This window comes from Shinella sp. (assembly GCF_052438155.1).
Lineage (GTDB): Bacteria > Pseudomonadota > Alphaproteobacteria > Rhizobiales > Rhizobiaceae > Shinella.
Map to the genome: position 1 here is coordinate 1 of NZ_JBQVPI010000015.1, position 55201 is coordinate 55201.

The following is a 55201-nucleotide window of genomic DNA, read 5'->3' on the forward strand; positions in this document are numbered from 1 at the left end:
CCGCCAGCCAAGGCCGCTCCCCCGGATGCAGCGGCGCCGACGGCGCCAGCACCGAGGGCCACCATGCCGCCTGCGGCCAAGCCGGTGCCGACCGCAGCGCCGGCGCTGAGCTGCGGGCCACCGGAAACGATGCCGCTGGCGATACCGGGACCGAAGATGCCGAGGCCGAGCAGCGACAGCGCGGCGAGCACGATCGCCATGGCTTCATCGATCGAGGGATTCTGGCCACCGAAGCCGGACGTAAACTCGGAGAAGAGCGTCGAGCCGATGCCGATGATGACGGCCAGCACCAGCACCTTGATGCCGGAGGAGATGACGTTGCCGAGCACGCGTTCGGCCATGAAGGCCGACTTGCCGAACAGGCCGAACGGGATCAGCACGAAGCCGGCGAGCGTCGTCAGCTTGAACTCGATGAGCGTGACGAAGAGCTGGATGGCGAGGATGAAAAAAGCGAGCAGCACCAGCGCCCAGGCCAGGAACATGCAGGCGATCTGGATGAAGTTCTCGAAGAACGACCAGTAGCCCATGAGGCTGGAGATGGAATCGAGCAGCGGCCGTCCGGCGTCGAGCCCGGTCTGAGCGACCTTGCCAGGGCGCAAGAGGTCGGCCGTGGTGAACCCGGTGCCGCTAGCCTTCAGGCCGAGGCCGGCGAAGCTCTCGAAAATGATCCGGGCGAGGTTGTTCCAATTACCGATGATGTAGGCGAACACGCCGACGAACAGCGTCTTCTTCACCAGGCGGGCCATGATGTCGTCGTCGGCGCCCCAGCTCCAGAACAGCGCCGCCAGCGTCACGTCGATGACGATCAGGGTGGTGGCGATGAAGGCGACTTCGCCGCTGAGTAGCCCGAATCCGCTGTCGATGTAGCGGGTGAAGACCTCAAGAAAATGGTCAATGACGCCGGTGCCGCCCATGATCTTATCTCGCCTCGTCGAACTGCGGCGGCGCGATCGGTGCGGCGGGCTCGAAGGCCGGCTGATCGGTGCGGTCCGATTGGGGTATGAGAGTGTTTCGCGGCGCTGGCGGGATGTCCGGCAAGCGCTCGGTAGGTCGCGCGCCGGGCGCGAGGAAGCGGTTGCGGTTTTCGGCCCAGGCCCGCAGGCACGCCGGATCGCGCGGCCCCGCTTCGCCGAGCACCTGGCAGCGGATCAGTTCGTCGCGCAACGGATCGCCCTGCGCTTGGGTGGTCCGGCCGGACGGCCACGCCTCCCGCACTTCCTCTTTCCGGTTCATCTCGATCGCGGTCGCAGTGATCGCGACGGCCACGAACACCACAGCGCCGAGCCGTGCGAGCATCTTGCCGTCCATGGCCGCGCCCTCAGTTGCCGTTCGGGAACATGCGGGCGTTGCCGGGCTGGTAGCCGCTGCCCGGCGTCAGGAATCGGCGGCGCTGCTCGCGACCCTGTTCGGCCGCGGCGGCGCGCTCGGCCTCGGACAGGCTCTGTGCGCGACCATTGGCGGCGACAACCGCGGTAAGGTCGGCGAGCTGCTGGGTTTGAAGCGCCAGGAGCTGATTGCCCGCTTGCGTTGCCTGCAAAGCGCCGGTTGCGCCCTGACTCTGGCCGACCAGTGACGACATCTCGGCACGGTTGGTATCGATGTTGCCGACGACGCCAGCCTGAACGCGCATCGCATCCTGCAGGCCGCCAACCGTGTTCTGCCAGCGCTCCCGCGCCTGCGCCACGAGCGCTTGGTCGGAGGCCGACATCGAGGCGTTGCCGTAGGTCGATGTGAAGGCCTGGTCGATGCGTTGGACGTCATAGGCGATGCCCTGCGCCTGTTGCAGGAGCTGTTGGGTGCGCTGTACCGACTGCTGAAGCTGCTGGAGCGATGAATATGGCAGGCTCGCCAGATTGCGGGCCTGGTTGATCAGCATGGTGGCTTCATTCTGAAGCTGGGTGATCTGCTGATTGACCTGCTGGAGCGTGCGCGCCGCCGTCAGGACGTTCTGCGCATAGTTTGTTGGATCGTAGACGATCCACTGCGCGGCCGCGGGCGGCGCGAAGACTGGCGACAGCGCGATCGGCGCGGCAAGCATTGCGGCCGTCATGCGCAGCGCGCGCGAGCGGGAGCGAACGGAACGGGTCATGGGCGTGCCTCCGGATCAATTTGGGGGGTGACGTTGGTAAGGTCTGCGATGAGGTCTGCGGCCCAACCGAGCCGGTTCTCGCCGAGCCAGTCGGCGAGGAAGCCGTCTGTGCCACTGCGGGCGTGAACCTCGGCGATGAGCGCCTGGTGCTGCTTCGACGACGCGGCGCAAAGCGCCAGCGCGACGTCCGACAGGCCCAGTTCGAACAGCCGGTTGCCGCGCCGCGACTGGCAGTAGTAATCGCGTTTGGGCATTGCCCGCGCGAGGATCTCGATCTGGCGATCGTTCAGCCCGAAGCGGCGATAGATCGCGGTGATCTGCGGCTCGATCGCGCGTTCGTTGGGGAGCAGGATGCGCGTCTGGCAGCTCTCGATGATGGCCGGCGCGATCGCTGAGGCGTCGATATCGGAGAGCGATTGGGTGGCGAAGATGACGCTGGCGTTCTTCTTGCGCAGTGTCTTCAGCCATTCGCGGAGCTGACCGGCGAAGCCCTCATCGTCGAGGGCGAGCCATCCTTCGTCGACGATGAGGAGCGTCGGCCGACCGTCGAGGCGGTCCTCGATGCGATGGAAGAGATAGGCAAGCACAGCGGCAGCCGCGCCGGTGCCGATCAGGCCTTCGGTCTCGAAGGCCTGGACGTTGGCTTCGCCGAGATGTTCGGCCTCGGCGTCGAGCAGTCGACCATAGGGACCGCCCACGCAGTATGGCCGCAACGCCTGCTTCAGGTCGTTCGACTGGAGGAGGACCGAGAGGCCTGTCAGTGTGCGCTCGGTGATCGGCGCTGAGGCCAAGGACGTCAGCGATGACCAGAGATGCTCCTTGACCTCGGGCGTAACGGGCACGCTCTCACGCCCAAGGATCGCGAGCAGCCAGTCCGCGGCCCAGGCGCGCTCGGCGACGTCGTCGATGCGGGCGAGCGGCTGAAGGGACACGCTGTCGTCGGCGCCTTCGGTCAGGCCGCCGCCGAGATCATGCCAGTCGCCGCGCATGGCGAGCGCGGCGGCGCGGATCGATCCGCCGAAGTCGAAGGCGAAAACCTGAGACTGCGGATAGCGCCGGAACTGCAGCGCCATGAGCGCTAGGAGAACTGACTTGCCAGCGCCGGTCGGGCCGACGATCAGCGTATGGCCGACATCGCCGACATGGATGGAAAGCCGGAACGGGGTCGAGCCCTCGGTTCTGCCGTAGAGCAGTGGGGGTGCATCGAAGTGCTCGTCCCGTTCCGGTCCCGCCCACACCGCCGACAGCGGGATCATGTGAGCGAGATTCAATGTGCTGATGGGAGGTTGGCGGACATTGGCGTAGACATGGCCGGGCAGTGAGCCGAACCACGCATCAACCGCGTTGATCGTCTCCGGCATGGCGGTGAAGTCACGGCCCTGGATGACCTTCTCGACCAACCGAAGCTTCTCTGCGGCGATGCGGGGGTCATTGTCCCAGACGGTGATAGTCGCCGTCACATAGGCCTGGCCCGCATAGTCAGCGCCCAGCTCCTGCAACGCCATGTCGGCGTCGGCGGCCTTGTTGGCCGCATCGGTATCGACCAGCGCAGAGGCCTCGTTGGTCATCACCTCCTTGAGGATGGCGGCGATCGACTTGCGCTTGGCGAACCACTGACGCCTGATCTTCGTCAGCAGCTTGGTGGCGTCGGTCTTGTCGAGCAGGACGGCGCGTGTTGACCAGCGATAGGGAAAGGCCAGCCGGTTCAGCTCATCGAGGATGCCGGGCGTGGTCGCGGTCGGGAAGCCGACAATGGTGAGGATGCGGACATGTGCGTTGCCGAGCCGGGGTTCGAGCCCGCCGGTCAACGGCTGATCGGCGAGCAGCGCGTCGAGATACATCGGCGTCTCGGGCACGCGGACGCGGTGCCGCTTCGTCGAAACCGTCGAGTGCAGATAGGTCAGGGTCTCGCCGTCATCGAGCCAGGCGCATTCCGGCATGAAGGCGTCGATGAGCTGGAGGATGCGGTCGGTGCGGTCAGCGAAGCCGCGCAGGATCTCGTGGGCGTCGACGCCCGCGTGATCGCGGCCCTCGTAGAGCCAGGTCTCAGCGCGCGCGGCGTCCTCGGCCGGCGGCAGATAGAGGAAGGTGAGGAAGTAGCTGGACTCAAAATGCGCGCCGGCTTCCTCGAAATCGGCTTTGCGTTCGGCGTCGACCAGGGCGGAGGCGCTGTCGGCGAACATGCTTGCCGGATAGGTGGCGGCGCCATGGCGCTGCGCCTCGACGAAGATCGCCCAACCAGAGCCGAGGCGGCGAAACGCGTTGTTGAGCCGGCCGGCGACGGCGACCAGCTCGGCCGGTACGGCGCTGTCGAGGTCCGGGCCGCGGAAGCGTGCCGTGCGCTGCAGGCTCCCGTCCTTGTTCAGCACGATCCCTTCGCCGACCAGCGCGACCCAGGGCAGGAAGTCAGCGAGCCGGGTATTGCGGTTGCGATATTCGGCAAGGTTCATCATCGTCGTTCCTCCTCAAACCGACAGGTGGCCGGGGATGCGCAGATGCTTGCGCACGACATCGACGAACTGCGGATCGCGCTTGGCTGCCCAGACGGCCGCGAAGTGGCCGAGAGCCCAGAGGCCGAGACCGACCAGCCAGAGGCGCAGGCCGAGGCCGAGCGCTGCCGCCAGCGTGCCGTTGAGGATGGCGAGCGAGCGCGGCGCGCCGCCGAGCAGGATGTGCTCGGTCAGCGCCCGATGGACCGGGACTGAGAAGCCTGCCAGCTCGCCATGATGATCCGCGCCGTTGGCCATCAGACGAGCGCCCCGCCGCCGAACGAGAAGAACGACAGGAAGAAGCTGGACGCGGCGAAGGCGATCGACAGGCCGAAGACGATCTGGATCAGCTTGCGGGCACCGCCGGAAGTGTCGCCGAAGGCCAGCGTCAGGCCGGTGATGATGATGATCATCACCGCGATGATCTTGGCGACCGGCCCCTCGATCGACTCGAGGATGGATTGCAGCGGTGCTTCCCAGGGCATGGAGGAACCGGACGCGTGCGCGGCGGGCGCCATCGCCAGCGAGACGAAGGCGACGGACACCGCCGTAGCGATATGCCGGCGGATGCGCCGGGCGTGCTTAATCATGACGGGTCTCCTGTAAGGGGCTGGGTTGCGGGGGTGACGCGGTAGTCGCCGCCGGGGCCGAGCCCCTCGATGCGGGCGAGTTCGGCGAGGTGGCGCGATGCGCCACGGCCGGACAGCACGGCGATGAGATCAATCGTCTCCGCGATCAGCGCGCGCGGGACGGTGACGACTGCTTCCTGGATTAGCTGCTCCATGCGACGAAGCGCGCCGATGGCGGTGCCGGCGTGGATGGTGCCGACTCCACCGGGGTGGCCGGTGCCCCAGGCTTTCAGCAGATCGAGCGCCTCGGCCCCGCGCACCTCGCCGATCGGGATGCGGTCTGGGCGGAGGCGAAGCGAAGAGCGGACGAGATCGGAAAGTGAGGCGATGCCATCCTTCGTCCGCATGGCGACAAGATTGGGCGCGGCGCATTGCAGTTCGCGCGTGTCCTCGATGAGCACGACGCGGTCGGAGGTCTTCGCGACTTCGGCCAGCAGCGCGTTGGTGAGGGTCGTCTTGCCGGTGGATGTGCCGCCGGCAACGAGGATGTTACGGCGGTCGGCGACGGCCTGGCGCAGCGTCTCGGCCTGACCTGCGGCCATGATGCCGGCGGCGACATAATCGTCGAGAGTGAACACGGCGACAGCGGGCTTGCGGATTGCGAAGGCTGGCGCTGACACCACGGGGGGCAGCAGCCCCTCGAATCTTTCCCCCGTCTCGGGAAGCTCGGCCGACACACGCGGGGCTCCGGGATGAACCTCGGCGCCGACATGATGGGCGACGAGACGGATGATCCGCTCGCCGTCTGAAGGCGACAGCAGCTCACCCGTATCGGAAAGCCCTTCGGAAAGCCGGTCGACCCAGAGCCGCCCATCGGGATTGAGCATCACCTCGACGATCGCGGGATCTTCCAGAAAGCGGGCGATCGCCGGCCCGAGGGCCGTGCGCAGCATGCGGGCACCGCGAAGGAGCGCTTCCGATTTCTGTTGAGTTGCCGCCACGTCGTCCCCGTTCTCTTGCGGGACCGCGACATGCGGCCCTGGATCGGGGATGAGTAGAAGAGGCAGAAATTAGGGCCTGACAACAACCGTGCTGTGGTCGTCGTACTGTGGCGTACAAATACAGGGAAACGGCGGAACGCAGGAATACTTGTGGTAGGCGCGGTCGTGATTAGTCCGTGTCGCGCGCGGGCGCGATGTCTTCCGAAATCTCCTGGCGAAGCTTCGGCCCGTGAGCGAGTCGCCGGCCGAGGGCGGTGACGAACGCCTCGTAGCGCTCGCCTGCTTTCGAGCGCGCCGCAGCCTGTGCGGGCTCCGGCAGCGGCGGGTTTGTCGTCAGCCAGAAGCGGATGAACACGGCCAGCGTTTCGACGCTGATTCCGAGATCGCGCTCCATCCGCGCCATTCGCCGGTCGATCTGGTCGAGCCGCTTCGTCGTCGCAGCCTCCTGCCGTTCGGCAGCATCAGGCGACAGGAAGGAGGCGATGCCGGCTTCCGCGATCAGCGAGAGGGATTGATCACGACGGCCCGCGTGCGCGGCGAGCGCCTTCATGACCTCCGGTTCGAGATATACAGACAGGCGCTGCTTTTTGGGGGGCTTCGCCATTGTGCCTCCTAAAGATCGATGCCGTCGCCGGGATCAAGCGACGCCTGCCGCGCCACCTGGCGCATCGTCTGGTTCATGCGCGAGAGACGTGCGGCGTCCTCATCGGCGTCGTCGCGAGGATCGATCTCGAACTCGTTTTCGATGGGTTGCTTAGGCTCAACGGGTTTTGAGCGACTTAGCTCCGGCTGGTGCCGGCGCTCGGAGTCGGTCGTATCCTCGTCCTCCGATCCGTCGCCGCTGGTGGCCATCGCGACCGCAGGCGTCGCGGGAAGTGGCAGCGTGCTCCAGTCGTCCGGCCGAGCCGTTGCCGGTTTCACGAGGTTCGGCGGTGGCAGGATGCGTTCCTGAAACCGGCGATCCTCATAGTATCGCGCCTTCTTCGCGCGGATCGGCGGGGTGCCGGCGACCATGACGATTTCGTCGGACGGCGGGAGCTGCATGATCTCGCCGGGCGTCATCAGTTGCCGGGCTGTCTCCGAGCGCGAGACCATCATGTGACCGAGCCAGGGCGACAGGCGATGACCGGCATAGTTCTTCATCGCGCGCATCTCGGTCGCGGTGCCGAGCGCGTCGGAGACACGCTTGGCGGTCCGCTCGTCATTGGTCGCGAAGCTGACGCGGACATGGCAGTTGTCGAGGATCGAGTTGTTCGGCCCGTAGGCCTTCTCGATCTGGTTCAGCGACTGGGCGATGAGGAAGGCTTTGAGGCCGTAGCCGGCCATGAAGGCAAGCGCGCTCTCAAAGAAGTCGAGGCGGCCGAGGGCCGGGAATTCGTCGAGCATCAGGAGAAGCCGGTGGCGGTTGCCCTTCGCGTTCAGATCCTCCGTGAGCCGCCGGCCGATCTGATTGAGGATCAGACGGATCAGCGGCTTGGTGCGGTTGATGTCCGACGGCGGCACGACGAGATAGAGCGTCGTCGGATGCTTGCCGCCGACTATGTCGGTGATGCGCCAGTCGCAGCGGCGTGTGACTTCGGCGACGACGGGATCGCGATAGAGGCCGAGGAACGACATCGCGGTGGACAGCACGCCCGATCGCTCGTTGTCGGATTTGTTCAGCAACTCGCGGGCCGCGCTAGCGATTACCGGATGCGGGCCAGCCTCGCCGAGATGGGCGGTCCTCATCATGGCGGCGAGCGTCGAGTCGATCGGCCGCTTCGGGTCGGAGAGGAAGGCGGCGACGCCAGCCAGGGTCTTGTCGGCCTCGGCGTAGAGGACGTGCAGGATGGCGCCGACCAGCAGCGCGTGGCTGGTTTTTTCCCAGTGGTTCCTTTTCTCGAGCGAGCCTTCCGGGTCGACCAAAATGTCGGCGATGTTCTGGACGTCTCTAACCTCCCACTCGCCGCGGCGGACTTCGAGCAGAGGATTGTAGGCGGCCGACTTCGCGTTGGTAGGATCGAACAGCAGCACGCGGCCGTGCCGGGATCGAAAGCCTGCCGTCAGCGTCCAGTTCTCCCCCTTGATGTCGTGGACGATGGCGGAACCCGGCCAGGTCAGCAGTGATGGCACGACCAGGCCGACACCCTTGCCGGACCGGGTTGGCGCAAAGCACAGCACATGCTCGGGACCGTCATGGCGGAGATAGTCGCGCTCGAACTTTCCCAGGATGACGCCATCCGCGCCCAGCAGGCCGGCGGCACTCACTTCGCGAGCAGCGGCCCATCGGGCGGAGCCGAAGGTCTCGGCGTTCTTGGCTTCGCGCGCCCGCCAGACGGACATGCCGATCGCGACGGCGATGGAGATGAAGCCGCCGGACGCGGCGATATAGGCGCCCTCGATGAAGATCGGTGGGGCATAGGCATCGTAGAAATACCACCACCAGAAGAAGGCGGGCGGATAGTAGATCGGCCAGCCAGCCAGTTCGAACCACGGAAGTCCGAGCTGTGGCTGGAAGCCGAGCCGATAGGCCGTCCACTGCGTCGCTGCCCAGGTCGTCATGAGCACGATCAGGAAGACGGTGAGGATCTGGCCCCAGAGGATTTTGGTCGCCGACATGGCGGGCACTCCTTTCTTGATTGGGCTACATGCCGAGCCCGCGGTTGCGGCCGAAGCTCCAGTCGACGCCACCCGCGCCGCGCGACACGCCGGAGACGTGCTGGCCGATCTGACGTTCGAGGGACGGCGACCAGGGCACGAGCTGGAAGCCGAGGCCGTCGTCGATCATGGCGAAGCGGCCAGACGCGAGCGCAAAGCGCTGGCGATAGGTCCCCGCCACATACTCGCCCGTTGCGGCCTTCGAGAATTGTCGGCCGGTCTCGGCGGCGAGCTTCTCGCCGAGGGCGTCGACCTCGCGCTGCCGTAGCGTGTCGATCAGCCCGGGCGAGAAGCTGACGCCGCGCGTCTGCCGCTCGGCAAGGCCTTGGCCGACGAGATGGTCGGCCCGCCTGTCCATCGCCTGGCGAACCTCAGCGCCGAAGCCGCCGCCGCCGAGCGGAACGGGATCGCGGGCGATCGCTTGCCGGTCGAGCCAGGTGGCGCCGGTGGCATGGACTTGCCTCTCGATGTCGAGATCGGAGCGGACGGCGAGCGCGACCCGTCTGCGTCCCTGCGCGTCGTCGAATTTGCGCAGCTCGACGATCGAGCCCGGCGCGCTATCGCCGGCCGCGTCGAGGTCGGGCAACTTGATGTGATGGGTTCGTCCGTCCGTGGCATCGACGATGGCATAGGCCGTGCCCTTCAGCTCATCGTCGAGACCACGATCGACCAGCCGGCCGACGACGGGATCGTTGAGGCTCTCGCCGGCCAGCACGTAGCTGGCGGCGCCGCGCTCGATACCGCGTTCCGTCAGGCCGCGATGAATGCGTTTGATGATGTCGCCACGCTCGCCCAGCTCGCGCAGCGTCGCCTCGGCGTTCTCCGATACGACCCATTGGCCGGGACCGACCTGATCGGCGAGGCCAAGCGTTTCCAGCTTCCGCAGCCGGCCGACCTTCATCGCATGGAATTCGTCCGGCTGGCGGTCGGGGTGCGGGGCAAGATCGACGACGCCGGTGCGGTAGCTGTCCCGCGCAAGCTGGCGGTCGAGGTTGGTCCAGCGCTCCGACTCGATCTGGCGTTCGAGATTGCGGCGGATCTCGTGATCGGTGCGCGGCCCCAGCTCTTGGGTGACGAGATCCTGCGCGCGAGCGCGCATGCCTTCCTTGATGTAGTCGCGCGAGATGACGAGGTCCTGGCCGTCATCGGTGCGCCCGCGCAGGATGATGTGGACGTGCGGATTATCCGTGTTCCAGTGATCGACACCGACCCAGTCGAGCTTCGTGCCGAGGTCTTTCTCCATCTGCCCCATCAGGTCGCGGGCATAGGTCTTGAGGTCGGACATCTCCGTCGCGTCCTCGGGCGAGACGATGAACCGGAAATGATGCCGATCATCCTGGGTCCGCTCGGCGAAGGCCTTGGGATCGGCGTCCTCGGTCTCGGGACCGAACAGCCGCGCCTTCTCCCCATCCCGGGTGACACCCTCGCGCCGCAGGTAGCTGAGGTGGGCGGAAAGCGGCGCGGCCCGCGCGCTATGACGGACGACGCGCGTCTTGATGATGGTGTTGCGCGATCGGCTGGTGAGTAGCCGGTTGGCCTGAACGGTCGCGCGCTGCCCGCGCCCGAACCGCGAGCGGTTGCCCGAGCTGATCTTGCCGGAGCGCGAGACGCTGCCGCCGGCCCGCTGGGCGGCGGCGAGCGCCTGGGCGATGAAGGGCCGCGCCTGCTGCGCTCGGGTCGAGCGGATGCGGCCTGGCCGGATGCGGAAATCGTCCTCGCCGCTCATCGCCGAGGCCCCGCACATCGCGCAAACGCGCGAAAATCCTTGGCGAAATGGCAATTGCGCAGGCTGCGCCGATCAGGCGCACCTCGCGCAGATGCGCCATAAGCCCCTGAAAACACACGACCGCACCAAGCCGCACCTCGCGCGCTTTTATCTCGCCATCGTGCGGTTGTGTTGCCTGCTCCTCCTCCTCGGACCGCCATCCTTCCGCCAGAGCACGCTATTCCACGAAATGCTGCGAACACCGTCATCGCGGCCCTCCATCGCCGTTTCTAGCCACGAAGAGGCCTCCGGATTGTGGAGCGATGGCTGTGGCATCGCGCACCGGAGTTGCAGCGGGAGTGTCATTGGAAGTGCGATCGCCGGCCGTCGGAACAGCGGTGGCGGTGCGCTCGGACTGCACGATGAACAGCGGCGAGCGTGTCCAGGCGTTGGGATCGGCCGCCGCGACCGTGACGGGAGCAAGGGCATCTCCGCCGCCGATAATAGGTGCCAGCGCGGCGACATAGGCGCGCGTTTCGGCGGGCAACGGACGGCCGGCGAGATACTCTTCGTAGCGGCCGGGACCAGCATTGTAGGCTGCGAGAAATCCCGGCGAACCATAGCGGTCGTGCATCTCGCGGAGATAAGCCGCGCCCGCCAGAATGTTGTCGCGTGGATCGTAGGGATTCGCGCCGAGCCGGTGACGGGCGCGCAGATCGGTCCATGTGGCGGGCATGATCTGCATCAGTCCCATCGCGCCGGCTGACGAGATCGCTCGCACGTCGCCAGCGCTTTCGACGCGCATGACGGCGCGTATCCAGTGCTCGGGAACGCCGAACCGTTGCGCGGCCTCGGTGATGAATGTGGCGTAGGAATCGGCACGAGAGGGGCGCTCGGCCGACACGGTCTGCGCATTCGCGGTGGCGCAAAGCGGCGCGGAAAGCAGAAGGCCGGAAAGGAGAAGGAGGGCTGTGCGCCGGGCGGTGTTTGACCACCCGGCGACAGCTTTGGGGAGCGGGACCGACATCGTTCAGTCCCGCTCTGCGCGCTTGGGCGGCCGGTTCCAGTGCAAGCCCCAGGCGGACTTGTCGTCGGCGGATTGGAAGAGGTTGGCGCGGATCGGATGACCGAAGGTCGGATCATCGATCTGCAGCGAAACGTAGTCGCCGGCCTTCTCGCCGGTGCGCTTCCACCCTGCACCGATCTCCGCGCCGGTTTCGTTGTTCATGCTGTCGAGAACATGGACACGGAAGTCCGGCGCGTTCTCGGCATCGGACGGTTCAGCCGGAACGATGATGATGTCCTGGTGCAATGACAGCGTCATCAGGTGGCCGATGAAGCCGTCATTTTCGCGCGTGAATTGACCGATAACGGACATGGGGCGTCTCCTTCATATTGCGGTGGCTAAGGTCATGGGCGTGCCGTCACCGCGTCGGCGCGCGCCAGACGAAGCGGTCATCGCCGTCCTCGTCAGTGTAGAGGGGGGTGGCCCGGCCGATGACCGAGCTGGCGGGGAGCGGGCCGAAGTAACGCCCGTCGAGACTGTCGCGGACCTGCCAGTTCATCAGGAACAGTTCGTCGTCGGCGATGACGCGGCATCCCTGCCAGATCGGGAGTTCGCGGCCCCGCCGGTCGCGGTCGAGCGCATCGCCGATGGCCTGGCCATCGACGGTGATCGTGTGGCCGGTTCGGCACACACGTTGACCGGGCAAGCCCGCGACTCGCTTCAGCAGCGGCACGCCGCGCGGCAGATATCCGCCATCGGCAAGGAACGTGGCGATTGGCTCCGGCGCCGCTACGGCGACGAGGTCGGTTGCTTCCAATCCGTCGCTGGCGCTGATCGCATAGAGGCCGATCGGCGTGCTCGCGGAGGCATTCCAGATGAGCTTCGGCGCGAACGACACGATCGACAGGATGCCCATCAGCATCACTGCGAAGTACGTCGTCATGACGTATCCAAAGCGGCTCATGGCATGATCCTCCGGCGCAGGAGGAAGGCGCGATGCTGCTGTGCGTCGTAGGCGCGCGGTGCTTCACCGACCGCCAGACGGTTGTGGACGTGCCGCCAGTGATCGGGCGAAACGTCGATCGCACCGATGCCCCGCGCCTCGATGGCATCAATGAGCTGGAGGACGCGCTCGACCTTCGGCCAGCCATCGGCGCGCAAAAGGATGTCGCCGCCGGGGCGCACGAATGGCAGGGTCTGGCAGCGCTCGCCCGCACCGACGGCGCGCACGATGTCGAGCCGAGAAAGTGCGGTGCCGTAGTCGTTGGAGGTCCAGCGAACGAAGGCGAAAACGCTGTCCGGCGCGAACGACACGACGCGCTGGCGGCGGTCGAGAATCTGTTCGGCGGTCTCGCGACCGAACCTGATCCAGAATTCGATCTTCTTCTCGACCCACGTCAACTCGACATGGGTCAGAGCATCGGCCGCGAGCGCGGGCGGCAAGCCGCTGCGCAGCGACGGATCGGCGACACCGATCATCGTGGCTCTCCTTCGCTGGTCGGGAACTCGCGCTCGAACAGGGCGCGCAGCATGTCGGCGACGGTCTGCCCGCGCTGGAAGGCGGCGATCTTGATCCGGCCGCGCATGTCGGCGGTGACGTCGATCGTCAGCCTGGCGGTGAAATCGGCGGCGGCCTCCGCGCGCGGCGACGGACGGTCCGGCGCCTTGATCCAGCTTTCCGGATCGGCAGGGCGGGACGCGAAGCGGCGTTTCGAGGACTGCTCGCTCATGCCCCGATCCTCGTGACTTCGGCAGCGAGCGCGGCGATCTCGCGCGCGGCGGGCGATGTATCGTCCTGTTCGGCTGCGAGCCGTCCGGTCTGCACGACATCGGCGAAAGCGATGCGCTGACCGATGGTGGTCAGGAGTGGCGGCGGGTCGTGGTCGGCGAGCGTCTCGGCGGTTTCTCTGGCAAGCACCGTGCGGGCTGCGCATCGATTCAGCACGAACCGCGCCTTGAGTTCCGGCCGGTAAATCCGCGCTTCGCCGAGTAGCGTCAGCATCTCGGCCGACGCCCAGCCATCAAGCGGCGAAGGCTGCACCGGGATCAGCACAAGATCGGCGGCGAGCAGCGCCGAACGCATCAGACCGGCGACACGCGGCGGTCCGTCGATGACGACATGATCGACGTCGCGCGCCAGCTCCGGCGCTTCGCGGTGGAGCGTGTCGCGGGCCAGGCCAACAACACCGAACAGCCGCTCCAATCCCTCCCGGCCGCGCTGCTGTGACCAGTCGAGCGCCGATCCCTGTGGGTCGGCGTCGATCAGCGTGACGCGCTGCCCGTGCCGAGCCCATTCACCGGCTAGGTGGAGGGCGAGCGTCGTCTTTCCGACGCCGCCCTTCTGGTTGAGGAACGCGACGATCATGACGGTCTCCCGGCGATCGGGGACTCGTCCACAGCGGTCGAAAAACGCGTTTGCGTTAGAAAGATTCCGTAGGAATCTAGGTTAGATAAGTTACGGTGCTCGCAAGCTGCTGATTCAGCGCGATGAATCGACGATTCCGGTCCCCGATAGCACGAGAGTCCGGTCCCCGATGGCACGATAGCGCCGGTCCCTGATAGCACGAGATGATTCACAGCTTATCCCCAGGTCGAGTTGTCGAGCGGCGACGGCGGCGCGGGATGCCGAGCGCGTCGGGATCGGTGGGTACGAAGGACAGGATTTCGGGGCCGCCGAGGCACTGCTCGATGGTCAGCCGATAGCCCGGCAGCGGCTGGCGGCGGACGATGTCGCGCAGGTCGTAGGCGAAATGCTTGAGCGGCGAGAGACTGCCGGACTTCGCGTGCAGATGCGGAAAGTCGAAGCTCCAGCCGTATTCCTGCTTGCCGCCATGCTTGCGCACGAGGCGGTAGAGCCAGCGCTCCAGGCCGCCGGTCAGCCTGAAATAGTTGCGGTCGATCGTGAGGACGAGCGCATCATCGAGGACAGCCGCGTAGAACCAGTCGGGTACGATCAGTTCGAGCCCGAGCGGGCGGCCGCGGTGATCGGCTCGCTCCTTCCATTCGTTGATCCAGGAGAAGCGGTGCATCCGCCGCTCGGTCGGCTGGCGGATTGAGGTCGCTATGGTGGTGGACTGGAGGCGGTCGAGCGCGGCCTTAAGCCGGTCGTAATCGCGCAGCGAGACACCGCGTCCAATGAAGTTCAGAATCTCGTAAGGCGTGGTCGCCATCAGGCGTGACGGGCGCAGGCCGACGTCACGGGCCTCGACGATTTGCGAGGCCGCCCAGATCAGAACGTCCGCGTCCCAGATCGTCGCCATGCCGTGCTCGGGCACGGCTTCGACACGGATTTTCACCGAACCCGCCTTGAAGTCGATCGGCGTCAGGCGCTTCGACTTGGCAAGCGAGAAGAACGGATAGGCCATGAGGTCCTGCGCGTCGCGCGGCGCGAGATCGCCGGGCAGCGCCCGGAACAGATCGAGCTGCGCACGCTCGTCGTGCTGTGTGTGACGGGACGACATGGCGTGTCGTCTCAGCGCGGCTGGCGGCCGGCGAAGCGGCGATCCGACGGCTCCTGCCGCTTGGCGGGGAGCACCGTGCCGCGCGGATCAGAGGTCGAATTGACGAGGCCGCGATCGGCCCACGTCTGGAGATCCTCTATGGCGTAGACGACTCGGCCGCCGAGCTTCCTGTAAGACGGGCCGGTGCCGTAGGTGCGGTGCTTCTCCAGTGTGCGCTCGGACAGTCCGAGGAAGCGAGCGGCCTCCTGCGTGCGCAGGTAGCGTGGCGGGATGCCGGCGGTCGTATCGGCCATTGTCGAGCCTCCGTGGTCTCATCGGGGGCCGCTGCCGTCAGGCGGCGGTTCGAGAGCACGGTGGCGTGAAGGCGGTGGGTCGGACGATGTCGGAGATAGGAATCTAGTTTCGACACGCCGCAGGCGGTCGATGGCGGGCTATGATCGGCGGGGTCGGCGCAGGAGGGAGCGGTAGCCGCCTTCAACGAGTTTCACGCCGTCGCGCGCCAGCCGGATCGTGATTTCGCGCAGCGCGTCCCCGGCCCAGGAGGCGGCGTCGATTTTATGACCAGGGAACAGAACCTGCCCGATCGATCGATATGTCGCGCCGGCACGACGTCCATCGACCGCACGCAGCATTTGGCGCGCGCGCTCGCGGCGTTGCGGCGTCATTCGAGGGTCGTTCGGGACGCGCTTGCCTTTGATCGCGCTCCAGAACCGGGTCAGCGCGGTCTGTCGATCCGGTGTGAGGTCATCGAACATGACCATCGCCGCGAGCGGGTTCTCGTCCTGCGGGTCTGCGAGCGTGACGTCATACTGCTCGCCGCGGATATCGAGCCTGAGATGAGCAGGGTCGTGCTGGAATATGGTACGGAGGCGTAACTCGTCGGCAGTGATGGAAAACCCTTCAGGGCGCGGACCTGCGGCGAACATTATTGCCGACGGATCGACTTGAGGGGTCCAAAAAATCTGCTGGGCATGAGCCGCGATGAGCGGGTCGGCGCCGAAATCGCAACCCCCATAGGTTCGCAAATTCTTCGGCCGTTTCGAGTGAGAGTCGGCCGCTGGACACAAGCTCCCGATAGGCTTTCCGGTAGTCGGGGTTTCGGCGCAGAAATTCCCAGGCAAGGTCACCCGGAGTTAGATTGTCGATATAGTTGTAGGCGGTCTCAGACCGCCAACTTTCATCTTCGGACATCCTCCACCGCCTCCGCGAAATTATGACGCAACGCGAGTCAAGCAGCGGTTACGATCCCAAGTTGAGCGTGGCGTGGGAAGAACGAAGTCGGATCAACGTGATGCAGGTTCTGCATCACCTCAATGGAGGCGGGGGCCGAGAAGCTCGCAAAAGCCGTTCTCGGTCATCCATTTCGCGCGAGCGAGGTGGGCGGCATGAATTTTCGCTGCACGGTTGGGGTCCGCTGCGGGATCGAGGCCGAAGAGAAGCTCGACGACTTCCTCCCAGGTCGCACCGTCCGCCTCGGCGTCGAGCAGCCTCAGGTACAGCTTCAGATGCGCCTGGTCATAGGCGGTGAGCGCCGCGCCGAGCGGCGGTTCGTCCAGATATTCTGCGTTGGTCACAATGAGCCCCACGAGTCATTCGTATCCAATTTGGAGCAGTTTGTTAACCGTAATGATATCCCGCGCCACACCGCCGCGGTTTGACGCAAAATCAGGATGGTCGGGCGGGTTCGCCCGAAAAAGTCGTCAAGGGTTGTCCTTGTCACCAACCAGCATCACTCCCACGCTTTGGCCGGAGTTGAGCAGGACGATGCCACCGCCTTCAAAGGCTCGACGGACCTGATCGCGTGTTGATTCATACACCTCGAGCCCGCTGTCGGATTCAAGGCGCTTCAACGCGGTCAGTGATACCCGGGCCTTGTCAGCGAGCGTCTCCTGTGTCCAGCCGAGCAACGCGCGTGCGGCCCGTGATTGTCGGGCGGTGATCATGCATGATCACCTCCCACTCGGACCTACGCGTACGCCAGAACTACGGCTATAATAGTCGTTCTTACTGGAAAAGACCAGCGGTTCTGGCTTTAGCGGGCGCGATTCCGGTGTCCAGAACCAGAGGTGATTCGTTCCACCGTCAGGCGTTTGGCCCCGCCCGGATTGTCCGGGCGGGGCGTCGCGCTGGCCTTACTCGCCGTTGCGGCGGCCGCTAGGGCGGGACCAGATGAGGCTGAAGCCTTCGCCTTCCTCGTCGTCGAAGAGGTTGGCGTAGATCGGGGCATTGAAGCTGGGATCGTCGAGCTTCAGGCCCAGATAGGCGCGCCCCTCGTTGGAGGTCTTGGACCAGGCGGCGCCGATCTCGGCGCGGCCGACGAAGACGCGGTGGCTGGGGGCGTTCTCTCCGGTAGCGCGGGCCTCGGAGACGATGCGGACGTTCTTGGTCTGCAGGCTGAGGGTGACGATTTCGCCGGTGTACTCGTTGTTGCCGGTCTTCTTGAAGGTGCCGATGGTCGCCATGGTAGTTCTCCTTGAACTCTGTTCCGAGCCCGCACCATTGCGGCCTCGATGGCGATCGACAGGCCGGAGGCGATTGACGGCGCACCCCGCAGGGGCCTGACAGCAAAGGAGGGGCTTTCTTGGCTCGCGAGGAATGACGGCGCAGCCGGCAGGGGAAGAAAGTTTCGACGCCGCTGTTGCGGCATAGGCGATCGAGGCGCAGCCGACCTTCGGCCAGATCAGCCCATTGAAGAGGCCGTTTTGGAGCGGTCGACCTGACAGAGACGGCATCACAGGAGAACGCGGCGACCGCCCCGGACCGATGGACCGTGACGACGCCTGACACCGCGGTTCAAACCAGCTCCGGCGGACGCTCCGTTCCGCCGGCTCCTGCCCGTCGCCCACGCGATCGCCCCCTCTCAGCACTCGCACCGTCGTTGGGCGCGCCGTCAGGGCATTGCCCCCACCACCGTCACCGAGGGCATGGCGCGTCAGTTGGGTTAGCCGTTGATCCGATCAACGCGATTGCGAACGACCCTGCCGACGAAGAGCGCGACACGTAAGACATCAACCCACCGTCCTGCCGCCGCCGGCAACGATGTCAGGCGCGCGCGACGTTCTGCCCGGTTGGCCCGGGCGCGGCCATTGCTGTCACCCGAATCAGCGCCGTGACACCAACGGCGACTGCGCCGATGACGGAGAAGATGATCTGCCAGGTGTCGGAGGGCATGGTGTGTTTCACGATGCCATGTGTCGCATGGTAGCCGGCGAGCGCCGCAGGCGCGACGAAAGCGAGTGCGATCGCGAGCCGTATCCAGAGCGGACGGATGAAGGCGAGCAGGAACTGCCCGAGGCCGAGCGTCAGTGCGGCGGCGGCGAGGCCGACGAGGATTGCCCCGAGCCAACCGGCGCCGGTCTGGAAGGCCCAAGTCCCGGCACTGACGCCCGCGAAGAACGGAAGCGCGAAGACAGCCAGTGTGAATAGAAGCCAGCACAGGGCGCCGATCGCCACGATGCTGGAGAGGATGCCGATGAAAACCATGGTGGTGTTCTCCGTGAGATAGAGGTCTGACGGTCGCGCCTCCACCACCACCACGGCGCGTTGCCAGTATAGCCGAAGAGAAGGCGGGACGGGAGCGGAAATCCCGTAGGATTCCCGCTTGCAGTCGCGACGCCTTGCCCGCGGTCAGCGGGCGAAGGGATCGATCTCGTGAACGATGGCGGCGAGTTCGCCGTCATATTCGCCGGCCGGCATGACGCCCATGGTGCCGTCGCCGGCCTGGAAGATGACGATGGTGACCATGAGGCTGGTAGCGAGGCTGAAGGCGAAGGCGTGAGCTTGATTGAGGGACATCTGACCGGCTCCTGTCTTGGAGGCGGGAGACCATCTCCCGCGCGACAGGCGCCCGATGTGTCCGGCCGATGGCCGCGATCACCGCGCAGGCGAAGCCGGAGCGGCGGCACGCTTTGCGTAGTCCGACCCTTTACGGGTTGATGGCGTCAGGCCAGCGGCTGGACCAAGGATCAGCGCATTGGAAGCGGGGGATGGTTTTCCGCCATGACCGGGGCCACCATGGAAACGCCCGTTCAATGCTTTCGCGCCAAAGCATCGCCGCCATGCTGCCGGTCGTGATGCTGCCGACATGGCCGGGTATGATCATGCAAAGCGCAGTTGTCGAAGAGAATGCCCATGCCGAAGGTGCCTGAGAAGACCGACTTCCCCGTCAGCCAGGTGCGGCGCTATCTGGAGCCCGGTCCGATCGTGCTGGTGTCATCAAAGTGGCAGGGCGCGACCAACATCATGACGCTCGGTTGGCACACGATCCTGGAATTCTCGCCGTCTCTGGTCGGCCTGATGATCTCCGGCGGCAATCACAGCCACCACATGATCCGCGAAAGCCGGGAATGCGTGGTCAACCTGCCGACGACGGCGCTGACCGATACCGTGGTGGGGATCGGCAACACGTCGGGGGCCGAGATCGACAAGTTCGCCAAGTTCAATCTCACGCAGCAAGAGGCGAGCAAGGTCGAAGCGCCGTTGATCGGCGAATGCCATGCCAGCTTCGAATGCCGCCTTCACGACGACGCGCTGGTCGACAAGTACAATTTCTTCATCTTCGAGGTGGTGAAGGCGCATGTCGCCACGTCGCCAAAGCATCCCGAGACGCTGCATTACACCGGCGATGGCGTGTTTGTGGTGTCCGGCAAGGTCATCAGCCGCAGATCGCTGTTTCGACCCGAGATGCTGTGAGAGGCGGCGCTTACGCGCCACCTCCCTTCGGGCGGAAGTCGAACAGCGGGATGCCGAGCTTCCTCGCCTTGTCGGCGAGATTGTCCTGAATGCCGGTGCCGGGGAAGACGATGACCCCGATCGGCAGGACGTCCAGCATCTGATCGTTGCGCTTGAACGGTGCGGCCTTGGCATGTTTCGTCCAGTCGGGGGCGAAGCCGACCTGCGGCACCTTGCGGGCGTCGGCCCATTTGGCCGCGATCTTCTCGGCGCCCTTCGGCGACTTGCCGTGCAGCAGCACCATGTCGGGGTGCTTGGCGTGGACCTGATCGAGCTTGGCCCAGATCAGGTGGTGATCGTTGAAGTCGAGCCCACCGGTAAAGGCGATCTTTGCACCGGCAGGTAGTAGCACCTGATTGTCGGCGCGCTTCTTGGCGGCGAGGAAGTCGCGGCTGTCGATCATCGCCGAGGTCAGGTTGCGGTGGTTGACCATCGATCCGCTGCGCGGTCGCCAGTTCGATCCGGTGTGGCGCTCGTAGTGCTCGGCGGCCTGGTCGCGCATCAGCTCGAAGGCGTTGCGGCGTTCGATCATGGTCTGGCCCTCGGCCGTCAGGCGTTCCAGCTCGACGGCCTTCACTTCGCTGCCGTCCTGTTCGCGCTGGCCGCGGCGCTGCGCCTGCTCGTTGTCGTCCAGCTCGCGCTCGATCCGGTCGGTGGCTCGGTGGAAGACGTTGACCGTCGACCAGAGGAGATCGTCGAGGTCGGGCTCGAGGCGGGTGTCCTCCAGGGTGACGATCAGGGCGTCGAAGATATCGGCGATGGCGCCGGCGACATGGTCGCCCTCCGGAAGTGGTCGGGGATCGGGTTCATCCGTGAAGGGACGGTAGCCGTAGAGCTGGAGTTCGCTGAGGACATGGTCGGTGGGGGAAGAGGCGTGATGCGGTTCGTAGTCGTCGTGCTCGCTCATCGGGATGCTCCGTCGGTTCGACCGCGACCCTCGCGGCCTTCATGGCGACGAAAGCCGGCGGGCGGGCCGGACCTGCACCCGCAGCGAAGCGGAGGGCCGGAGCATAGCGGAGGATGACGAAGGCGGGCTATTTTGCCTCGCGATGGAAAGCGGCCTCTGGCCGCGCCGGAAAATAGTCCGCCGCAGGCATTGCGGGTCCGGGCCGTTTGCTGGCCGATCGCCCTCTCGAAGGCCGGGGCGCGGTTCTCTCCGATCTGGGGAGCATCCGAGCGATGCCGACGACGGCGCTCCCGCCGTCTGCATTCTCCTTGCGGCTTATGCCGCCAGCGCCATGAAGCGTGCGACGTCCTGGGGCGCGATCTGCACCCGTGCCGCTGCCCGGAGGCTGTCCAGACCAGCGAGACGGAGATCCTCGTTGAAGTCGCCCAGGCTCGGAGACACCACGACCGCCTCGATCCCGGCCGCGTTCGCCCGTTCGATCAACGTCGTCATCGCACTGTCGCCGGCCGGATCATTGTCGCGGGCGATGTAGAGCCGTCGCAGCGCGTCGGGGAACAGGATGGCCGAGAGATGTGCCGCCGAGAGCGCCGCCGCCATCGGCATGGTGGGCAGCGCCATCCTGAGCGACAGCATCGTCTCGATGCCTTCGCCCGCCGCCATCACGTCGCCCGCCACACCGAAGCGAACGGCGTGCCCGATGAGGTCGCCCATCGCCCGTCTCGGCGTGTCGATCGGGGCTTTGCCCGAGCCGTTCGGTGCGAGCCAGGTGCGATGCGCGCCGGTCTGATGCCCGGCGAGATCGGTGACCGATGCGACCATCGCCGGCCAGGTCTCGGTCGGGGAATGCTCGTCAGGCCGGTAGTAGCAGCGAGGATGGAAGCGTAGGCTTCCGGTTCCGTGCAAATCCGTAATGCCGCGTGTGCGGAGATACGTCTTTACGAGCGTGCCTGAGATCGGCTGCGCCATGGCAAAGAGCCGCCGTGCCGCTTCCGGTGATCCGGATGGTGCCGGTGTCTTGCGCTCGCCGTCATGCGGACGATCCGGTTCGGGACATGGCATCGACAGAAAGGCGCGCGCCTCATCGGCGACGTCCTTGAAGTCGACCAGGCCGCAGCTCTCGCGGATGACGTCGAGGAGATCGCCATGCTCGCCGGTGGCGGCGTCGGTCCATTTGCCGGCGGTGCCCTTGCCGGTTTCGCCGCCCTTTAGCCGCACGAACATCGAGCGGCCGGGCGTGTTGCGCACATCGCCGACCAGCCAATAGCGGCCCTCCCGATGACCGGCAGAGAGGTAGTGGCGGCACACCGCCTCGGCCTGCCGGCCGAGACGGATTGCCAGTTCGGAGGCGTCCTGCCGTGCCATCACGCCGCCTCCCGCTCGCCGATACGCTCGACGGGATAGCGCTCCAGCACCTTGGCGAGGATGGTCGCCCCGGTCGTATCGGTCGGCACAAACATTCGCAGCTTCCACGAGATGATTTCGTGGAATAGGCCATATGCCCGCAGGCGATCGCGCATGGCGTCGGTGAAGCCCGACAGTTCGATGCGGTTGGCGCCCATGACCCGGACGCGGCGAAGCTGGAGACCCTCGGTCAGATCGAGGATGGTCTTGCCGTCCATCAGCGCCATGAACGCGTAGTCGGGCGTCAGGGTTGACGTGCCAGCCGCGAGCGCGCCGGCCACCCATGCCGGGGAGACGCGGCGGCCAACGATGCGCTCGCCGTCATCTGTCTGGAGTCGATAGACCCGCGTCGACTCGTTCGGCAGCCGCTTCCAGATCGGCAGCAAGAGCCCGCTGACGACATGGATGGTGCTATCGGCATATTCCGGCACCTCGGCGGCCTCGGCATTCCAGGCCGCTGTGAAGCCAGCCCGATCCGCGTCGACCCAATGGGTCTCGTCCATCATCCTGATGGGGATGTTGTGCGCCTCCATGGGCCGGATCAGCCGCACGCGCCGTTCGATCTCGCCATCGTCCAGCATGATGCTGGTGGTTGGTATCTGCACGGCGGCGCGGCCCGAACGCTCGTTGACCAGCAGCTTCGCGCCTGCGTCATCGAGATGGTCGAGCGCCTCGGCCAGCGTCACGGGACGGTTGCGCTGGCGCTGGTTGATGGTCAGCAGCCGGGCCTCGGCCCCGGTGCCAGGATGAACGTGGATCGTTCGGCGGTCGGTGACGATGAAGCTCTCGGCCTGCAGCGTCTCCAGCCCGACGTCGTAGCTGCCGGAAGCGATAGCGCCTTCGATCTTGGCGTTCAGCAGCCGCTCGAACGCCGTGAACAGGACGCCCTGAAGTTCGATGGTCAGCGCAAGCAGCCGGTTGAGAAAGGTGGTGATCGGCGGCAGTTCGTCCTTGATGCCGGTGGAATCCATCAGCGAGAGGCCGGTGGCATCCTCGAACATCTGGAGCGAGCAGCCGTCGACCTTGCCGCGCACCAGCAGCAGGTAGAGTTGCCGCAGGGCGTCGCGGGCGTAGTGGCTTTCCAGATTGTCTTCGGGCCGGAACAAGCCCTGGCCGCCGGTCTGGCGCTGGCCGCGCGTGATCGCGCCCAGGGTGTCGAGGCGGCGGGCGATGGTCGAGAGGAAGCGCTTTTCCGCCTTCACGTCGGTCGAGATTGGCCGGAACAGCGGCGGCTGCGCCTGGTTAGTCCGGTTGGTGCGGCCCAGGCCCTGAATGGCGGCGTCGGCCTTCCACCCCGGCTCCAGCAGGTAGTGGACGCGCAGTCGCTGGTTCCGCGCCGACAGGTCAGCATGGTAGCTGCGCCCGGTGCCGCCGGCGTCGGAGAAGATCAGGATGCGTTTTTGATCGTCCATGAACGCTTGGGTCTCGGCCAGATTGGCCGAGACGGCACGGTTCTCCACGGCGAGGCGGTCAATGCCGCCGGGACTGGTCTTGCGAACAATGCGCCGCGAACGTCCCGTCACCTCCGCTACGACATCGGTTCCGAAGCGCTGGACAATCTGGTCGAGCGCGCCGGGGACCGGTGGCAGCGAAGCGAGCCTCTCGATCAAACGGTCTCGACGGGCAACAGCGTCACGGCTCTCGACCGGCTGGCCGTCGCGAAACACCGGTCGCGACGACAGATTGCCCTCGCTGTCGGTGAACGGCTCGTAGAGCTGCACCGGAAAGGAATGGGCGAGGTAATCCAGAACGTATTCGCGCGGAGTGATGTCCACCCGGACGTCGTTCCATTCCTCGGTGGGGATTTCCGCCAGGCGGCGCTCCATCAGGGCTTCGCCGGTCGACACGATCTGGATCACGGCGGCATGGCCGTCGATCAGGTCCTGCTCGATCGAGCGGATCAGGGTTGGCGTCTTCATCGAGGTCAGCAGATGGCCGAAGAACCGCTGCTTGGCGGATTCGAAGGCTGAGCGCGCCGCGGACTTGGCCTGGCGGTTCAGCGTGCCGCCGTCGCCGGTGATGTTGGCGGCCTGCATCGCCGCGTCGAGATTGTTATGGATGACAGCGAAGGCGCCGGCATAGGCGTCGTAGATGCCGGTCTGCTCGGGGGTGAGCTGGTGCTCGACCAGTTCGTATTCGACGCCGTCATAGGAGAGCGACCGTGCGGTGTAGAGACCGAGCGAGCGCAGGTCGCGGGCCAGCACCTCCATCGCCGCGACGCCGCCATCCTCGATCGCCTCGACGAATTCGGCGCGGGTCGAGAACGGGAAGTCCTCGCCGCCCCAGAGACCGAGGCGCTGAGCGTAGGCGAGATTGTGGACGGTGGTCGCGCCGGTCGCCGAGACATAGACGACGCGCGCATTCGGCAGGGCGTGCTGGAGCCGTAGGCCCGCGCGGCCCTGCTGCGAGGCGGCGATGTCGCCGCGTTCTCCCTTGCCGCCAGCGGCGTTCTGCATGGCATGGCTCTCGTCGAAAATGATCACTCCGTCGAAGTCGGAGCCCAACCATTCGACGATCTGCTTGACGCGGGAAAGCTTCTCGCCGCGGTCGTCGGACCGTAGCGTGGCATAGGTGGTGAATAGGACGGCTTCGGAGAGGGTAATGTCCTTCCCCTGCGGGAAGCGCGACAGCGGCGTGACCAGCAGGCGCTCCATGCCGAGGGCCGACCAGTCGCGCTGGGCGTCCTCCAGCAGCTTGTCGGATTTCGAGATCCACACCGCCTTGCGACGGCCCTGCATCCAGTTGTCGAGGATGATGCCGGCCGATTGGCGACCTTTGCCGGCGCCGGTGCCGTCGCCGAGCATGAAGCCGCGGCGGAAGCGCACGGCGTTCGGCGCATCGTCGGGCGCGGCCGAGACGACGTCGAAGGTTTCGTCGAGCGTCCACGAACCGGCGAGGAAGTCGGCATGTGCCTCGCCGGCGTAGATGACGGTTTCGAGCTGGGCGTCGGAGAGAAGGCCATCCGAGACGATGTTGGCGGGCAGCCGGGGCCGGTAGCTCGGCTTGGGCGGCGCGACCGACGCCATCGCCACGGATTGCACAAGCTTGGTCGGATGGGCCTGCGCGCCGGGAATGCGGATCGCCTGCAATCCGTATTCTTCATAGATCGCGTCGGTGATCCGGCCGTCTTCGGCGGGCGTCCAGTCCACGGTCTCATAGGCGAGTTGGACGCCTTCGGGCTCGATGGACGCCGGCGTGGCGGGACGTGCAGCGGTGGTGCGGGCGAGGTATCCGCGAACAGTCCGGGGCGTCGCGGCGAATGCCGAGGTTGCAACCGGCGGGAGGGCCGCGGTCAGGCGCTGCGGAACCTGCGTCTCGATCCAGCCGAGCAGCGTGGCGATGTCGGCCGAGATACCAGGCGAAGAGGGAAACGCCTCGCGATCGTCGGCCGGAAGCTTGTCGATAACCGTCAGCCGGGTGTCGATGGTCGTGCCATGCTTGGCATAGACCGAGCCGTCCACGGCCGCAGTGAAGACGACGCGGCCACGCTCCTGGAGCCGGACGAAGGCCGCTGCCCAAGCCGGATGGTCGGGGCTGAAGTTGGCGCCGGTGATCGCCACCAGCCGCCCGCCATCGGCGAGCCGGGCCAGTGCCGAAGCGACATGGCGATAAGCGGCGTCGGCCACGCGGCCGGAGACGTTTGCCATGACGGAGAATGGCGGGTTCATAAGCACGACGGAGGGGGTGGCGCCCGGCGCGAGATGATCGTTGATCTGGGCGGCGTCGAAGCGCGTGACGGCAACGGCCGGAAACAGCGCAGCGAGCAGATCGGCGCGGGTTTCGGCCAGCTCGTTGAGGAGGAGCGTTCCGCCTGATATCTCGGCCAGGATGGCGAGCAGGCCGGTGCCAGCCGACGGCTCCAGCACGATGTCGCCAGCAGCAATGGAGGCGGCCGCCACGGCGGCGAGACCGAGCGGCGCCGGCGTCGAGAACTGCTGGAGCGCCTGCGATTCTTCCGAGCGCCGCGTATGTGTCGGCAGGAGCCCGGCGATCTTCGTGACCGCGGAAAGTCGTGCAGCCGGAGATGCGGCTTTGCGGAAAAGCGCCTTTCCGTATTTGCGCAGGAAGAGAACTGTCGCGACTTCGCATGCCTCATAGGCCGCCTTCCAGTCCCAGACGCCGCTGGTGTCGGATGCGCCGAAGGCTGCTTCCATCGCAGCACGGAGGATCGCGGCGTCGACGCGCTGGCCGCGTTCGAGATGATCGAGAAGCTGGTGCGCCACGGCGAGGATCGGGGACGCACGGGGGACGGGTGCGGCCGGGAGGGCCACGGGAGACAGAATGTTCATGGGAAGAACCTCGGGACAGTGGAAGGGACAAGCCCGGACGGCGCTCTCTCTCAACCGCCGGGACTCGACCCGTCGCGGCCGTCCTCTTCCTCTCGTCCGCCGACATAAAAAAACGCCCGACCTTGAGGCCGGGCGCTGAGGGGAAGACGAGCCCAATTCAGTCGATCGCCTGGAAGATTTCGGCGGATTCCGGATGGTCAGCGGCGTAGTCGTAGAGGCGGCCATATCCTTCCGACATCGCGTCGACCGGATACTTGAAGGAGAGATGGGAGAAGGCGAAAAGCGTCGCGATGATGCCGGCGGCGTCGGCCGATACCTCGCCCTCATAGCCATTGGTGTCGCAGACGATCTGAAAGCGGGGCTTCGAGGTTGGCGCGAGGTATAACGGCCTCCCGTCGCGCTCATAGAAGTCCCAGAGACCGCCACGATAATCGAGCGGGCTCAGGCGCTCCATCAGATGATAGACGGTCATCTCTGCCACAAGGACATGCTGGCGGCCGAAGAGCAGCGGCAGAAAGTCCATCCGGCGAGCCTCCGGTACGAGGGCCACGGCGCGCGCTGGGGAATCGTCGGTGGTGTTTATAATGTCGGGCATGGGCCGGCGGCGCTCTCTCTCGACCGGACCGGCTCGAACCCGTCCCGGCCGTCCTCTCACTCTGGCGCGCGGCATGACCGCCTGATCGCGCGGACTTCCGAGGTGGGATGCGCGGCGCTACACTCCTTCATCCAGCACATGGCGAAGCGCGGCCTCGGCGATCGGAGACGCATGTCCGCCCGACCTAGCGAGGCGCCGGAGGGAGAAGGTGATGAAGGGAAGTGTGATCGGCATGGTGGCCGCAGGATGCCTCGTGGTGGGCTTTGGGGCGGGATTCGCGCTCCGCCCGGTGATCGCGCCCGGCGGCGCATCAGCCGCCGCGGTCGCGGGCGTGGCGCAGCCGACAGAAGAAGAGGCCATCGCAGCCGTCCGCCGGCATCGCCTCTTCACGGGGACGTCGCTGGCCAATGCGACGCTCAAGCTCGGTGATTGTTCGCCGGGTGGTGTCGGGCCTGGCGTGACGTGCATGACGCAGCTCACGATGGACACGACCAGGGCGAACGCCACGCCCCAGAACCGGCCGGTCGGCTTTGCTCGCGTCAACGGTCAGTGGGAAGTGGCCGTCTGGTAGGATCAGGCGGCCATTTCGCCGCCAGTATTGGGCGGAAGGTAAGCGTCATAGGGATTACCGTCTGCCAGGTGGCCAAACGGCGTGAACATATAGTCGCCACCGTCACGGCCGACCGCACAGATGACATAACGCGGCTCGCCGGTTGCGGCGTCGGTGCATTCCATCAGCGCCAGGTCGCCGCTTTCCGCGGCGCGCAGCAGGGTCTGGAAGTTGGCGCGCGTGTGATCGGGAATCATCGCGCACCTCCCTCAGCGAGCCAGCGGCGGGTGCTCATCCATTCGATCGTGCGGCCTGTGCCGAGATCGAGCAGATGGGCGCCGCCGGAGAAGCCGTCGACGACAGGGTCCGAGGCAATGCCGGCCCACTGAAACCCCCAGGTGCCGGTGAGCGCGAAGGTTTCGGCGCAGCGCATGACGAAGGTGATCAGCAACTGCGGATCGGCGGTGCCGGGGTCACGAAGCCAAAGTCGCGTCGCGCCGTGCTCGGGCGTCAGCGAGAGCAGGAACGGCTCGGTGGGCGGCTCCTCGCGACCGTTCTCGGCCATCAGCGCGGTGTAGATGTCGAAAGCCCGCGCGACATTGGCGACCGAGCCGACGTCGAGCAGGCAGGAGAAACGGGTGAGATAATCGGGCATGTCGGGCTCCTGAAACGAAAAGAGCCCGGCGCTGGGCCGGGCTCGGGGCAATCGGGTCGTGGCTGGGAGGGGGGGGCTAGTAGCCGAACTGCCAGGACGGCCAGATTGGCCGTCGTCAGCGGCCGCCACGGCCTGGGTGAGGTATTCGGGATCGCCCTCGACCACGATAGGGTCGCGGACGGGCGTCTCATCGATGACGGTCACTCGCGAAACGAGGCCATCTTCGACCTCGACGTGGACCGGCACGAAATACTGGAAGACGACGCGCCGGATCGGCGCGGGGCTGGATTGCACCATGTGAACGCTCCTTCGATTTGGGGGAGAGGTGCGGAGCGGCCGAAGCCGCCCCGCGAGCCGCTTATTCGGCGGCGACGAGGCGACGTTCGTCGTCCTCGCCATCGGCAGGCGTTTCCGACTCGTCGTCGGCGCTGAGGAAGTCAGGCAGCTCGGCCCCCTCGGTTTCGCCGCCACCGTCCGCGTCCGATGCGGGATCGCCGTCAATGCCGGCAAGCCGAAGCGGCTCGGGCAGCCAACTGCTATCGGCCAGGAGACGCTCGGCCTCCTTTGCCATGTCGCCCTTTTTCAGATGACCGATCAGCTCGGCGGCTCGCTCGCCGGCGCCTTCGCGGACGGCTTCGAGGATGCGCGGCTTGGTGACACGGTTGAGGTAGTTGCCGAAGGTCGGGCGCCAGCCGGCTTCGACGATGTCGAGCCCGGTCGCCCGCGTCAGCCGGTCGGCCTGCGCAAGCCTCATGTCGAGCGTGTGCTGCGACACGCCGCCCGCGCTGTGCGGGTTCGGCCGCTCGTAGAGCGCGTTCACGCCATAGCTGACGCAATGCGCTACCAGAGCCATGCGGCTGGCATCGTCAAGCGCGGCGAGCCAGTTCCAGAGGGCGTCATCGTCCTTCGGGATGTCGGCGGCCCAGGCTTCGTGACGCTCCTGCACGGCCCGCGCGGAGGGGCTGTCCTTCAGCGTCTCGTCCTGAACCGGGAAGAAGACGTGCTTCACCCCGGCTTCCATGGCGCCCGTATACATGCGGGTCATGAAGTTGTCCGAGATCAGCTTGTGAAGAAGCGCCGTCATGGCGATGTGAGGGTTTTCCGCCACGGCGTTGCGCAGCGCGAGGGTTCGGTAGGCGGTCAGTTCGATCACGAGGCGTTCGGGCAGCGGCTTGATCCCGTCGTCCTCATCGTCGTCATCGGACTCGGCAGGTTGGCCGCCGATGGTGATGACGGCGCGTTGCACTGATGGGCGATCGGCGTCGACGGATTCGGTGTCCGTCTCCGATCCCTCCTCGCCATCGGTCCGGACCTGAGGGACATCCTCGGGCCGGACGAAGCCGCGATCGACCGAAAGCGATCCGTTGGCGTCGATGCTGACGAAGACGCCAGCGATGGCGATGTCTGCCGGCTCGAAGTGCTCGGGGCGATCGTCGAAGGCGGCCAGAGCCGTCTCGATCTCGCCCATACGCTCGTCGACCTGGTCGGGCAGTTCGTCGGCGTCTTGATATTCCGCTTCGAGCCTGGCCTGCTCGGCGGTGAGCGCGTCGATGGTCGCCTGTTCCTCGGCCGTCAGATCGATTGGCGTGCCGGGGATTTCCCGCAGACCGCGCACGGCGTCGTAGGGGAAACTGACCGCGACCTCGATCCACTTCCAGCCCTCGGCGGCGATCGCCTCGGCCTCGGCCTTCAGCTTCTCGGCGACGAGTCGATCGAGAAGCCCGACGTCCTGCAGCCAGCCGCCATCGTCGGCCTGGAACAGATCGCGCATGACGATCCCTCCGGCCGCCTCATAGGCTTCGGTGCCAAGGAAGACGGCGCGCTTGTCTGAGGCGCGCACCGTGGTTTCGGTCAGCATGCGCCGGATCTGATAGGGCTCCTTCGACCAGGCGTCCTTGATCGCGTCCCAGACCTGGGTCTGACGCTCGTGGTCGTCGGAGACGGTGAAAGCCATGAGCTGCTCCAGCGTCATGCCGTCGTCGGCATAGACGTCGTGCAGGGTGGGCGACACGGTTGCGAGGCGCAGCCGCTGCTTGACCACGTTGACGGGCACGAAGAATGCCGCGGCGATCTCCTCCTCGGTCATGCCCTTGGTCAGCATGTCGTGGAAGGCGCGAAACTGATCGAGCGGATGGAGCGCAGCGCGCTCGATGTTCTCGGCGAGCGACACCTCCTCGGGGAGGATGGCGCCGTCGCGATCGCGGACCACGCAGGGGACGGGCGCGACCTTGGCGAGACGCTTCTGCTTCACCAGCAGTTCGAGCGCGCGGAAGCGGCGGCCGCCGGCGGGCACCTCGAACATGCCGGTCTCGTTGCCTTCGGCGTCAACGACGGGGAAGACGCTGAGGCTCTGGATCAGGCCGCGACGAGCGATCGAGGCCGCGAGGTCCTCGATCGAGACACCGGCCTTCACGCGCCGGACGTTGGACTGGCTGAGCACCAGCTTGTTGAAGGGGATGTCGCGCGAGGACGACAGGATGATCTTCTGAACGGCAGTAGCCATCGGGATTTACTCCGCGACGGGCGGCCGAGAGACTCTCTCTCAACCTCCAACCCGTCACTGAGCGAAGCGCCGCCCTCTTCCTCTAAAGGGGGCAGCGCCACGGACCGGCGAACCAGAAAGGCACGGAAGCGCAAAGCCGGAGACATGGGAAACCGCATCCCCGGCTTCGCGGAAATCAGGCAGCTCGATCGAGCAGCTTCTTGGCCTTGCCCTCCATGTCGAGGCGGGCGTCCTGATGGGGCTTGTCGCGCGCGACGGCGGTGATGCCCTGCACGAAGTCGAAGACGGACTCAGGCGGACGGCCTTCCTCGGCCAGCACCCTGTCGATGATCTTGCCGGTCTCGGCCTTGGAGAAGCCGCGCCGACGCAGGAAGTCGGTGCGGTCCTCGTCCGTTCTGGCGACGATCCGTTCGCGGGCGGCCTTGATGCCGTTGACGAACGGCAGAGGCGAGGAGTTCGCGAAGTTCAGCAGCGCCGGGGCCGCCTCGTGCGCGAAGCGATTGGCTGCATATTTGGAGTGGCGGATGGTGATTTCCTCGAAATCTTCCACGCCCCACAAATTGCGATTCTGGCAAACCGCGCGGAGATAGAAGCTCGCCATGCCGAGCGTCTTGGCACCGACCTCGGAATTCCAGCAGTAGAAGCCGCGGAAATATAAGTCGGGCGAGCCGTCAGGCAGGCGGCCAGCTTCGATCGGATTCAGATCGTCGACCAGGAACAGGAAAACGTCACGGTCGGAGGCATAGAGCGTGGTCGTATCCTTGGTGATGTCGACGCGCGGATTGTAGATGCCGGTCGACCAGTCGAGCACGCCCGGGACCTTCCAGCGTGTGTCGCCTGTGCCGTTGCCGGCGATGCGCTGCACGGCCTCGACCAGTTCGTGGTCGAAGATCCGGCCATAATCCGGGCCGGTGACGGCGCGCAGTTCGACGCGGCCGTTGTCGGTTTCGAACGTCTTGATCTGCTCGGCCCGATTGGAGGTCAGGCCGTACTGCAGGTTGATGGCGGCAAGCGCGGCTGGGAGCTGCCGAAGATAGGCGGCGGGGGCGCCGACCAGGCTGGCGAGCTGACCGAAGGACCAGTGTGTTGGCGCGATTGCCGCATCCGTGCCCGGCAGGATCAGGGCCAGCCGCTCTGAATCGTTGCGGTTCGCCTCGACATGGATGAGCGCGCTCTCCACCACCCGCGTCCGGCTACGTTCGGTGCGGTCACGGACCGTGTGGGCCAACTCCGACAAGGAGAGGTAGCGCTCGTCGGCCGGACGCGAGAACCACTCCGACGAGACACGGCCGATCCGCTCGCCACGACCGACATCGACCTTGTAACCGCCGCTGGTGTCACGGCGTGCATCGAGGACCTGCATATTCATGGAACCAATCTCCATGACGGGCGTCGGAGACCTCTTCTCCAACCTTCAACCCGTCACAGAAAACCGATCCACGCTCTCACTCTCAGCAGGGCGTTGCGGGGCAGCCGCCCCGCAGAAGGGGTCGGCCGAGACGGCGGGCTCGGACGTAGGGGAAGGCTTTCCCCTCAAGGGACGGGTAGGCCCCGGCGTTGCCTCAAAAATAAGCCTATAATGCTCAAGGAGTGGTTCTGCGGCCGGGCGACTGGGCGCACTGGGTCTATCTGACGAAGCCTGAGAGCGAGTTGTTGCGCCCGTGCGCGGCGAGCGCGCCTAGCGTCGAAACGGTGCCGCCCTGCAGCGACGGCTGATTACAAGATTCGTTTGCTCGGCAAGCATCGAAACCTGTTCAATCTGCGGACACTTAGGTGGTGTGGACGGATTTGACCAAGGTGAATCCTGCTGCGAGAGCGACGATGGATGCGAAGTTACGCTTCGTCTTCTCGCAGCGTAGGGCTACCCGCTTGAAGCGTTTGAGCTTGCCGACGGCCTGCTCGATACGGGCGCGGCCCTTGTAAATGGCCTTTGCAAAGAAGCCGGGCCTGTCCTTCTCGTTGGCCTTGTGCGGAATGACCGGGATGATGCCGCGTGAACGCGCCGCCTGTCGGTTGGCCTTGCTGGCGTAGCCCTTGTCAGCGACCGCCGCACGCGGATCGACATCGGGGCCGAGCGCCAGCAGGATCGGGAAGTGCGGCGCATCGCCCTTCTCCCCTCCGGTCAGGTCGAAGGCGATGGGATGGCCGTCGAAGTCCGTCTTCAGGTGGATCTTGGTTGAGAAGCCGCCGCGCGAGCGACCGAGCGCCTGACCCTTTTGCCCCCTTTGGCGCCGGCTGCCGAGACATGGGCGCGCACGATGGTGCTGTCGAACATCTGCACCAGATGCGCCGACGACGACAGCGCGGCGAGGTGATCGAAGAAGGTCTCGAACACGCCGGCCTTGCTCAGCCGGTCGAAGCGTTTCCACACGCTGTTCCACTTGCCGAACCGTTCCGGCAGCGTTCGCCAGGTGATGTTGTGAACCGTGAAATAGTGCATCGCTTCGAGAAACAGACGGTCATCCCGACCCTTGTCACCACGGCGCGGCAGCGAGGCGCGAAACACCTCCAGCGCAACCGACCAATCCGCCTCATACATCTTCGTGGACATCGCCGACCTCCAAATCAGTCGGCTCTCCATGAATCAGACAAAGCGCGTCAGAGGAACCCTATCCGATCTTCGTGCGGCAATCCGTCCACACCGCCTAGGTCGAAGAGTGCTACTACATGAGTCCAAGAAATAGATACTAAAACATAGTGGGGGGTTGGGGTGAGAATTGTCCGCGTTCACGTAGAAAATTTTCGCGGCATAAAGCTCGCTGACATATATTTCGAGGGTACAACCGTCCTCCTAGGCGACAACAACACCGGGAAGTCGACAGTATTCGAGGCGATCGAACTGGCGATCGGAGCGGATCGGCTGGCGCGAACGCAAGCCATCGACGAGCATGACTTTTATGGCGGCGATTATCGCGCCGTAGAGAACCAGCCTCCTAAGATCATCGTGGTCGAGGTGGTGATCGCGGGCCTGGACGAACAGCACTGCACGAAGTTCCGGAACAATCTCGAATTTTGGCGCACGGCCGACCGATCGCTTTTGGGCGCGGGTACGGCCGGCGGTGCGGCGCAGGCCGGCACGGAGCCGGCCGTTCGCGTGCGGTTTGAAGGCGCCTATGATTCCGAGAACGACGAGTTCACCGCGAAGACGTGGTTTGCCGTTCCACGTCAGGAGGACGGCACGCCTATCAGCGAATGTCGCTCAGGGGACAAACGGGAGTTCGGATTTCTCCATCTTCGGGCACTTCGGACTGGAAACCGGGCACTGTCGATGGAACGCGGCTCCCTCCTCGATGTGATCCTGAAGACATATGAAGTCCGAACCCGCATGTGGGAGGGATTGCTCGGTCGCCTGCGCGGTCTCGATGTGGTGGGCGAGGAAGATGCTGAGTTCGGCCGGATACTGACCGCGATACGCGACGCGATGCGGGAGATCGTTCCGGGCGAATGGGCCGACGCGCCGCACCTGCGGGTCTCAGAGCTGACACGGGAAGATTTGCGGCGCGTTCTGAAGTCATTTTTGGCGACCGGTGTGCCGGGCTATGCGGCTCCGTTTCAGCACCAGGGATCGGGAACCATCAATGCGCTCGTGCTCGCGATGCTCGGGCTGATTGCCCAGCGCCGGAATGGACGGGTCATCTTCGCCATGGAGGAGCCCGAGCTTTCTCTGCCGCCGCATGTTCAGAAGCGTGTGGTGGACAAGGTGCGCGAGCTTGCAGCCCAGGCGCTGTTTACATCGCATTCGCCCTACGTCATCGAGCAATTCACGCCCGAGCAGATGACGGTCCTGACGCGCGATAACGCCGGGCTGCTAACCGCGACGAGCGTGGTTTTGCCCGATAATCTCAAGCTCAAGATTTTCAGAGACGGCTTCCGGACTCGCTTTTGCGAGGCGTTGCTGGCGCGCCGCGTCATCGTCGTGGAGGGTAAGACGGAACTGGTCGCCTACAGTGCTGTGGCGCGTCGAGCGGCTGAACTTGCCCCGGCGCAATACAAGCGGCTCGATGCACTTGGGTGGGTGCCCTTCGACGCGGGTGGCCAAACGGCGGTGGCACCGTTTGCAACTTTCTTTCGCGGCCTCGGCAAGACGGTGGCGACGATCTTCGATCAGCAGCAGCCGGAGGCTCGCGCAGCCATCGTGGCCGCGTGCCATGCGCCTTTCGAGCAGCCCTATGCGGGTTTCGAGCATATGCTTCAGGCCGAGGTTTCGCCTGCGATGCAGGCATGGTTCGTCCAGTGGTTTGCCGGCGCCGGCGAGTGGCCGCCCGCACTTGCCCATCTCATTCCACCGAACGGGTCACCGGAGGCGGCTTATCGCGCGCCGTTCCTATCTCTGTTCACGCACAAGAAAGGCGACGACTATCTCACCGTCTTTTTCGATCTCTGCCAGGTCGGGCATTTTCCGCAGACGATGCTGGGAATTTTGACGGCGTTGAAGAACATGGTCGTGCCGCCAATGCCACCAGTTCCGCAGCCGCCGGCGCCACAGCCGCCCGGCGTTTTCGGATAGCCGCGATGGTGTTGATGCTTTGCGATCAGCGGCGAAGGCTATTGGAAACTGAGGGCAGCATTCTCGTTCGCGGGGGTGCTGGATCGGGCAAGACGACGATTGCTCTCGCGAAGGCGTGCGCGGATTTGGCAGCGGGCCGGCTCGGCAACACCGGGAAAGCTTTGTTCCTGAGCTTTGCTCGCGCCACCGTCGCCCGGGTCGCGGAACAAGCGACCGCGACCATCCCGCGCGAACAGTTGGCCCGCATCGAGATCAACACCTATCACGGCTTTGCGTGGACGATCCTCAAGAGCCACGCCTACCTTCTCTGCGCGCGGCCCGGCGTCTCGCTCCTTCTTCCGGCTCAAGCGCGAGGGCGTCTCGCGGGTCTGGACGGGGCAGCTCGCTTGGCAAGGCAACGAGAGCTGTTCGATCAGGAGGGGTTGATCGCCTTCGATCTATTCCCCACGCTTTTGACCGAGTTGTTCGCGCAGGTGCCGCTCTTGGCGCAAGCCTACGCGCGGGCGTACCCGCTGATTATCGTCGACGAATTCCAGGATACGAACGCGGCTGAGTGGCAGATGGTCGCCCAGCTCGGTCAGCACAGTCGGCTGATCGCCTTGGGCGATCCGAAACAGCGCATCTATGATTTTAAGGGTGCCGATCCTCGGCGCTTCGATGAATTTATCGAAGCCTTCAGGCCAACGCAGTTCGATTTTTTGGGCGAAAATCGTCGCAGTCCTGGCACGCAAATCACGGACTTCGCTGACGACATGATCGACGGCGTCTTCAACGCGGTCGCCTACACGGGTGTTTCAATCTCCCGCTACGGTGGGCAAAGCCTCAGACCGTTGAAACAGGAAATTCTTCGTGCCGTCGGCCGGCTGCGTCGCGCAAACGAATGGTCTCTTGCGGTGCTCGTTCCGGCAAATGCACTGGCCGTTGGCGTCTTCGACTATATGGCTCGGGCCGATCATGGATTGCCGCGTTACCCCGTGGAGATCCTGGTCTCAGCGGAAGGCCCGATGCTCGCCGCCGCGATGATCGCGCTGCTGCTCGAACCGCGAGATCATCCCGACCACCTCGGTGCGCTGGTGCTTGATAGCCTCGCGGCCTTTGAGTTGGGACGCAACGAAACTGCGTCGGCCGGAGGGATTACCAAGGCCGCGCGCCTGCGGACGATTGCCCGGTCTTTGCGAGCGCAAGGTGATGCCGGGTTTGGCGCTCGCGGCATAGGGCCGGACGTGCGGGCACTGCTGGAGAGCGTCGCCGCGTATCCTCTCAGTGGAGATCCGATGACGGATTGGCGTTCGATACGCGCGATATTTGAGGCGAGCCCTCGCGCTGAGCTGCAGGCGGTCGCCAAAGAAGCTCGACACATGCGGCTGCTGCGCCGCGGAGCGCAGATCGAGAGCCGGTTCGCCGAGGCGTGGCGTGGTCACGGCGCTTATCGGGACGCGCGCGGCCTGTTGAGCGCAGCGGTGGTCGAGGATCAGTTCGCGGCGACGACGCGGCCCCATCACGGAGTGACCGTGATGACGATTCATAAGGCGAAGGGAAAAGAGTTCGACGAGGTGATCGTGTTTGAGGGAGCCTATCAACGCTATTTGCAACCGCGAGGGGCGGATGCAGAGCGATCAGCACGGTTCAACCTCCATGTGGCTGTTACGCGAGCGCGACGTGCGGTGACCATCATGACGCCGCAAGCGAACCCGTGCCCGCTTCTCCCATAGAATAGGATGTCAGGTGCTTAGTCAGGATGAAGTTGAAGAGCTGACGGCAAAGAAGCTGTGTTACCGATGCGTCGGAGAAGACTATCTCAGCGCGGAAATTCGGCGTGATGGTAAGCGTCGCAAGTGCTCGTACTGCGACAGGACGGCTAAGTCATACTTGATTGGGGAGATGGCGGAGCGCGTCGAAGCCGCGTTCGATCAGCATTACGCTCGAACATCCGATCAGCCGACGTCGTGGCAGCAAACAATGCTCAGCGACAGGGAGTCCGAGTACGAGTGGGATCGCGACGGTGAGCAGACCGTCGATGCGGTCATGAACTCGGCCGACATGCCCGAAGCGGCTGCGGAGGACATCCAGCAGATCCTCGAGGACAAGTTCGATGATTTCGACTCTGCCGCCCTGGGTGAGGAAACCGAATTTTCCAGCGATGCATATTACGAGCAGAAGGGAACGAGCGACCAAGCCTGGCAGGAGGAATGGCGCTCGTTCGAGAAGTCGCTGAAAACAGAAGCACGCTTCTTCAGCAGAGCCGCGGCATCCCACTTGGCGGCGATCTTCAACGGAATAGACGTCTTGCGCAGCCGCGATGGTCGCCCGCTTGTCGTCGATGCTGGCCCGGGCACGAGCTTCAGCTCGGTCTATCGCGCCAGGGTCTTCCAGTCCGATGATAAGCTGGAGGCCGCGCTTTGCCGGCCGGATCAGCAGCTCGGGTCTCCTCCGGCGTTCTTGGCTAGCGCGGGGCGCATGAACGCCCGCGGCATATCGGTTTTCTACGGTGCCAATGATCCAACGGCGGCGATTGCTGAAGTCCGCCCGCCGGTTGGAAGCCAGGTGGCCGTGGCGCAGTTCGAGATCATCCGGCCGCTGAAGCTGCTCGACCTGACCGCCCTGAGCGCGGTCAGCGACGGCGGCAGCGTGTTCGATCCCGAGCTTGCCGGACGATTGGAGCGCGCAATGTTTCTGCGCTCTCTCAGCCAGCGGATTACGCGACCAGTCATGCCCGACGACGAACATTTCGAATATCTGGCAACGCAGGCGGTCGCTGATTTTCTAGCAACCGAGGGGGCCATCTCTCTGGACGGGATCATATTTCCTTCGGTCCAGGCGGCCGGCGCAGTTCTCAACGTGGTGTTTTTCCACAAGGCGGCGCGGGTCGAGAAGTTGGCCGTGCCCGTCGGGGCGGAGATCTCGGCGCGCAGCGGGCATATGGAAGAAGATGGCTGGGAGACCGAGTACGAGGTGATCGAAGAGGTGCCGGCGGCGCCGGACGAACCGCCCCCAGTGAAGGAGGAGGCGGCCGGATGGCCGGATTTTGCTTCGTTGGCAGCGATGCAGTGGGGGCCGCCTGATCCCGATTGGCGCGACCCGAGCTTACGGGTCGTTCTCGATAGCGTCGTCGTGCATCGTGTGAGACGCGTCGAGTTCGAAACCGATGAGTTTTCGGTGGCGCGCCGGCGCTGGCAAAAGAGAAAGCCCGACTTCTAGTCAGGCAGCCGCTTTGGGAATGAGCAAAAGCTCTAAAGCCGCGAGGATCGAGACGTCGAGTTGATAGTCGAAACCCGCTTGGGCGGCTGCCGCGTCCCGCAGAGGCCACCCGGTCCCTAGAGCATATTCTTTACCGCCGAGTCGGGCGCATCACGACGCGACCCACCTATGTCTCCGGGATCATTTGTCGACATCGTCGAACACCGAGCGCTTCTTCGTAGTGACGGCGGAAGAAGGTGGCGTCTCCTCCTTCTTCTGCGTCACGATATGAGTCCAGTCGGTCTCATCTTTAGATTCTTCGTCACGTTCCCGCTTACGTTCTTCGAGCGCCTCAACCGAACGCTTCACGTGGTCGCGCGCATCGTCGATGAAGGCCGTGGCGTCGGCGTCGACACCGATCGCCTCAACGTGGTCAAGCACACCGAGAAGCTTCTTGAAATGACTGTCAGGCTCTTCGTCCAGATCAGCGTCTGCGGCGATCTCGTCGATGCGATCTTCTAGCGACGGCAAAATCGTTGCCCGCAGCGCCAGCCCGAGGCCGACGAGGCGCAGCGGCGGGATGAGCGCGAGCATTTCTTCTTCGTCGAAGAAGGAGACGTCGAGGTCTGTGAGCGCAGCAGATTCAAGCTTTTCGGCCGCTTCCGAACGCAGATCATCGGGTAACACACCGAGATGATGGGCTCGGGCGCGAGCGGCAAGTCGGGGGTCGTTGCCGGCCACGTCGGTTTGCCAGCAGGACCGCCGAAGCAGACCGGGAGACTGCTGAATCGCCTTTCCAAACACGGCCTCGCTGGCACGGTAGGACAGAAAGTGGAACAGCATCCAGTTGCGATGCAATTCATCGGGGGTGCGGCCGAGCCTTGCGACCAAGGCGTCGTCGAGAGTGGTCGGGATGATGAGCGCGTCTCGAATAAGGGGCGAGCCCTCGCAGGTGAAGCTGCTGAGGATGGTGTCGATTGTCGCGCCTCGTATGAGCGCCGCCATCATGTGTGGCTTCTGCCGCAGAATCTCGGTCAGGGCGTCGGAAATCGTGGGATGTGCAAAGGTCCAATTCGCGCCGGAGAGTTTCAGGAAAGAGCCTTTTAGCTCAGTGAAACAATCCTGGATCTTGGTGAGAGTGTAGCCAGTCAGCTCAGCGACCGCTTGGGCGGCCGAAGCATCATGGTCGCTGGGATCGAACCCGGTCTGGTGAACATAAACGAGTATGAGCGCGGCTTGCAGCTGATCGTCCAGGGCGTTGACGGTATCGATCAGATGCTCTGTCGGCTCCTCCATAAAGCGAACGAGCGAACTCTCGCGCGGCGCCAGGCCCTTGGTAAAGTTCGGGTCGCCAAGACGCTCGGCTATGCCGGGGAGGAAGTCGCGAACGGCAGCGACCGCGGCGAGGTGGGGCTTGACGCTCGAACGCCAGCTTTGGCTCTGCTCGCCGAAATTCAAATGATTGTAGAGGATCTGCGCCTTCTCCTCAAAGGTCAGTTCGCCGACATCGACCACGGCGCTGCCATCAGCGAACTGGGCAAGGTTGCGCTGCCCGAGCCGCCGTCGCGCCGCCTCGTAGATGTGCTTGCGGGAGGTCAGGAGAAAACGGTTACCGTGCTTGATCGCCGCCCTCAGCTTCGAGAAGGCCGAAGTCCAGTCCTGCACGTAATCGTCGCGCAGCACATTCGAGCCAAAGGCGTCGTCGATCCAGAAGAAGCGGCCCGGGTCGTTTGGATTCCAGCCGGCCTCGAAATCGCGAGGACTGGTCAAAGCGAGGACTGTGTTGTCGGGATTTTCCGAAGCGATTGTCGAGATGATGGCACCAATCGCCGATTTACCGCTGGACGGGTTACCGAGCAGCAGCACCACGCCATGGTTGGAAATCGCGTTGATCGCGTCGCGATGGGCCTGCGTCGGAACATAGGTACGAAGCTTCGGAATCCAGCTGTCGAGCAGCGCACGACTCTGTTCGCTAAGCCTTTCGTCGACGATCGATGTTAGATCCCCTAGGCCGTAGACCTGCGGGACGAGCGCGCGCAGGCGCGCGCTGCTTCTGATGACCCGAACGATATACTGGCGGCCGAGAATGTGCGGCTTGCGTACACCGAGCGCGCGAAGCCTGGCGCGCATGGCGGCCGCGACGGGTGCGTCCACGCTCATATTGGTCATGAAGGCATAGGTGTCGGCCTGGCCGGCCTTGACCAATTCCTCGACGTTACCGATCTCGGTGGAGAGGTCGCTGGCCTTCAGGGCCTTTGCGGCCTCCGATGTATGCTTGCACTGCACCGTGCCGATCGGCGGGGCGTCGCTTCCCGAGGAGATGAGGAAGACCGCGTCCTGGCCACCGTCCTGGGCTTCGCGGAAGATTTCCACGGGCCGGCCCAGCACGACTTCGCATACCTGCGAGCAAAGATCCTGAAACGCGCGCCAGCCGATGGTATGAAGCGCCAGGTCGCTCCAAGGGCCGTGCGCTTGACGCTCGCGCGATGCCGGAGGTTCGATTTGCGCGCTCTCGGCCTTCATGCAGTGACAACACCACGTAGAACACCGACCGGCATTGGATGGATTTCTTGGTCAATGACAACGCTTGTGGCGCCGAGCGGACCAAGGTCGATATCGAAACGCCGGCCTCCCTCCGTCGCGGTGCTAACCAAGCGCCGGCACAGCAGATCGGCCAGCGCAGGGTCCTCGACGGCGCAGATGATCTGGCGCCCATCCAAGCGGAGAGCGGCGAGCACTTCGACCAAGTGAAGCGCCCGGAAATCATCGATATGTTGAACGGGATCGTCGAGGAGGAGAGACCTGAGTGGCGTCCAAGCGCGCGCAAGATGGACTGAGAGAAGGAAGGCCAAACCTGCTGCGCGGCGCTGGCCGCTGCTGAAGACAAATTGCGGGTTCAGGCCGTCTCCGACCTTGAGGCTGAGAAATCGACGGACGTCGCCGCGGATGCTGTAATCGATCGTCCGCCAGTCGGCATGCGGTCGCAGGCGCTGATAAAGTTCGTTGAGTAGCGGACTGATCTGAGCGAGCCGTTCATCAATGATTTCCGCGCTCACGCGCCTAACCGAGCGTTCGATCTCACGAGCTGCTGTGACGGCGTTCTGCGACTGGCTTACCGCTCCGGCCAGTTTCTCTATTTCAGCTCGCAGAGCCGAGATGTTGCTTTCGATCGACGACATCCGCGAGACCGCTTGAGACGCTTCCAGGACCAGAAGCGCGCGCTCAAGATCAATGAAACGGTCGCGTTCGACAGAGATGGCCTGCTCCAGCCCGTCAGGATCTTGGATGAAGCGGTGATCGAGCCCCCACTGCGTGTAGAAACCGACATGCGCGGCTTCCTGGTCGCGCAACTGGCGCAACTCGTCTGCATGACCTTCGACTACAGCGGCCGCTGCCTTGAAGGCCAAGCTGGGTTGCTGTGCGTTCTCCTTCGCGGCCGCGAGAGCATCGCGGGCTCCCTGAACGCCCGACGCCAGCGAAATAATGCGGGACCGGGCTGCGGCTAGACCTGCTGCGAACTCATCCAACGTCCGGTGGGCCGCACAAAGTGGGCAATGATCGTCGTGCAATCCGAGGCGCTCACCGTGCTCTACGAGAATGCTCAGAGAGGCCGCGATCGCGTCAACCTCTTCCTCACGGCCGAGGCGCTGTTCGGCATCCGAAACGGTGTTCTGGGCGGACTCGTGGTCGCGCTGGGCAGTCTCATGCGCAACCGATGCGGCCTCGCGTTCGGCAAGCGCCTCCGGTGCGTTAAAGGCGGCCTGTGTCGCTGCGACTTCACGACCGAGTTGAAGCGCTTCCCCCATCCGGGCCAACCGGGCGCGTGCGTTCGCCAACGCATTTCGACCTGCGATCAGGCGAGCACTCAGCTCGGGGGGCGCATCTGGGGCCGCTGTGGCGATCACCTGAATTGCGGCGGAGACATCACCTGACCGGCTCAGTGCGGCTTGCGTCTCCGACTGCTGCGTAAGCCTGTCGGCCAGCCGCGTGCGAGCATTGTCATAGGCGGCTTCATCCTTGGCGTGGGCAGCTTCGGCGGCCGCCACGACTTCCTTTGCTCTGCTGCCCGCTTCGGAGCCTTCCACTGCGCCGAGTGCCGATCGGACGAGATCGAACCTCTCCGTTTCGGTAAGGTCCAGGCTGAGCGCCGCGATCCATTCGTCGCGGATGATCGACGTCCGGGTGAGCTGACGAAGCGCGTCGTCCGGCGCAGGACCGCGGCAAAGCGCAGCTTTGATCTCCTCTGGCGAACGATCGGAGCCGGACTCCCGAGTCCGCTTGATAGTGAATGGTTTCCCGTCATCGTCGATAAACGAAGCCGTAACATAATGGGCTTTGGGCACACCTTCGCCACGCCACCAGAGATAATCGCTGAGGCTCTCTTTCGCGGCTTTCTCGACGGCGTATTTGTCGATGGAGCCGGTGATCGCAAATTCGACTGCATCGCATAGCGTGCTCTTGCCCACGCCGTTGCGGCCGGTGATGACGGTGAAGCCACGACCGAAGTTGATTCGGACGAGATCCCTAAATCCGCGAAAACCGCATATTTCGATGAAATCGAGCCTCACGAAGTCGCTCCCAATATGCGAGCGACCTCTGCGGACGACGTGTCATTGAGGAACGCCGTGACGGCGTCCGCCGGAATATCTTTGAGCCGGGTGCGAAGTCTCGTCTCGAAGTTAGACGCGCCGAGCAGTGGCTTCGAGCGGATCGAGAGCAACGGCAGCAGCGCCTTTTCGACGTCTTCCGTTGTCGTGATCGAGGCTCTAGCGATCTTTCGCGTGAGAGAAAAATCCTCTTCGATTCGCTCGATCTCTCGTCCGCGGCGCGGATCCTGATCGGGGGTCAGCAAGACCGAATAGACGTTCCAGGCCTTTGCTCCGGCGCCGCGCAACGAAGCGGCATGGCGTGCAAGAGCAACCTGTTGATTTGCTTTCCAGCCACCGAGGAGCGCGTCCGCGGTGTCGAAGACATGGACAAATCCCATCAGCGCCGCGTTCTCGAAGCAGGTTACGGGACCTGCGGAGCCGGCCCATGTCCATGTCTCGTACTGGGCGTCGCGTAGGACGATTTCGGCTTGTATAAAGATGTCCATTAGATGCCCAGCGCGCCTCTTGCCCCTTGGAGGTCGAACCATTCGCCCGCCGCGTCAGGGCGAATGACGTCGCCTGCGCGCCCGCTGCGAACCACGTTGTCCGGGACGCCCAAGTCGGTCGCACCGACCGCAACAACAATGTCCGACTGCATCGCAGCGGGCGGTTCAACAAACTTTCCCCGCAGCGTCCCGAGGATGGACTGCGTCCCGTTGATGACGCGAATGCTTCGACCGTTTAGCTCATAGCCATCGGCGCGTTGTACGGCTCCAGCCTGGCGCAGCAGCAGATGAAAAAAGCCCAGCGCCTCGGGACTGCCGGGGCGCAGCAGCTTCGCCGGCTCCGCCGCCGGAACGCCTTCCGCATCTCGCCTGAGGCCATACAGCGCCTCGCTGTCGAAATCCCCGATTTCAAGCCATGCCGGATCGCAATCGACGCCGGTCGCTTGCTCGAAGGCCGCCCGTCCAGCGTCGAGGACTTGGCGCAGATAGTTTGATGAGAACGCGCGGCGAAGCTCGTCCAAGGCCACGGCTCCCGACTCCTGGACATGCTCAAAGGTCACGTTTTGCGCGTGCGCTATCTGCCAAAGCTGCGGCGCCTTCTGCTCGAGCGCGTTTGTCGCCGAGAGATCGATGACCGTTACAGACAGAGGCTGCACGTCTATCAGGGCTTCGCCGATTACGGCGTTAAGATATTCCCAATCCGACCAGAACCCGACGACGAGAAGATCCTTATGCCGAAGGTTCGCTGCCATCCACACCTTGCTTCGGGCAATGCGGGCGGAAATCGTCGGATCGTCGAGCTGCGACGTCGCCCAGACGGTGGATGGCCTGTCGCGGTGGGAGCAACCATGGAATTTCAGCAAGGGTGCCTGACGAATGGCGTCGCCAATGGCCTCGTCGCCGTCGAGCGAGCCGCGAAAGTCAGCGCCATAGTCCCATGCGCGACGTTCGATCAAAGTGTCGTAATTGCTCGATATGCCGGCGACGGCGGCGCGGGTGATAAGGAAGTCCGCTATCGCGGCGTGCCCTGTGTTGGAAGGGCGCACGAAAGCAGGCCAAGGCACCAGATGTTCGATGAAGACCGACTGCAGGGTGCTCAGGCCGGCAAAGTGCTCAGCGAGAGCCTCAAGATTATCCCGAAGAACAAGGTCGCAGGTCGGGTCCGATTCAAGACGGTATTTGTCGAAACAGCGCTCGGCGACCGCGCGCGCTGACGGCAGGCTGCTCGGTGGCGCCATTGACAGCCCAGCACCGCAGACAACCAGCAGGCGGCCCGCATTCATGGAAGCTAGAAGCCGAGCGATCGTCTGAGGAGTCAAGCAATCCTCCGTCGAGGCCCAGCCCTGCGACCAGACGCTTTCGTGGTCGGCTGAGCGAGATCGCCTAAATGTTCGATCCGCACCGGAGGCCGGGCCGGTAGCTTCACCGTTAGTTCGAGCTTCCCGCCAATCGCCTCGACGTAGCTACGCAGCGTCGAGAGATACATATCCGCCTGGTTCTCGATCTTGGAAACGGAAGGTTGTTTGATGTTGAGGGCCGTTGCGACATCTTCCTGGGCCTTGCCGGCGATCTGCCGCAATTCGCGGAGTCCTTCGACCTCCTGCCGAAGCTCGTCATAGCGCGCTTCAATCTGCTCCTGCTGGTCGCGGGGCAGGGAAGCAATGACCTCATCGAGGCTCCGTCCCATAGGATCATCCTTTCTTCGCAGATTTCAGGTTTCCCAAATGATCGGAAAACCGGCTGTCCGCCTTTGCGATAAGCTGCTTGTAGAAGCGCTTCTGGCTGCCGCCCGATTTGTCTCCCGCGACGAGAAGAATAGCCTTCCGTTCGGGATCGAAGGCGAAGGCAGCACGCCATTCGCCATCGGCAGCCGAGAAACGCATCTCCTTCATGTTAGCGTGTTTCGAGCCTTTGAGCGTGTCGGCATAGGGCCGACCGAGCTGCGGGCCGTATTCGCCCAGCAGCTTCGCGACCGCCAGCAATTCGGTCTGGACCTCGCGCTCGAAAGCCAGAAACTCCGCCTCGAAGGCATTATGGAGTCTGACGTTCCAAGTCATATAGCCTCCAAGCTATATCGAGTCAATGGTGAGATGGATCGCATCAGTTGCCGCCCTCGGCTACGCCGGCCTGACGCAGCAGGTCGCCAAGACTGGCTCCGCTGATCCGGCAGCGCGCGATAACGCGGTCAAAGGACCGGACACGGCCGCCGTGCCCGTGCTCGGATGCGCATATGACTTCGCGCTGTAGGGCCAGGCGTTCGAGCGCCGCCTTGGCCGCAGGACCGCCGGGAGTGTGTAGTTCCGGGGCATTGAAATCGGCGAGGCGGACTTCAATCCACTCATTGGGGTCCGCCGTTCGCCCGACACAGAGGCCGTCGCCATCTCCCACATATCGGACGATGCCGGAGAACTGGACGCCTGCCCGCGTGGGGAGAGTGCCTTCGCACGGATCTGCGTGGGCCGGGGCGGCGTAGCCGAGCGTGGCGGCGGCGGCCAGCACGAGAAGCCGACCGCTCACGCTGCCTTCTTCAAGGCGCCGTCGCCTTTCTTCTTTGCCAGCATCGCGCGGACGAATTTGTCCCACTTCGCCATGCCGGCCCGCTTCTCGGGCATGTAGTTCCAGCGGTCGTAGTTCTTGGAGCTGACGTCCTGAAGCGCGTGGTTCTGGAGACGGTCGCGGATTTCCTTCGAGACGCCCGCCTTGCCCGCCAAGGTCTTGAAGGTGCGGCGGAGATCGCGGTTCGTCACATAGGGGATGACGCCGCGATCGCGCTGGCGCCACATGAACGAGTAAAGCGTGCCATGGCTGACCGGCTTCGACGGATCCGTCGCGGATGGGAAGAACCAGCCATATTCGTTCACGTTGATGGCTTCGAGCAACTCGGCGGCGAGCGACGGCACTGGGACGGCATGCGGCTGAAGGTTCTTGGTCTTTGACCAGTCGATGATCCGCTCCTTGGCATCCCATTGGTCGATGTGGAGGCGAGCGATTTCCTGGACCCGCTGGCCGGTCAGCATGAGAATGCGAACGGCGCGGGTGTAGGGCGGGTGGATGGGCGTGTCGGGGCTTTCCAGCCAGCGATAGAGACGGACGAACTCGTCCTCGTCGAGCCAGCGCGTGCCCTGGACCTTGGGTTCGGTCGGAATGCCTGTGGCCGGATTGAAGGGAATTCGGAAACGGCGTGGCGAAGTGTTCCGATAGTCGTTGTCGGACTTCATGCCCCAGCCAAAGGCTGCGTGAATATAGCCGCGGACGTGGTCGGCCATCGCCCGTGCCCCACGGTCGTAGATTGGTCGGATCACCTCGACGATCTCATCGGGCTCGATCTCGCGAGCGAGACGGTTGCGGCCAAGCGTGTCGGCGATCTTGTTCAGGCCTTTTTCCGTTTCCTTCCACGACGGCTTGCCTGCGCTCTTGAGCGAGGCGACATAGCCCTCGAACAGGTCGGCGACAGTTCCGGGCCGCGTATCGGTCGCGATCCTGATGCTCCGGCCCTTCTGGATGACGTCGGCATAGTCGCGCTTGAAGATCGCGCGCGCTTCGACGAGGGGCATGGATGGATAGGCGCCGATCTTCTTTTTGGCGCGCTTGCCGTCGCGCCATTGCTGCGCCATCCAGTCGGCGGTCACGCGCTTGGGCATGGGCTTCAGGACGAGGACGAGCCGTCCGGTCCCGCGCCCTTCGCCGTCGGCGAGGTTTTCTTGCTTCTGGCTCGCTTCGACCCGCTTCAACGCATGTCGGATCGCGGTATCGGTCAGGCTTGGCATCACGTTTCTCCTGTCCCGCAACTGGGATCGGTCAAGGAGAAACGGGGATCGTTTGCTGGGGGCGGAATGCCGTTTCTTACCCCTTAAACCGCCCCCAATTTGCCAAAACCGCCCCCACTACGCAAGACCAAAAATACGCGAATTTCCTAGTGATTCAGCGTGCTTGTGCGTGATCCAACGTGATCGATTTGAGCGAGTGGGATGGTTGTGCACGAGGATGACCGCCGTCGCCGAAAGTTCCAGCGCCCGGCGCACCACTTCACGCGGGTAGACCGGCGTGTGATCGACCGTGCCCAGCCCCTGCACCTCGTCGGCGATCAGCGTGTTGCGCTTGTCGAGGAAGAGGATGCGGATGTGTTTCTCGGTATCAAAAACCATAACTCCTCCAATGTATTAGCGGAGACGTCCTCCAAACGTCCCCGCCTCGTCCCTCACTCGTCGTTCTCTGTCCGTTTCTCCAGTCGCATTTTGGCAACGCGACTGGTTTGCTTGATCGTGCCGCGGTTATAGCGGGCACTGGTCTGCCGGTTCTTATGACCGGCCGATTTCATCACGTCTGTCTCAGCCGCGCCAAGGTCGAACGCTTCTGTAATGGCGCCGGCACGGGCATCCATGTTCCAGACAGTTCTAGGAATTCCTGCTTTATCTGCAACCTTTCGCCAGCGTTCCGTGAACTTCCGATTCTTGTAGGGCACGCCCGTTGCCTCAGAAATGATCATAGGCCCGACGCGTTTTTCAAGTGGAACGCGGGCGATCTCCTCCAGGACCCATGGGTGAAGCCTCAGGTCGTGCTCGACTGCAAATCCAGTCTTCGTGTGCTTCTTCCGAAGGATTAGATCACTATCTATGTCAGACCATAGAAGCCCATTCACCCACCGTGTGTCCTTATAGGTGATGCCGCCTTGCTCGACGCTGGCGACGGGCTCCCATTCACCCACCACGTCCTTCTGGCGCATCGTAAGCGCGAACTGCAGTGTTGTCGCCAACGATATCGACGGATAGCCCTCGGCGTGTCCAGCCGCCCGAACGGCGAGAACGTGCTCGTCGGTCATGATGGCTGTTCGGGCCGGGGGAGTTTTAAACCGGATCTTGGATAGGATGGTGTCGGCACGGAAGCAATCTTCGTAACCAAGCGTAACGCCATAGCCCATGAGCTGCCTGACCGCGTCAATGGCATGCTTTGCTCGCCAGGGGCGAGGAGGCTTACCTGCCTCCTTAGGCTGAGCCCATTGCGCGTGCCAGCGCTTGAAGTCTGGCCCGAGGAGCTTTGCGATTTGACGATCGCCCACCGTCCGCTCGATGATGACCAGCGACTTTAGCACGTTCTCCCGGCTGTTCCATTTCATCGACAGGAAGGGGGAATCAGCATTTGTCTGGAATAGACGCGAAAGGCTTTTGATTGTGCCGTCAAAGCTCGGTTTCGCAGGCCCGGTTCCCGCTGCCCACGCGAGCATTTCGGCTTGGAGGATCTGGCACCGCGCGGAGAGTTGCCGGCGCCCATCCGGAGTGTCGGGGTAGTGAAGGCGCACAGACGACGGGCGGAAACCGCGTTTTGCGATGTCCGCCCTTGCCTCCCAATATTCTCGGTACGTGCCGTCCTTGTTTTTCTTTCGCTTGAGTCCTGGAGTGTCCGTCAATTCCAGTTCTCCAATCCATCGACAGAGGCGGGCAGGGCGGCTTGATTGAGGCCGTGCCTGCGATCCAACCAAGCGCGAACCGCCGGCCAGTAGCGGCAGCCAGTCATGGGATCCACACGCGGCAGCCCGTCGCGTTCCCAGAGCGTAGCAAGGGCGCTCCATTGCGTCTTAGCCTTCCCGCCCAAGACGCGAGCGGCGATCGACGCTTCGGAGAGGTAAAGCGGATTGTTGTCGTTTGCCGGGTGCATCTTGTTCTCCTCTGCAGGCGTGCGGAAGCGGACGCCAGAGTGGCGCTATTGGTGGATTAGGAATGTGGGGAAGGGGCCGCCCGCTCCGGAGAGGCGGACGGCCTGGCGCAAGCGGGGCACGAGGGCACGGACCAAGAAGCGCGCACCACAATTACATTAACACATTCTAATGATGTAGGCCAGCGCTCCGCGCATGCAGGGGCGGGGGGTGTGCCGAACATTTGCTCTGGCCCGCGCTGTGTTCACGCACTGGCCCTCAGATTGTCATTCGCCGCGGTCGGCGGTAGGCGGCGCAACCCCGTCTTAATCAGGCTGAGTGCCACCAGTACCGAACGAGGCGGCGCAACAGGATTCTTGCGTCGGGTGCTAATTCGGGCCGGCAGCTTCATCTTCTTTCCTCCTCGGGCGCGTGCGTGCGTGATCTTCTCCGACCCTCGCGGGTCGCAGGCTTAGGTCTTCTTATGGGCTGGATACTCATGGGTGCTCTCCTCTGTTGTCGAAGAGAACATGACCGATTCCGAAATCAGAGTTTACGCAAACAAATGGTATTTCTTTTCTGGCTAGTCCGGTCCGATATCGTCGTAGAACGCGACGGCCCTCTGTACGTGCCTTTCGCTGAATCCGAACTGCTCAGCAGCGGCCTCAATTGAATCTTCGTATGACAAGCCGTCACGCCTCAAGTCGTGAAATACTTCCCCAATTTCAAACCAAAACCGGGGCAGGCTTTTCCTTCTGCCTCTTTGTCGCTTCGGTGGTCGCAAAAGATCCGCGGCCAATCCCTGCACGACTCTGTCAGCGGTTCCCTTGCGCAGCAGTTCCGCCGCCAGCCGCTTGGCATCTTCCGTTCGTCCCTCCGATATCGCCGAGCGAATAGGATTCGCTTGGATGCTGAAGCTGAGCGGTAGTTTCGCCATTACTGGGTGAGCCGAGGCAGAGCGCCGACCGTCGCCAGCACGAGTTCGGCGCGCGTCGACGGAGGTGGTACATCCTGCCATGTACGATCATGTGGGAAGTGGAAGGACTGGGCTGCAGTGTTGCAGGGCGCCGTTTCCCGGTCCCTCCAGGCTTCGCCATACAGTTCGATGCGGAGCAGCCGAGCCTCCATGGCTAGCCACTCGAGGTAAGCCTCTCTTGGGTCCGGTCTTTCGTTGTCGTTCAGGGCAAGCAGTGGCTGTGGTTCAGATGCGGTGACGGTGGTTGCGACATTTAACATCTATTTCCCCTTCGATGATTCGCGACGTTTTTAGTTCATTACAACGTTATTAGTTGCAATGAACATGTCAATCAAAATCGTTGCCTCCAACTTATTTTGTTGGCATAGAGGACCGGCGCACCACCGATGCGCCCACCACGTCGAGGAGAAAGCATGACACCCGAGCAAAGCCGCGCTGCCCGTGGCCTTCTTAACTGGACACAAGCAGAACTCGCCAAGGCGGCTACGGTCGGGCTTTCAACAGTGCGGTCCTTCGAAACAGGCACCCACACCCCTGTTCCCAATAACCTTGCCGCGATGCGTGGAGCGCTCGAGTCTGCTGGGGTATCCTTCCTTGCAGACGGAGACCCCTCTGTCGGAGCGGGCGTTTCTCTTCACGAGCGGCTTTGACAAAATTGTAAAAATGCACTGCGCAGAACTGCGATTGACTCCCCCGTGATCGCTCGCCATAAAGTTGAGAAAACACGGAGGTAGATATGAATCTTGCAAGTGCTAGCACGACGACGGAACAGTCCGCCCACGCTGATGAAGAAAACGACGTCTTGATTCGAAGCTATACGTCCGTTGGAACTCTCCAGGCGATTGGGAAGGTTGAGGTGGAAGCGCGTGAGACGGTCATTCCAGACCGCCGCCACGTCGTCAACTTTGTCCGTGTTGGCTTAGAGTCGATGGGTGACTATCCCCAAGCCGCAGCGGCACTGATACAATATGACCATCTTCCGAAATTGCTTCGCTCCCTCGATAAGCTTGCAGCAGCCAACATCAAGACCGACAGATTCGCCTTCTCAGAAGTAGAATACGAAGTGGATGGTTTGAAAATCATCGTATTCAACGACGGTAACGGGAAGATCATGTTTGTGATTTCAGTCGATAACGTCTCAGTTCATTTCAATTCGTTGGCGCGCCTGGATGAGTTCAAAGCTCTTCTCTCGCGTGCGAAAACTCATCTCGACAGTAGAAAGATTGAATTTTAGGCCCACCGCGCCGCTGGATCACACGTAGACCGCATTAAAGCGCTGATGGCTGCGGGCAGGGCGCCGGTTTCATAGATCAGCTTGCGCGTTGCAACGGTCAAAGCGGCTTGTGCATCGTCATACCGTTGGCACCGAAAAGTCGGCTGTAAAACTCGACAGCATAGCGGTCAGTCATTCCTGCTATGAAGTCGCATATTGTACGAGTTTTTCCAAGACCGTCACTCTTCTTGTAAATTTCACGGAAATCAGGCGGCATTAGCCGCTCTCCCGTCCCCGTGCTAATAACTTCGAAAATCCTCTTAATAACGTCTTTTCCGCGATACTCAACGACCTGAAGCATCGGAGATCGAATGACGGCTTCAAACGTAATATTTTTTAGCACTTCGACATATAGGAAGGTTTTTATATCCAACTTTGCCTGATGTAGTTGTGGAAACGTTTTGTGTTCTTCTACCTGTACGCCATTCAAAAACATTTGGACAAGTCGTGAGGTGAATTTCGTCCTATGATAGCCGTTTGTCGCATACAATGCCGACAGCTTCTCTGCAGCCATCGTTGAATACATCTTTCGTTTCCCTGGATCGATTTTCCGGTTTTTCAGGAACGCTTCTTCATCTGTGCCTATGGCAAATATTTCACTGAACGCTTCATACAGCATTTCCCGAACATCAGACGCATTGATACGCAACGTTTCGTTCTTGTATTGCTTCTCTATTCTCTCATTGATTGTCTCAACCACCGCTTCATAAATGGATTCCGGGAATGAAAATAAATCTAAAGGACCATGAATCCCGCTCTTGAATATATCTTCTAAATCATAAGTTGAGTATGCTATATCGTCCGCGATATCCATAATCGAGCACTCTATAGTTTTGAAATCTATAAGATCCTGCTGTCCGATGGTGTTAAATTTTATCTTTTTGACTAGCTCTTCATCAGATTTATAATAACCCTTCATGGGCTTGTTCTGCTTGTCGGTCGGACGCTCTTTGCTGCCTATGGGAATTACCCGGTCATATTTTAGGACCGCCGCTAATGATCGATATGTCAGGTTTAAACCCAGCCGTAAGTCGTTTCCGTCTGCGTCAAACAGCTCTGCGTTGTCGCCGCTCGACTGCTTTTTTTCGAGCGTACTTAGTATTCGCAGCGTCTGAGCGTTGCCCTCAAAGCCGCCGAAATCGCGCATACATTCATCGAGTGCCTCTTCACCGTTGTGACCGAACGGTGGATGACCCAAATCATGGGCGAGGCCCGCAAATTCAACGATGTCGAGATTTATCGGCTTGTCTTTGAAATATGGGATAGTGCTATTTAGCCGTATCGCGATCGACTTAGCGATCTGTGCGACCTCAAGTGAGTGGGTCAGCCGATTGCGAAAAAAATCGCTTTCATGTCCTGGGAAGACCTGTGTTTTTCCTTGGAGGCGCCTGAAACTTGCGCTGTGGATGAGGCGCGCATAGTCGCGCCTCGCTTCATCTCTGTATTCTTCGGGATTGGCTAAATCTAACGGCCGAACCGAGTCTCCGGAAGAATACAAGTCCAGCATGAGATACCCACAGTCATTTCACCTTCTGATTGACCGTAGTTGCCGACTTTTCCTTCGTCAAGCTCCACTTACCTGTAGACTGTTCAATGGACGTGCGTAACGTTTTCAACTCGCTGACAGCGGCGCGATAGACAGGATCTTTATCCGTTGCCGATGAAGGCACCCTATCGTATTTGATTGCCTGTGAAGTTGCCATATGACGCTCCCTCCTTGGATAACGCGCAAGCGCGTGCGCGCAACTGCACACACTTGATATGCTATGGATTGTCCATTGCATTCAGGTTAATTTGGTGTCGTCTTTAACGTCACGGCCGTGGTTCAGTTCCACGTAGTGACGTCGAGTCGTCGCATTACGCCGTATCAACCTTGCTCAAACCGTACGTCACGACCGTTGCTTATGCAAGTCCAACACGTTGCGCTTGTGTCGTTACGTCACAGCGCCGTCGCGCTTCGTCCGTTTCTGCAAAGTCAGTTCTATATGCCTGCGGGCGGCAACCTCGTACAATCGATTATTGAGTGCAATCAATTGCACACGACCCCCACCATCTCCACAGCGACCCGTTCCAGTTCCGCCAATTCCACCGCCGACAATGGCGCCTGCCGCGACGGCGCGCCCATCCGCGGCACCGACAGCGTGTAGCCGCCCTCCCGTCGAATGAGCGCACAGCCAGGCAACGCCAGATCGCCGACGGTCGCGGTGAAGGTCGCCGCCACCCGACCTCTCGCCGGGTGGAAGTTCTCGATCTGGATCATGTTCCCTCCACTGGGCGAGCCGACCGAAGCCGGCCCGCCCCAGGGCGTTAGTTCGTCACCGCCGCGTAGTACGACCCGGAGAATCGCACCGCGAAGGTCGCATTGATCTCGGTCACCACCATTGCGGTAGAACCGGTAGGTCCGCTGCGATAAAGGGCAGCGGTTCCCTGCCCATTTAGTGCCTGGGCACCGCTGAGGTAATTGCCCGCGGGAAGGTTCCCATTGCTGAAGTGCGGCACGAACACAGCCGGACGCAGTACAAGTTGCGACCCAGACGGAACGCCTGCACCAGGCATGGTCAGCCGGGGATTGTTGGCGTCGGCGAGCGTGCCCTTCGTGGCGATCTGCAGGTATCCTTCGAACCGGATGAGATCACCCAGACGGTCATAACGACCAAACTGTGAGGTGTAGGTCGCTTCGTTTCCGAGGGCGCTCATCACGCTCCCGCTCACAAGTCGCGGCGTCCATTTTCGTGCCATCATGACCGACTTCTCGATCTGCATCCGCCGAAGACGAAGCACGCGGCCACCGGAATTGTCCTCCTTCACTTCGAAAACCACCCACTCCCCGCTGGGAAGGCGCTGAGGCACGTGGTAGCCGGACGTCGCTTGCATGTCTGTCGCGCTGTCGAAAAACGAATCGAGCCCATCGCCGCCATTGGCGAGTACGTCCTTCAGCGTTCCGGAGAACCAGCGCATAGTGTCATTTGCGCGACTGCATGTGCCAAGAACAACCCAGACTGTGCCGTACGGATCTCGGACAATGTCCACGGTAGGCGCGACGTCCGCGGTGACACTTCCGAGAACATCAGCAAGCTTCGTCCACGTCGCTCCGTAGTTCTCCGTCACCGCGACCGACATGCCGCCCGCATTTTTACGGCCGATCGCCACGCCGACGTTCCCCCAGAAGGCAACCTCCGTTTCGTTTTCGGCGCTTCCCGAGAAGAGCGCCGCACCCATAGTCCAAGTGGCTCCCATGTCGTCCGAAAGCCAGAGGCGCACGTCATTCGTGTCACTGCGGTACATGGTGAAAACCATTCGGCTTTTGCCGTCGCCAGGCACAACTTTGATGCGCCCGTACGCTCGCGCGCCAGTCGAGGAATGCGTGTAGATTACGGATTCGGACTGCCAGGTCTTACCGCTATCCCTCGATCGCATACGCCGAACTGGCGTGGCCCCTCCGCCGATTGGCAGATCCGTGTAGATGGCGAGAATGTCCCCGGTAGGCGTGATACCGAGACACACATCACGGTAATCACGTCCCGCTGGCGAGGCTACGACAGCCGACGGGCCGGAAACGAGAACACCGTCACCGTCATAGGACCACAGCGTCGCGCCGCCGTCATCGCTGAACATGTACATGATCTGGCTTTCTGCGGCCGTGTGAACCGCGGCACTTCTGAACATCCAATGCAGCCGGTTTTTCGCCGTCTCATAGACCATGGAACCGAAGTGCCAATAATCGTTGACGTTGGCAGTCGAAAGCAAAACTTGAACGTCAGACGATGCAGTGAAATTGGCGCCCGTGACGACCGGATACTCGACAGCCGCCGCGACCCGAGCCGCGGCGATGTCCAGAGCAGCTTGCGCGGCCGCGCTTATGCGATTCGGCCCCACATCCGCGAGATCGGCCCACCAGCCGCCATTCGCGGAATCCGTCCCCTGTTCGTCGGACAGGAACCGATCCGCGCTCCGAT

At 63.4% G+C, this 55201-nt stretch carries 57 protein-coding genes and 2 pseudogenes (1 of these 59 cut by a window edge); 8 read left to right on the forward strand and 51 right to left on the reverse strand.

Annotated features, from left to right (window positions below):
* The 25 genes from trbL to ACT6VE_RS22980 all read right to left on the reverse strand — a co-directional run.
* Nucleotides 1-914: P-type conjugative transfer protein TrbL (gene trbL / locus ACT6VE_RS22860; protein ID WP_444800718.1), on the reverse strand; the 914-nt coding region annotated here is incomplete at its 3' end.
* Nucleotides 915-918: 4 nt separating this feature from the next.
* On the reverse strand, nucleotides 919-1308 hold the full coding sequence (gene trbK-alt, locus ACT6VE_RS22865; protein ID WP_052819660.1) for a putative entry exclusion protein TrbK-alt: 390 nt from the start codon (nucleotides 1306-1308) through the stop codon (nucleotides 919-921).
* 10 nt (nucleotides 1309-1318) lie between these two features.
* The gene (gene trbJ, locus ACT6VE_RS22870; protein ID WP_052819659.1) at nucleotides 1319-2089 is read right to left on the reverse strand and encodes a P-type conjugative transfer protein TrbJ; all 771 of its coding nucleotides are present in this window, start codon (nucleotides 2087-2089) and stop codon (nucleotides 1319-1321) included.
* Entirely contained in the window at nucleotides 2086-4542 is a 2457-nt protein-coding gene (trbE, locus tag ACT6VE_RS22875) for a conjugal transfer protein TrbE (protein ID WP_052819658.1), read from the reverse strand. The genes trbJ and trbE overlap by 4 nt, the downstream gene beginning before the upstream one ends.
* A gap of 12 nt (nucleotides 4543-4554) precedes the next feature.
* The gene (locus tag ACT6VE_RS22880; protein WP_018429603.1) at nucleotides 4555-4836 is read right to left on the reverse strand and encodes a VirB3 family type IV secretion system protein; all 282 of its coding nucleotides are present in this window, start codon (nucleotides 4834-4836) and stop codon (nucleotides 4555-4557) included.
* Nucleotides 4836-5168, reverse strand: coding sequence for a TrbC/VirB2 family protein (locus tag ACT6VE_RS22885; RefSeq protein WP_052819657.1), 333 nt, complete (start codon nucleotides 5166-5168; stop codon nucleotides 4836-4838). Before ACT6VE_RS22885 ends, ACT6VE_RS22880 begins: the two co-directional genes overlap by 1 nt.
* On the reverse strand, nucleotides 5165-6100 hold the full coding sequence (gene trbB, locus ACT6VE_RS22890) for a P-type conjugative transfer ATPase TrbB (RefSeq protein ID WP_082178887.1): 936 nt from the start codon (nucleotides 6098-6100) through the stop codon (nucleotides 5165-5167). Before trbB ends, ACT6VE_RS22885 begins: the two co-directional genes overlap by 4 nt.
* 217 nt (nucleotides 6101-6317) lie before the next feature.
* Complete coding sequence (locus tag ACT6VE_RS22895; protein ID WP_052819655.1) at nucleotides 6318-6752, reverse strand: hypothetical protein; 435 nt, start codon at nucleotides 6750-6752, stop codon at nucleotides 6318-6320.
* A gap of 8 nt (nucleotides 6753-6760) precedes the next feature.
* Nucleotides 6761-8746, reverse strand: coding sequence for a conjugal transfer protein TraG (locus tag ACT6VE_RS22900; protein ID WP_052819654.1), 1986 nt, complete (start codon nucleotides 8744-8746; stop codon nucleotides 6761-6763).
* 25 nt (nucleotides 8747-8771) lie between these two features.
* On the reverse strand, nucleotides 8772-10511 hold the full coding sequence (locus ACT6VE_RS22905) for a relaxase/mobilization nuclease domain-containing protein (protein ID WP_052819653.1): 1740 nt from the start codon (nucleotides 10509-10511) through the stop codon (nucleotides 8772-8774).
* Between the two features lie 244 nt (nucleotides 10512-10755).
* Complete coding sequence (locus ACT6VE_RS22910; RefSeq protein ID WP_052819652.1) at nucleotides 10756-11517, reverse strand: lytic transglycosylase domain-containing protein; 762 nt, start codon at nucleotides 11515-11517, stop codon at nucleotides 10756-10758.
* Nucleotides 11518-11520: 3 nt separating this feature from the next.
* Nucleotides 11521-11868, reverse strand: a complete 348-nt coding sequence (locus ACT6VE_RS22915) for a DUF736 domain-containing protein (protein ID WP_052819651.1) — start codon at nucleotides 11866-11868, stop codon at nucleotides 11521-11523.
* A 46-nt stretch (nucleotides 11869-11914) separates the two neighbouring features.
* Entirely contained in the window at nucleotides 11915-12460 is a 546-nt protein-coding gene (locus ACT6VE_RS22920; RefSeq protein WP_052819650.1) for a S26 family signal peptidase, read from the reverse strand.
* Nucleotides 12457-12975 (reverse strand): DUF2840 domain-containing protein, encoded by a 519-nt coding sequence (locus ACT6VE_RS22925; RefSeq protein ID WP_052819649.1) that lies wholly within the window; start codon nucleotides 12973-12975, stop codon nucleotides 12457-12459. The genes ACT6VE_RS22920 and ACT6VE_RS22925 overlap by 4 nt, the downstream gene beginning before the upstream one ends.
* Nucleotides 12972-13226 carry a hypothetical protein gene (locus ACT6VE_RS22930; RefSeq protein ID WP_052819648.1) on the reverse strand — a complete coding sequence of 85 codons (255 nt, stop codon included), beginning with the start codon at nucleotides 13224-13226 and terminating at the stop codon, nucleotides 12972-12974. Before ACT6VE_RS22930 ends, ACT6VE_RS22925 begins: the two co-directional genes overlap by 4 nt.
* Nucleotides 13223-13861, reverse strand: coding sequence for a ParA family partition ATPase (parA, locus tag ACT6VE_RS22935; RefSeq protein WP_052819647.1), 639 nt, complete (start codon nucleotides 13859-13861; stop codon nucleotides 13223-13225). The genes ACT6VE_RS22930 and parA overlap by 4 nt, the downstream gene beginning before the upstream one ends.
* Nucleotides 13862-14069: 208 nt before the next feature.
* Entirely contained in the window at nucleotides 14070-14957 is an 888-nt protein-coding gene (locus tag ACT6VE_RS22940; RefSeq protein WP_052819646.1) for a replication initiator protein A, read from the reverse strand.
* An 11-nt stretch (nucleotides 14958-14968) separates the two neighbouring features.
* Nucleotides 14969-15250: a helix-turn-helix transcriptional regulator gene (locus ACT6VE_RS22945; protein WP_052819645.1), complete on the reverse strand. Its 282-nt coding sequence runs from the start codon at nucleotides 15248-15250 to the stop codon at nucleotides 14969-14971.
* A gap of 138 nt (nucleotides 15251-15388) precedes the next feature.
* Nucleotides 15389-15883, reverse strand: a complete 495-nt coding sequence (locus ACT6VE_RS22950; RefSeq protein ID WP_052819644.1) for a DUF2285 domain-containing protein — start codon at nucleotides 15881-15883, stop codon at nucleotides 15389-15391.
* The gene (locus ACT6VE_RS22955) at nucleotides 15858-16148 is read right to left on the reverse strand and encodes a transcriptional regulator domain-containing protein (protein WP_350640215.1); all 291 of its coding nucleotides are present in this window, start codon (nucleotides 16146-16148) and stop codon (nucleotides 15858-15860) included. Before ACT6VE_RS22955 ends, ACT6VE_RS22950 begins: the two co-directional genes overlap by 26 nt.
* A gap of 119 nt (nucleotides 16149-16267) precedes the next feature.
* Nucleotides 16268-16531: a DNA -binding domain-containing protein gene (locus ACT6VE_RS22960; RefSeq protein WP_108609713.1), complete on the reverse strand. Its 264-nt coding sequence runs from the start codon at nucleotides 16529-16531 to the stop codon at nucleotides 16268-16270.
* 126 nt (nucleotides 16532-16657) lie between these two features.
* Nucleotides 16658-16900, reverse strand: coding sequence for a helix-turn-helix domain-containing protein (locus tag ACT6VE_RS22965; RefSeq protein ID WP_026227536.1), 243 nt, complete (start codon nucleotides 16898-16900; stop codon nucleotides 16658-16660).
* A gap of 189 nt (nucleotides 16901-17089) precedes the next feature.
* Nucleotides 17090-17419 carry a DUF736 domain-containing protein gene (locus ACT6VE_RS22970; RefSeq protein WP_018429585.1) on the reverse strand — a complete coding sequence of 110 codons (330 nt, stop codon included), beginning with the start codon at nucleotides 17417-17419 and terminating at the stop codon, nucleotides 17090-17092.
* A 580-nt stretch (nucleotides 17420-17999) separates the two neighbouring features.
* Complete coding sequence (locus tag ACT6VE_RS22975; RefSeq protein ID WP_052819643.1) at nucleotides 18000-18440, reverse strand: hypothetical protein; 441 nt, start codon at nucleotides 18438-18440, stop codon at nucleotides 18000-18002.
* Between the two features lie 144 nt (nucleotides 18441-18584).
* Entirely contained in the window at nucleotides 18585-18752 is a 168-nt protein-coding gene (locus tag ACT6VE_RS22980) for a hypothetical protein (protein WP_197283329.1), read from the reverse strand.
* A 68-nt stretch (nucleotides 18753-18820) separates the two neighbouring features.
* On the opposite strand from ACT6VE_RS22980, the gene ACT6VE_RS22985 reads away from it, so the two are divergent.
* Together ACT6VE_RS22985 and ACT6VE_RS22990 are read left to right on the forward strand one after the other, a co-directional pair.
* Nucleotides 18821-19105 (forward strand): hypothetical protein, encoded by a 285-nt coding sequence (locus ACT6VE_RS22985; RefSeq protein WP_066115908.1) that lies wholly within the window; start codon nucleotides 18821-18823, stop codon nucleotides 19103-19105.
* Complete coding sequence (locus ACT6VE_RS22990; protein WP_444800719.1) at nucleotides 19089-19649, forward strand: flavin reductase family protein; 561 nt, start codon at nucleotides 19089-19091, stop codon at nucleotides 19647-19649. The genes ACT6VE_RS22985 and ACT6VE_RS22990 overlap by 17 nt, the downstream gene beginning before the upstream one ends.
* A gap of 10 nt (nucleotides 19650-19659) precedes the next feature.
* On the opposite strand, the gene ACT6VE_RS22995 is transcribed toward ACT6VE_RS22990, so the two are convergent.
* The 4 genes from ACT6VE_RS22995 to ACT6VE_RS23010 form a co-directional block, all read right to left on the reverse strand.
* Nucleotides 19660-20595 (reverse strand): DUF2493 domain-containing protein, encoded by a 936-nt coding sequence (locus tag ACT6VE_RS22995; RefSeq protein WP_052819641.1) that lies wholly within the window; start codon nucleotides 20593-20595, stop codon nucleotides 19660-19662.
* A gap of 315 nt (nucleotides 20596-20910) precedes the next feature.
* Entirely contained in the window at nucleotides 20911-21957 is a 1047-nt protein-coding gene (locus ACT6VE_RS23000; RefSeq protein WP_444800720.1) for a DUF7146 domain-containing protein, read from the reverse strand.
* A complete protein-coding gene (locus tag ACT6VE_RS23005; protein ID WP_444800721.1) occupies nucleotides 21957-26285 on the reverse strand; it encodes a strawberry notch-like NTP hydrolase domain-containing protein in 4329 nt (1442 codons plus the stop codon). The genes ACT6VE_RS23000 and ACT6VE_RS23005 overlap by 1 nt, the downstream gene beginning before the upstream one ends.
* 157 nt (nucleotides 26286-26442) lie before the next feature.
* Nucleotides 26443-26880, reverse strand: coding sequence for an antirestriction protein (locus tag ACT6VE_RS23010; protein WP_092160953.1), 438 nt, complete (start codon nucleotides 26878-26880; stop codon nucleotides 26443-26445).
* 211 nt (nucleotides 26881-27091) lie between these two features.
* On the opposite strand from ACT6VE_RS23010, the gene ACT6VE_RS23015 reads away from it, so the two are divergent.
* Entirely contained in the window at nucleotides 27092-27451 is a 360-nt protein-coding gene (locus tag ACT6VE_RS23015; RefSeq protein ID WP_244543482.1) for a hypothetical protein, read from the forward strand.
* Nucleotides 27452-27453: 2 nt separating this feature from the next.
* Here the strand turns inward: ACT6VE_RS23015 and ACT6VE_RS23020 are convergent, their stop codons facing one another.
* The 6 genes and pseudogenes from ACT6VE_RS23020 to ACT6VE_RS23045 form a co-directional block, all read right to left on the reverse strand.
* A complete protein-coding gene (locus ACT6VE_RS23020) occupies nucleotides 27454-27687 on the reverse strand; it encodes a DUF6117 family protein (RefSeq protein ID WP_092160951.1) in 234 nt (77 codons plus the stop codon).
* Nucleotides 27684-28085, reverse strand: coding sequence for a hypothetical protein (locus ACT6VE_RS23025; protein ID WP_092160949.1), 402 nt, complete (start codon nucleotides 28083-28085; stop codon nucleotides 27684-27686). Before ACT6VE_RS23025 ends, ACT6VE_RS23020 begins: the two co-directional genes overlap by 4 nt.
* A 358-nt stretch (nucleotides 28086-28443) precedes the next feature.
* Complete coding sequence (locus tag ACT6VE_RS23030) at nucleotides 28444-30588, reverse strand: ParB/RepB/Spo0J family partition protein (protein WP_092160947.1); 2145 nt, start codon at nucleotides 30586-30588, stop codon at nucleotides 28444-28446.
* 175 nt (nucleotides 30589-30763) lie between these two features.
* On the reverse strand, nucleotides 30764-31957 hold the full coding sequence (locus tag ACT6VE_RS23035; RefSeq protein WP_092161140.1) for a DUF932 domain-containing protein: 1194 nt from the start codon (nucleotides 31955-31957) through the stop codon (nucleotides 30764-30766).
* A gap of 400 nt (nucleotides 31958-32357) precedes the next feature.
* Nucleotides 32358-32969: an IS5 family transposase gene (locus tag ACT6VE_RS23040; protein ID WP_444800722.1), complete on the reverse strand. Its 612-nt coding sequence runs from the start codon at nucleotides 32967-32969 to the stop codon at nucleotides 32358-32360.
* A pseudogene (locus tag ACT6VE_RS23045) lies at nucleotides 32921-33169 on the reverse strand (transposase); the annotation flags it as partial. The pseudogene ACT6VE_RS23045 and the gene ACT6VE_RS23040, both read right to left, overlap by 49 nt.
* A 129-nt stretch (nucleotides 33170-33298) precedes the next feature.
* Between ACT6VE_RS23045 and ACT6VE_RS23050 the strand changes: the two are divergent.
* From ACT6VE_RS23050 to ACT6VE_RS23060, 3 genes are read left to right on the forward strand one after another with little or no spacing between them, the layout of a single operon-like run.
* The gene (locus ACT6VE_RS23050; RefSeq protein WP_092160943.1) at nucleotides 33299-35095 is read left to right on the forward strand and encodes an ATP-dependent nuclease; all 1797 of its coding nucleotides are present in this window, start codon (nucleotides 33299-33301) and stop codon (nucleotides 35093-35095) included.
* 5 nt (nucleotides 35096-35100) lie between these two features.
* Nucleotides 35101-36807: a UvrD-helicase domain-containing protein gene (locus ACT6VE_RS23055; RefSeq protein ID WP_092160941.1), complete on the forward strand. Its 1707-nt coding sequence runs from the start codon at nucleotides 35101-35103 to the stop codon at nucleotides 36805-36807.
* Between the two features lie 13 nt (nucleotides 36808-36820).
* A complete protein-coding gene (locus ACT6VE_RS23060; RefSeq protein ID WP_139219148.1) occupies nucleotides 36821-38293 on the forward strand; it encodes an RES family NAD+ phosphorylase in 1473 nt (490 codons plus the stop codon).
* 180 nt (nucleotides 38294-38473) lie between these two features.
* Here the strand turns inward: ACT6VE_RS23060 and ACT6VE_RS23065 are convergent, their stop codons facing one another.
* The 12 genes and pseudogenes from ACT6VE_RS23065 to ACT6VE_RS23120 form a co-directional block, all read right to left on the reverse strand.
* Nucleotides 38474-40795: an nSTAND3 domain-containing NTPase gene (locus ACT6VE_RS23065; RefSeq protein ID WP_092160939.1), complete on the reverse strand. Its 2322-nt coding sequence runs from the start codon at nucleotides 40793-40795 to the stop codon at nucleotides 38474-38476.
* Nucleotides 40792-42840: an ATP-binding protein gene (locus tag ACT6VE_RS23070; RefSeq protein WP_092160933.1), complete on the reverse strand. Its 2049-nt coding sequence runs from the start codon at nucleotides 42838-42840 to the stop codon at nucleotides 40792-40794. Before ACT6VE_RS23070 ends, ACT6VE_RS23065 begins: the two co-directional genes overlap by 4 nt.
* The gene (locus ACT6VE_RS23075; protein WP_092160927.1) at nucleotides 42837-43367 is read right to left on the reverse strand and encodes a hypothetical protein; all 531 of its coding nucleotides are present in this window, start codon (nucleotides 43365-43367) and stop codon (nucleotides 42837-42839) included. The genes ACT6VE_RS23070 and ACT6VE_RS23075 overlap by 4 nt, the downstream gene beginning before the upstream one ends.
* Nucleotides 43367-44686 (reverse strand): SIR2 family protein, encoded by a 1320-nt coding sequence (locus ACT6VE_RS23080; RefSeq protein WP_092160926.1) that lies wholly within the window; start codon nucleotides 44684-44686, stop codon nucleotides 43367-43369. The genes ACT6VE_RS23075 and ACT6VE_RS23080 overlap by 1 nt, the downstream gene beginning before the upstream one ends.
* A complete protein-coding gene (locus tag ACT6VE_RS23085) occupies nucleotides 44683-45054 on the reverse strand; it encodes an XRE family transcriptional regulator (RefSeq protein WP_092160925.1) in 372 nt (123 codons plus the stop codon). Before ACT6VE_RS23085 ends, ACT6VE_RS23080 begins: the two co-directional genes overlap by 4 nt.
* Nucleotides 45055-45058: 4 nt before the next feature.
* Nucleotides 45059-45424: a type II toxin-antitoxin system RelE/ParE family toxin gene (locus ACT6VE_RS23090; RefSeq protein WP_092160924.1), complete on the reverse strand. Its 366-nt coding sequence runs from the start codon at nucleotides 45422-45424 to the stop codon at nucleotides 45059-45061.
* Between the two features lie 43 nt (nucleotides 45425-45467).
* Complete coding sequence (locus tag ACT6VE_RS23095; RefSeq protein WP_092160923.1) at nucleotides 45468-45884, reverse strand: thermonuclease family protein; 417 nt, start codon at nucleotides 45882-45884, stop codon at nucleotides 45468-45470.
* Complete coding sequence (locus ACT6VE_RS23100; protein ID WP_092160922.1) at nucleotides 45881-47134, reverse strand: tyrosine-type recombinase/integrase; 1254 nt, start codon at nucleotides 47132-47134, stop codon at nucleotides 45881-45883. Before ACT6VE_RS23100 ends, ACT6VE_RS23095 begins: the two co-directional genes overlap by 4 nt.
* A 117-nt stretch (nucleotides 47135-47251) precedes the next feature.
* Nucleotides 47252-47491 (reverse strand): annotated as a pseudogene (locus tag ACT6VE_RS23105) (JAB domain-containing protein); the annotation flags it as partial.
* A 74-nt stretch (nucleotides 47492-47565) separates the two neighbouring features.
* Entirely contained in the window at nucleotides 47566-48771 is a 1206-nt protein-coding gene (locus tag ACT6VE_RS23110; protein ID WP_444800723.1) for an integrase, read from the reverse strand.
* Nucleotides 48768-49019: a hypothetical protein gene (locus ACT6VE_RS23115; RefSeq protein WP_444800724.1), complete on the reverse strand. Its 252-nt coding sequence runs from the start codon at nucleotides 49017-49019 to the stop codon at nucleotides 48768-48770. The genes ACT6VE_RS23110 and ACT6VE_RS23115 overlap by 4 nt, the downstream gene beginning before the upstream one ends.
* 913 nt (nucleotides 49020-49932) lie before the next feature.
* Nucleotides 49933-50232, reverse strand: coding sequence for a hypothetical protein (locus ACT6VE_RS23120; protein WP_444800725.1), 300 nt, complete (start codon nucleotides 50230-50232; stop codon nucleotides 49933-49935).
* A 153-nt stretch (nucleotides 50233-50385) separates the two neighbouring features.
* Between ACT6VE_RS23120 and ACT6VE_RS23125 the strand changes: the two genes are divergently transcribed.
* Both ACT6VE_RS23125 and ACT6VE_RS23130 read left to right on the forward strand, forming a co-directional pair.
* Nucleotides 50386-50622, forward strand: coding sequence for a helix-turn-helix domain-containing protein (locus tag ACT6VE_RS23125; protein WP_444800726.1), 237 nt, complete (start codon nucleotides 50386-50388; stop codon nucleotides 50620-50622).
* A gap of 86 nt (nucleotides 50623-50708) precedes the next feature.
* Nucleotides 50709-51206 (forward strand): hypothetical protein, encoded by a 498-nt coding sequence (locus ACT6VE_RS23130; protein ID WP_444800727.1) that lies wholly within the window; start codon nucleotides 50709-50711, stop codon nucleotides 51204-51206.
* A 97-nt stretch (nucleotides 51207-51303) separates the two neighbouring features.
* On the opposite strand, the gene dgt is transcribed toward ACT6VE_RS23130, so the two are convergent.
* The 4 genes from dgt to ACT6VE_RS23150 all read right to left on the reverse strand — a co-directional run.
* Nucleotides 51304-52752, reverse strand: a complete 1449-nt coding sequence (gene dgt, locus ACT6VE_RS23135; RefSeq protein WP_444800728.1) for a dGTP triphosphohydrolase — start codon at nucleotides 52750-52752, stop codon at nucleotides 51304-51306.
* Nucleotides 52753-52765: 13 nt separating this feature from the next.
* The gene (locus ACT6VE_RS23140; RefSeq protein WP_444800729.1) at nucleotides 52766-52948 is read right to left on the reverse strand and encodes a hypothetical protein; all 183 of its coding nucleotides are present in this window, start codon (nucleotides 52946-52948) and stop codon (nucleotides 52766-52768) included.
* Nucleotides 52949-53274: 326 nt separating this feature from the next.
* Nucleotides 53275-53505, reverse strand: a complete 231-nt coding sequence (locus ACT6VE_RS23145; protein WP_444800730.1) for a hypothetical protein — start codon at nucleotides 53503-53505, stop codon at nucleotides 53275-53277.
* A 47-nt stretch (nucleotides 53506-53552) separates the two neighbouring features.
* Nucleotides 53553-55201, reverse strand: the 3' portion of a protein-coding gene (locus tag ACT6VE_RS23150) for a sialidase family protein (protein ID WP_444800731.1). It continues 637 nt past the right edge of the window; the window shows 1649 of its 2286 coding nt (coding positions 638-2286); its start codon lies off the right edge, out of view; it ends in the stop codon at nucleotides 53553-53555.

What these genes read in the sequence shown, in the direction of transcription:
- ACT6VE_RS23125 (WP_444800726.1), top strand. Translation starts at nt 50,386, where the DNA reads ATGACACCCGAGCAAAGCCGCGCTGCCCGTGGCCTTCTTAACTGGACA.
- ACT6VE_RS22895 (WP_052819655.1), bottom strand. Translation starts at nt 6,752, where the DNA reads ATGGCGAAGCCCCCCAAAAAGCAGCGCCTGTCTGTATATCTCGAACCG.
- ACT6VE_RS23015 (WP_244543482.1), top strand. Translation starts at nt 27,092, where the DNA reads ATGAAGGGAAGTGTGATCGGCATGGTGGCCGCAGGATGCCTCGTGGTG.
- ACT6VE_RS22925 (WP_052819649.1), bottom strand. Translation starts at nt 12,975, where the DNA reads ATGATCGGTGTCGCCGATCCGTCGCTGCGCAGCGGCTTGCCGCCCGCG.
- ACT6VE_RS22990 (WP_444800719.1), top strand. Translation starts at nt 19,089, where the DNA reads ATGCCGAAGGTGCCTGAGAAGACCGACTTCCCCGTCAGCCAGGTGCGG.
- ACT6VE_RS23020 (WP_092160951.1), bottom strand. Translation starts at nt 27,687, where the DNA reads ATGATTCCCGATCACACGCGCGCCAACTTCCAGACCCTGCTGCGCGCC.
- ACT6VE_RS22880 (WP_018429603.1), bottom strand. Translation starts at nt 4,836, where the DNA reads ATGGCCAACGGCGCGGATCATCATGGCGAGCTGGCAGGCTTCTCAGTC.
- ACT6VE_RS23035 (WP_092161140.1), bottom strand. Translation starts at nt 31,957, where the DNA reads ATGAATATGCAGGTCCTCGATGCACGCCGTGACACCAGCGGCGGTTAC.
- ACT6VE_RS23065 (WP_092160939.1), bottom strand. Translation starts at nt 40,795, where the DNA reads ATGAAGGCCGAGAGCGCGCAAATCGAACCTCCGGCATCGCGCGAGCGT.
- ACT6VE_RS22980 (WP_197283329.1), bottom strand. Translation starts at nt 18,752, where the DNA reads ATGTCCCTCAATCAAGCTCACGCCTTCGCCTTCAGCCTCGCTACCAGC.
- ACT6VE_RS23025 (WP_092160949.1), bottom strand. Translation starts at nt 28,085, where the DNA reads ATGCCCGATTATCTCACCCGTTTCTCCTGCCTGCTCGACGTCGGCTCG.
- ACT6VE_RS22920 (WP_052819650.1), bottom strand. Translation starts at nt 12,460, where the DNA reads ATGAGCCGCTTTGGATACGTCATGACGACGTACTTCGCAGTGATGCTG.
- trbE (WP_052819658.1), bottom strand. Translation starts at nt 4,542, where the DNA reads ATGATGAACCTTGCCGAATATCGCAACCGCAATACCCGGCTCGCTGAC.
- trbK-alt (WP_052819660.1), bottom strand. Translation starts at nt 1,308, where the DNA reads ATGGACGGCAAGATGCTCGCACGGCTCGGCGCTGTGGTGTTCGTGGCC.
- ACT6VE_RS23085 (WP_092160925.1), bottom strand. Translation starts at nt 45,054, where the DNA reads ATGGGACGGAGCCTCGATGAGGTCATTGCTTCCCTGCCCCGCGACCAG.
- ACT6VE_RS23130 (WP_444800727.1), top strand. Translation starts at nt 50,709, where the DNA reads ATGAATCTTGCAAGTGCTAGCACGACGACGGAACAGTCCGCCCACGCT.
- ACT6VE_RS22955 (WP_350640215.1), bottom strand. Translation starts at nt 16,148, where the DNA reads ATGTCCGAAGATGAAAGTTGGCGGTCTGAGACCGCCTACAACTATATC.
- ACT6VE_RS22965 (WP_026227536.1), bottom strand. Translation starts at nt 16,900, where the DNA reads ATGATCACCGCCCGACAATCACGGGCCGCACGCGCGTTGCTCGGCTGG.
- ACT6VE_RS22910 (WP_052819652.1), bottom strand. Translation starts at nt 11,517, where the DNA reads ATGTCGGTCCCGCTCCCCAAAGCTGTCGCCGGGTGGTCAAACACCGCC.
- dgt (WP_444800728.1), bottom strand. Translation starts at nt 52,752, where the DNA reads ATGCTGGACTTGTATTCTTCCGGAGACTCGGTTCGGCCGTTAGATTTA.
- ACT6VE_RS22905 (WP_052819653.1), bottom strand. Translation starts at nt 10,511, where the DNA reads ATGAGCGGCGAGGACGATTTCCGCATCCGGCCAGGCCGCATCCGCTCG.
- ACT6VE_RS22975 (WP_052819643.1), bottom strand. Translation starts at nt 18,440, where the DNA reads ATGGTTTTCATCGGCATCCTCTCCAGCATCGTGGCGATCGGCGCCCTG.
- trbB (WP_082178887.1), bottom strand. Translation starts at nt 6,100, where the DNA reads ATGCTGCGCACGGCCCTCGGGCCGGCGATCGCCCGCTTTCTGGAAGAT.
- ACT6VE_RS22995 (WP_052819641.1), bottom strand. Translation starts at nt 20,595, where the DNA reads ATGAGCGAGCACGACGACTACGAACCGCATCACGCCTCTTCCCCCACC.
- ACT6VE_RS23140 (WP_444800729.1), bottom strand. Translation starts at nt 52,948, where the DNA reads ATGGCAACTTCACAGGCAATCAAATACGATAGGGTGCCTTCATCGGCA.
- ACT6VE_RS22930 (WP_052819648.1), bottom strand. Translation starts at nt 13,226, where the DNA reads ATGAGCGAGCAGTCCTCGAAACGCCGCTTCGCGTCCCGCCCTGCCGAT.
- ACT6VE_RS23090 (WP_092160924.1), bottom strand. Translation starts at nt 45,424, where the DNA reads ATGACTTGGAACGTCAGACTCCATAATGCCTTCGAGGCGGAGTTTCTG.
- ACT6VE_RS23145 (WP_444800730.1), bottom strand. Translation starts at nt 53,505, where the DNA reads ATGATCCAGATCGAGAACTTCCACCCGGCGAGAGGTCGGGTGGCGGCG.
- ACT6VE_RS22985 (WP_066115908.1), top strand. Translation starts at nt 18,821, where the DNA reads ATGGCCGCGATCACCGCGCAGGCGAAGCCGGAGCGGCGGCACGCTTTG.
- ACT6VE_RS23010 (WP_092160953.1), bottom strand. Translation starts at nt 26,880, where the DNA reads ATGCCCGACATTATAAACACCACCGACGATTCCCCAGCGCGCGCCGTG.
- ACT6VE_RS22970 (WP_018429585.1), bottom strand. Translation starts at nt 17,419, where the DNA reads ATGGCGACCATCGGCACCTTCAAGAAGACCGGCAACAACGAGTACACC.
- ACT6VE_RS23000 (WP_444800720.1), bottom strand. Translation starts at nt 21,957, where the DNA reads ATGGCACGGCAGGACGCCTCCGAACTGGCAATCCGTCTCGGCCGGCAG.
- ACT6VE_RS22900 (WP_052819654.1), bottom strand. Translation starts at nt 8,746, where the DNA reads ATGTCGGCGACCAAAATCCTCTGGGGCCAGATCCTCACCGTCTTCCTG.
- ACT6VE_RS23030 (WP_092160947.1), bottom strand. Translation starts at nt 30,588, where the DNA reads ATGGCTACTGCCGTTCAGAAGATCATCCTGTCGTCCTCGCGCGACATC.
- ACT6VE_RS22940 (WP_052819646.1), bottom strand. Translation starts at nt 14,957, where the DNA reads ATGTCGTCCCGTCACACACAGCACGACGAGCGTGCGCAGCTCGATCTG.
- ACT6VE_RS22915 (WP_052819651.1), bottom strand. Translation starts at nt 11,868, where the DNA reads ATGTCCGTTATCGGTCAATTCACGCGCGAAAATGACGGCTTCATCGGC.
- ACT6VE_RS23115 (WP_444800724.1), bottom strand. Translation starts at nt 49,019, where the DNA reads ATGCACCCGGCAAACGACAACAATCCGCTTTACCTCTCCGAAGCGTCG.
- ACT6VE_RS22945 (WP_052819645.1), bottom strand. Translation starts at nt 15,250, where the DNA reads ATGGCCGATACGACCGCCGGCATCCCGCCACGCTACCTGCGCACGCAG.
- ACT6VE_RS23075 (WP_092160927.1), bottom strand. Translation starts at nt 43,367, where the DNA reads ATGGACATCTTTATACAAGCCGAAATCGTCCTACGCGACGCCCAGTAC.
- trbJ (WP_052819659.1), bottom strand. Translation starts at nt 2,089, where the DNA reads ATGACCCGTTCCGTTCGCTCCCGCTCGCGCGCGCTGCGCATGACGGCC.
- ACT6VE_RS23055 (WP_092160941.1), top strand. Translation starts at nt 35,101, where the DNA reads ATGGTGTTGATGCTTTGCGATCAGCGGCGAAGGCTATTGGAAACTGAG.
- ACT6VE_RS23005 (WP_444800721.1), bottom strand. Translation starts at nt 26,285, where the DNA reads ATGAACATTCTGTCTCCCGTGGCCCTCCCGGCCGCACCCGTCCCCCGT.
- parA (WP_052819647.1), bottom strand. Translation starts at nt 13,861, where the DNA reads ATGATCGTCGCGTTCCTCAACCAGAAGGGCGGCGTCGGAAAGACGACG.
- ACT6VE_RS23100 (WP_092160922.1), bottom strand. Translation starts at nt 47,134, where the DNA reads ATGCCAAGCCTGACCGATACCGCGATCCGACATGCGTTGAAGCGGGTC.
- ACT6VE_RS22885 (WP_052819657.1), bottom strand. Translation starts at nt 5,168, where the DNA reads ATGATTAAGCACGCCCGGCGCATCCGCCGGCATATCGCTACGGCGGTG.
- ACT6VE_RS23120 (WP_444800725.1), bottom strand. Translation starts at nt 50,232, where the DNA reads ATGTTAAATGTCGCAACCACCGTCACCGCATCTGAACCACAGCCACTG.
- ACT6VE_RS22950 (WP_052819644.1), bottom strand. Translation starts at nt 15,883, where the DNA reads ATGTTCGCCGCAGGTCCGCGCCCTGAAGGGTTTTCCATCACTGCCGAC.